Origin of the sequence: Methylobacterium mesophilicum SR1.6/6, assembly GCF_000364445.2 — a bacterium.
GTDB classification, from domain to species: Bacteria; Pseudomonadota; Alphaproteobacteria; order Rhizobiales; family Beijerinckiaceae; genus Methylobacterium; species Methylobacterium mesophilicum_A.
This window is the reverse complement of sequence record NZ_CP043538.1, coordinates 2,763,192-2,819,689: the sequence shown is the minus strand read 5'-3', so window position 1 is coordinate 2,819,689 and position 56,498 is coordinate 2,763,192. Positions and strand designations below refer to the sequence as shown.

Below are 56,498 nucleotides of genomic sequence, written 5' to 3'. Positions count from 1 at the left end.
GCCGCGCTCTCGGTGAGCCAGAGCGGCTACAACACCGCGACGGATCTCCTGGTCACCGGGACACCGGCCGTGCTCGTGCCCTTCGAAGCCGGGGGCGAGACCGAACAGAGGTTGCGGGCCGAGCGGCTCGCCGGCCGCGGCCTCGCACGGGTGCTGGCTGAAGCGGACCTGCACACCGAATCGCTCCTCGAGGCCGTCGATGCGCAGCGGACGGCGCGCTTGCCGGCGCCTCACGGGATCGATCTCGACGGAGCCGGTCGCTCGGTGCAGATCGTCGAGGACCTGCTGGCCGGGCGCAGATCCCTGGGACGACGGCCCGCTGCCGAACGGTCCGGCCTCGACGTCGTCCGCACTGCCCTCGACGCGGCTGCGTCACGGGGCCGGGCCGTCCCGTTCCTCTGGCGCGACGACGACGCGGTCACGGCCACGCCGGCCCTTGACCGGCTGATCGGCCTCGCCGACCGGCACGCCGTCCCGCTCCTCCTGGCCGCGATCCCGGCCGGGATCGAGCCCGCGCTCGGGCAACGGCTCGAAAGCGCGAGCCTCGTGAGCGTGGCGGTTCACGGCCTCGCGCACCGCAATCATGCGGCGCCCTGCGAGAAACCGGCGGAATTCGGCGCCCACCGGTCCCTCGACGCGCTCCGGGCCGACGCCGCCGCCGGGCTGCGTATCGCCCGGGACCGGCTGTCGGAGGCGGCGCTCATGCCGATCTTCGTGCCGCCCTGGAATCGCCTCGCACCGGCGCTGACGGCCGTTCTGCCGGAACTCGGCTACGGTGGCCTCTCGGCGATCCCCGGGCCGCCGGTGTCCGGCCTGCGCCGGTTCGACGCCACCCTGGATCCGATCGACTGGCGCGGCACGCGCTCACTGCGGAACCCGGAGGTGCTGCTGCACGGTCTCGCCGAGACGATCGCAGGCGGGCGCCCCATCGGCTTGCTGACCCATCATCTGGTGCACGACGCGGCGATCTGGAGATTCGTGGACGAACTGCTCACGGTCCTGCTCAAGCATCCGGCGGTACACGCGCTAAACTTTCGTCGCCTGTTCCGTCCTGTCCCGGTGGACACTGGTGCAGCACCGTCTAAGTCTCCGGGTTCCCAGATCGCGAGGACTGGTTGAGCGCCCTGCTGTCCATCCGCGACCTTGCCGTCGCCTTCCGCACGGAGACCGGACCGTTCGAGGCGCTGCATGGCCTGTCCCTCGACGTGCCGCGCGGGCGCACCCTTGCGCTCGTCGGCGAGTCCGGCTCCGGAAAGTCCGTGACCGCGCAGGCGATCCTGCGGATCCTGCCGCCCTCGGCCGCCATCACCCGCGGCCAGATCCTCTTCGCCGACGGCCAAGCCGAAACCGACATCGCCCGCCTTCCGGCGGAGGGACCGGCGATGCGTGCGATCCGCGGACTGCGCATCGCGATGATCTTCCAGGAGCCGATGACCTGCCTCTCGCCGCTCCACACGATCGGTGACCAGATCGGCGAGGCCCTGCGCATCCACACCGGTGCGGACCGGAAGGAGGCCGATGCGCGGACGCAGGAGGCGCTTGCCCGGGTCGGCTTCCCGGACCCGCACCGGGCGCTCCGGACCTACCCGTTCGAGCTGTCGGGGGGGCTGCGCCAGCGTGCCATGATCGCGATGGCGCTGATCCTGAAGCCCGCCCTGCTGGTCGCCGACGAGCCAACCACCGCGCTCGACGTCACCACCCAGGCGCAGATCCTCGCCCTGCTGGCCCGCCTGCAGGCGGAGACCGGCATGGCGATCCTGCTGATCACGCACGACCTCGGCGTCGTCGCCAACATCGCCCATGACGTGGCGGTGCTCTATCGCGGCCGCCTCGTAGAGTCGGGGCCTCGCGACACGGTGATGCGCGCACCGGGCCACGCCTATCTTCGGGCACTGCTGCACGCGGTCCCGCGGTTCGACATGGCGCCCGGTGAGCGGCTCACCCCGATCCGCCCGGCGCGGGCCGAGATCCCGCCCGCCCGGGCGCTCGCGCCCCTGGCCGGACCGCTCCTTCAGGTCGAGGGGGTGAGCAAAACCTTCACCTTGCGCGCAGGCCGACTGTGGCAGAAGCCCCGGCTCGTCCATGCCGTCTCGGACGTGTCGCTGAGCCTGAAGGCCGGCCAGACCCTCGGCCTGGTGGGTGAGTCCGGCTCGGGCAAGACCACCGTCTCGAAGATGATCATGCGGGCGCTGGAACCCGATTCGGGCCGGATCCTGTTCGACGACGGCTCCGGGCCCCAGGACGTTCACGCCCTGAGCGGTGATGCCCTCTTCGCCTTCCGGCGCACGGTTCAGTTCGTATTCCAGGACCCTTACGCCTCCCTGGACCCGCGCATGACGGTGCGCCAGATCCTGTCTGAGCCGATGGAGATCCACGGTGTCCCGGCGGCGGAGCGGCGGGAGCGCTGCCGGGCCCTGATGGCGATGGTCGGCCTGGAGCCGGCCGGACTGGCCCGCTACCCCCACGCCTTCTCGGGCGGCCAGCGCCAGCGGATCGGCATCGCCCGGGCACTGGCCGCCAAGCCGCGCCTCCTCGTACTCGACGAGCCGGTCTCGGCCCTCGACGTCTCAGTCCAGGCGCAGATCCTCAACCTGCTGAAGGATTTGCAGGCCGCGCTGGGCCTCTCCTACCTCATCGTGTCCCACAACTTGGCCGTGATCGACTACATGGCGGATACGATCAGCGTGATGTGCCGGGGCCGGATCGTCGAGGAGGCGCCCCGCGCCGCCCTGTTCCGCCGGCCGGTCCATCCCTACACGCGGGCGCTGCTGGCGGCCGTGCCGGATCCCAGCCTGGACCATCCCCTCGATTTCGCGGCGGTCACGGGCGATCAGAACGATCCGACCCGCTGGGCGCCGCCCTACCGGCTCGGGCCCGATGAGGCCGGGACCATGCGGGCGATCGAGTCCGGTCACCGGGTCCGCTTGGGCGGCGCGCAGGCCGCGGAGGCCGCCTGATGCAGCAGCGCCCGCCCGTGATGCTTGAGCGCCTGCGGCGCAAGGTGCTGTCGCCGCTGTTCGACCGGCTCGGCTACGACCTCGTGCCGGCCGCCTCCGACTGGAGCCACCGGCCGACCTCCCCGCGCGAAGTCGCGACTCTGCTGGAATCGGCGGCAGCGATCCTGACGCGCGACCTCGCCGCCGCCGGTCTGGAGCCGGACGGCGACGTGCTCGCGCAGGTTCGCGCCTTCTGGGACCTGATCCCCGACGCGCCGGTCCGGCAGCGCCGGGGCGGCAGCGGCTTCAACGGCGCGCTGCAGCTCTATGTGGCGTTGCGCGCGCTGCGGCCGGACACCGTCATCGAGTCGGGTGTCTTCCGCGGCCTGACCACCTGGGTGATCCGCCAGGCCCGCCCGCAGGCCCGAATCTTCTGTCACGACCCGGACCTGTCGGGACTTCAGTACCGAGATCCACAGGCCCGCTACAGCACGGCCGATTGGTCGACCGCCGACTGGTCAGGACTCGATCCCGCCGTCACGGTGGCGTTCTTCGACGATCATGTCGCCCAGGGCCGACGGGTCGTCGAGGCACAGGCCCGCGGCCTGACCCGGCTGCTGTTCGACGACGACGCGGCCGGCCACCGGATCCACGCCCATGGCGGCCCGGCCCATCCGACCATCGCGATGATCACCGGTCCGGAGCGCAGCCCGGAGCCGATCCGCTGGACCCGCAACGGCCGTCACTTCGAGCAGCCGGCCGACGACGCGCTGATGCGACGGGCCGCCGGTCTGATCGCGCGCTCGCACGCCTTCGACGATCTGCACCGGGCCACCGGATATTCGCCCGCGCGGCTCACCTCCGTCACGTTGCGGGGCGAGCCATGAATGGTTCGGACGAGCGCGCCGGTTTCTCCCTTCTTCGACGAGCCAGGCGGGACAGCGGCGTCTCCCGCCGCGCATTGCTCGGGGGCCTCGGCGTCGCTCTGCTCTGGCCCCGCCATGGCCGAGCGGACGCCGACGTTCCCGGGCCGCCCACCACCCCCTTCGTCGCCGACCTCGCGGCGCGGGGCCGGAAACTCGGCGCGGCGGGCGGAACCATCCGCACGCTGATCGCCAAGGCCCGCGACACCCGCTATCTCTCGGTCTACGGCTACACCCGCCTCGTCGGCTACGATTCCGACCTGAAGCTGCGGCCCGACGTGCTGGAGCGCGTCGATGTCGAGGGGGGTCGCTTCACCTTCACGTTGCGCGACGGCCACCGCTGGTCCGATGGACACCCGTTCACCACCGAGGATTTTCGCTACTTCTGGGAGGATGTGGCCAACGACAAGACCCTGAGCCCCGAGGGTCCGCCGGCCTTCCTCCTCGTGGACGGCAAGGCTCCGCAGGTCGAGTTCCTGGACGGGCGGACCGTCCGCTACACCTGGGAACGGCCGAACCCGATATTCCTGCCGGCGCTCGCCGCGCCGCGCGATCCGCTGATCTATCGGCCGTCGCACTACCTTAAGCCATATCACGCGCGCTACGTCGGCAAGGAGGCGGCCGACGCGAAGGCCAAGGCGCTGAAGCTGCGCAGCTGGGCAGCCTTACACAACCGTCTCGACGACAATTACGAGCTGAACAACCCCGATTGCCCGACCCTTCAGGCCTGGGTGCCCCGCACGCGCTCGCCTGCCACGCGGTTCCGTTTCGAGCGCAACCGCAGCTACCACCGGGTCGACACGGCGGGCACGCAACTCCCTTACGTCGATTCCATCGTGATGGACGTGGCCTCTCAGGGCCTGCTGGTCGCCAAGACCAACGCGGGCGAGGCAGACCTCATGTTCCGCGGCCTGTCCATGCCCGACATCCCGAGCCTGAAGGAGGGCGAGAAGGCGCACCGCTACCGCACCAACCTGTGGCCGGTGGCACGGGGATCGGAGATCGCCCTCTACCCGAATCTCACCACGCAGGATCCCGTCCTGCGCGCCCTCAACCGCGACGTCCGGTTCCGCCACGCCCTGTCGCTCGCCCTCGACCGGCGAACGCTCAACAACACGCTGCTGTTCGGCCTCGGCACCGAGGGAAACGACACCATCGTGCCGGAGAGCCCGCTCTTCTCGCCGGAACTGCGCACACTCAACGCCAGCTACGACCCGGCCCAGGCCGCGCACCTGCTCGATGAGGCGGGGCTCGATCGCCGCGACGGGTCCGGCACCCGCCTGATGGCGGACGGGCGGCCGCTGGAGATCGTCGTGGAGAGCGACGGCGAGGCCGAGATGGTGCTCGACGCGCTCCTGCTCATCACCGAATTCTGGCGCGAGGTCGGGATCCGCCTCATCACCAAGCCGCAGGAACGCACCAATCTCCACCGGCGCTCGATCGCCGGCCTCACCGTCATGGTCGCCGCCCAGGGGCTCGACCTCGCGGTGCCGACCGCGATCATGCCGCCGACGGAACTCAGCCCGGCGCAACCCGAGCATTATTCCTGGCCGCTCTGGAGCCTGAACGTCGAGAGCCGCGGCAAGAGCGGCCAACCCTGCGACGTCCCGGAAGTCCGCCAGCTCCTCGACCTCGACCGCCAGTGGCGCGACACGAACGATGCCGAGACCCAGGCTTCGATCTGGCGCGCCATGCTGATGAACCACGCGCAGAACACCTGGGTGATCGGTACGGTCGCGGGAGCGCTCCAGCCGGTGGTCGGCGCGGATCGCCTGATCAACCTGCCCAAGCGCGCCCTCTATTCCTGGGAGCCTACCGCGATGATCGGCGTGCAGCGCCTCGACGAGATGTTCTGGGATAAGGGCGCCGACTCGCGCGCGGAGGCCCGGTGATCGGCCAGATTATCCGGCGCGTGGTCACCATGGCGCTGACCCTCGTCGTCATCTCGGCGCTGGTCTTCATCATCATCAAGCTGCCGCCGGGCGACTACCTAACCAACCGGATCATGGAGCTGCGCGCCACCGGGGACGCGAGTTCCGTCGCGAAGGCCGAGCTGCTGATCCGGCAATATGGCCTCGACCGGCCGGTCTGGCAGCAATACCTGATGTGGATCGGCGTCATGCCGGGCGCCGCCGGCTTTTCCGGCCTGCTGCAGGGGGATTGGGGCTGGTCGTTCGAGTACGACAAGCCGGTGGCCGAGGTGGTGGGCGACGCCCTGTGGCTGACACTCCTGATCAACCTGACCGCCGTGATCTTCGTCCACGTCGTGGCGATCCCGGCGGCGATCTACTCGGCGACGCATCGGCACACCGCCGGAGACGCCGTGGTGACCCTGCTGGGCTATGTCGGCCTCGCAGTCCCGGGCTTCCTCCTGGCGTTGATCCTGCTGTTCTACGCCAACCGCTGGTTCGGGCTCTCCATCGGCGGCCTTTACGATTCGGCGCTGACCAACCAGCCCTGGACCTGGGAGAAAATCCGGTCGCTCCTCGCGCACCTGATCGTGCCGACCCTCGTCATCGGCCTCGGTGGCACGGCGGCCATGATCCGGCGCATGCGCGCGAACCTGCTCGATGAACTTGCAAAACCCTACACGGTCACGGCCCGTGCCAAGGGCCTGCCGCCGACGCGGGCCCTGCTGAAATACCCGTTCCGGATGTCGCTGAACCCGTTCGTGGCGGATATCGGCAACCTGCTGCCACACCTCGTCTCGGGATCGGTACTGGTGTCCCTGGTGCTGAGCCTGCCCACGGTCGGGCCGCTGCTGCTGGAAGCCTTGCGCAGCCAGGACCAGTTCATGGCCGGCTTCATCCTGATGTTCGTCGCCGGGCTGACGCTCGTCGGCATGCTGATCTCGGATCTGACCCTGGTCTGGCTCGATCCGCGAATCCGCATGGGACTGCGATGATCGGACCCGCGATGACCGATGGGAGCCCCGTAGCCGGCCACTTCGTCGATCCGGCCCCCTTCGAGCCGGAGTCGCGGACCGAAAGCCCGGTGGGCTCGGCCTCGGCGTGGCGGCTGATCCTGCGCAAATTCCTGCGTCATCGCCTCGCCGTAGCCTCGGCGCTGATCCTGCTCGCGCTCTACGCGACGGTACCGTTCGTCGAGTTGCTCGCCCCGTACGGCCAGGCGCGGCGCAACGGCGACTTCCTCTATGCCCCGCCCCAGGGCGTCCACCTGTTCCATGAGGGGCAGTTCGTTGGCCCGTTCGTCTACCCGTACCGCGCCCATCTCGACCTCGACACCTTTCGCCGTAACTACGTGGTGGACGGTGCCAGCCCGCAGCCTCTGCGCTTCTTCTGCCGCGGCGACGGCTACGATTGGCTCGGGCTCGTCCACACGGACCTGCACATCGTCTGCCCGCCGGAGAACGGCACGCTTTTCCTGCTCGGCACCGACAAGCTCGGGCGCGACCTCTTCTCCCGCATGGTCTACGGGGCCCGGATCTCCCTCACCATCGGCCTCGTGGGCGTCGCGATCTCCTTCGTCCTCGGGCTCTTCTTCGGAGGAATCGCGGGCTATTTCGGCGGAATCACCGACACCGCCGTGCAGCGGCTGATCGAGGTGGTGCGCTCCTTGCCGGAACTGCCGCTCTGGTTGGCCCTGTCGGCGGCGCTGCCGCCGAACTGGAGTCCGCTGCTGATCTTCTTCGGCATCACGGTGATCCTCGGCCTGCTCGACTGGCCGGGCCTCGCTCGCGCGGTGCGCGGGAAGCTGCTCGCGCTGCGCGAGGAGGATTTCGTGCAGGCCGCCGAGCTGATGGGCGCCTCCCCGGCGCGGGTGATCGGACGCCACCTGATCCCGAACTTCATGAGCCATCTGATCGCCTCGGCGACGCTGTCGATCCCCACCATGATCCTCGGTGAGACCGCCCTGTCCTTCCTGGGCCTCGGCCTGCGGCCGCCGGTAACGAGCTGGGGCGTGCTGCTGAACGAGGCGCAGAATCTGGCGGCCGTGCAGCTCTACCCATGGTTGCTGCTGCCGGTGCTACCCGTGCTGGTGACGGTGCTGGCCTTCAACTTCATGGGCGACGGGATGCGGGATGCCGCGGATCCGTATCACTGATCGGAGCGGCCGGAATGATCCCCACGACAACCGGTGGATGAACTGAAGCTCACTCGGTAGACAAATTCGTCATTCCGGGACTGCGAAGCAGGGCCGGGAACCCAGGACCGCAGCCTGTTACGAGATCGGTGCCGTCGGCGGCTCTGGATTGCCCGCCTCCGGCGTACCCCTTCGGGTCCGGGCTCGCCTGTAGCGCCCCGGAATGACAGTGCGGACTCTGACCGCGTGTCTCCGCCGCCCGCTACCCCGCCAGTGGCAGCGGCGCGATCCGGGCGGGCGCCGCGACACCCTTCCGCTCCAGGAGGCCCGGGGCCGGCACCGGCGCGTTGATGGTGCAGACCACCCCGCTCGGCTCGTAGGAGAGACTGACGTCGCCGGCGAGCTCCCGGGCGAGGCTGCGCTCGATCAGGCGTGAACCGAACCCGGTGCGGGTGGGCTTCTTCACCGGGGGACCGCCGCTCTCGGCCCAACGGAGGTACAGCACCGTTTCCGCCTCGCGGCGCACCGTCCACGAGATCTCCACGCAGCCGCCCTCTTTGGAGAGCGCGCCGTATTTCACCGCGTTGGTGCCGAGTTCGTGCAGCGCCATGGCGATCGAGAGGGCGAGCCGCGGCGGCAGGCGCAGGGCCGGCCCCACCACCCGGAAGCGCGAGGCGCGTCCGTCGGTCGCCTCCAGCGGCCGAATGGCGTCCGCGACCACGGCCGACAGCTCCGCGCCCTCCCAGCTCTCCCGGGTCAGCACGTCATGGACGCGGGCGAGTGCCAGGAGACGCGCCTCGAAGGCGGCCCGGGCCGCGTCGGCCTCGGCGCCCTCCAGGCCGCGCAGGGATTGGGCGGCGATCGACTGCACCGTCGCGAGGGTGTTCTTCACCCGGTGATTCAGCTCGTGGATCAGGAGCAGCAGATGCTCCTCGGCGTTCTTCGCCTCCGAGATGTCGATGTTGCAGCCGGTATACCCGAGGAAGTTGTGGTCGTCGTCGAGCCGCGGCACGCCCTCGCACTGAAGCCAGCGCACCACGCCATCTTTGTCGATGACCCGGACCTCGAGGCGGAACGGGCTGCGGGCGTCGAACGCCTCGGCGAAGGCCGCGCGGAACGAGTCCAGATCGTCGGGATGGACGATCCGGTGCCAGCCGTCATCGGCGAATTCGGCGGCCGGCATCCCGAACAGGTGCTCGAAGTGGAGGTTCGCGAAGCTGACCGCGCCGGTCTCGTCGGTCATCCAGATCAGGGCTGGCGCCGAATCAGCCATGTGGCGGAAGCGTGCCTCGCTCTCGCTCAGCGCCGTCAGGCCGCGCCGCGTGTCGGCGAGCGCCTGGTCGCGCTCCTCCTCCCGGGTGCGCAGCCGCAGCGAGGCGTCCGACAGCACCGTGCCGAGCCGCTCGATCTCGTGCACCGGCGATGACACCCGCGGGATGGCCTCGCCGCGCGCCAGCGCTGGTCCCGAGGCGGCCAGGAGGCGCAGCGGCCGGGAGACGCGGGACCAGAGGTTCACCGCCAGCACCGACGAGGTGGCGAGCACCAGCAGGCCGAAGCCCGCGAAGGCCCAGATCCAGCGCCGCACCCGCGCGTCGACAAGCGCCTGCGGGATGCTGGTGGCGACCATCCAGGCGGTGAGCCGCGAGCGCGCCTCGATGACCACGACGGGCTTGTGCTGGCGGTCCTGCCCCTCCCAGACGCCGGGCGTGGCCGACTGGACCTGCCTAAGGCTGGCGAGGCGCGGGCGGCCGATCACGGCCTCCGGATCCGGCAGGCGGGCCAGCACGATGCCGTTGCGGTCGCTGATCCCGGTGGTCCAGCCCGGCACGACCTCCCGCGAGAGGATGCCCTGCAGGCGGGAGAGCGGCACGGTGAAACTGAGGATGTAGGCGGCCTCGCCGTCCATCATGACGGGCACGCCGACGGCATAGGTGGCCTCGGCGGGGGTCGGACCCGGCACGTAACCGCTCACCATGGCGCGCTGGGCGCCCAGGGCCAATTCCTGATCGAATGGAAGCGCGACCACTGGCAGCGGGGCACCGCGTGGAACACCGGTATTGACCACCTCCTGTCCGTTCGGCCGGCGCAGCAGGACATCGAGGTCGATCGACTCGCGCACGAGCCGCGCCTGCGCGTCGAAGGCCTCGAAGTCGCCCTGGCGGATCCGCGGCGAGGTGGCCAGGGTCTGCAGAACAGAGACCAGGCCGGCCGTGTCGCGATCCAGCGAGAGGCCGATGCCGCGCACGTTCTCGCGCGCGTCCTGCTCGAACCGCGCCCGCTCGGCCGAGGCGTAGCGCATCAGCAGGATGCTGGTGAACAGCAGGCCCGGGCCGATCAGCGCGATGACGAGCGCGATCAGGTAGACCTGCGTCGAGAAGCCGTTGCCCCGGAAGCGACGGAGCCGGCGCGACAGCCAGGATCCGCGCGCCGGGATGAGCGCGGGCACCCCGCCGCCCTCGGTCTGGTGATCCGGACTCAAGCGGGGCCCGTCCCCGGCCCGCGGCATCCCGCGGGCACCTGGCTGTTGCCGCGCCTCATGACCGGTCGATATGGCCGAGATCGCGCTCCGGGTCGAGGTGGTCGCGCACGCGCTGCTTGAGCGCCTTGACGTCGGGGAAGCCGCCGTCGCGCACCCGTTCCCACAGCAGCGCCTCGCCGAGCTCGATGCGGAAGGCGCCGCCCGTTGCCGGGATCAGCGCCACCTCGCCCAGGTCGTCGCGGAAGGTGGAGAGCAGTTCCTGCGCCATCCAGGCTGAGCGGAGCAGCCAGTTGCACTGCGTGCAGTAGGTGATGGCCACGCGCGGCCGTCCGGACCGCGCTGCGCCCTCTGCCGAAACGTCGCTGCCGGGCGTCACGCTCGCTGGCCCCTCGTGCATGATGGCACAGCGCACCGGGCCGGCGGCGTTGTCAACCGTAGACAACGCGCGGTGCCGCGTCCGCCTGCAGGACAGTCGCGCCCCGCGCTTGACGTGCCGGCCCGCCGCGCCCTAGAAGGCCAGCCACCGGGTCGCCGCACTTTCGAGCGCGGGCGAGCGCAAGGCGTGTGCCGGTACGGACGGTTAGCACAGCGGTAGTGCGTTCCCTTCACACGGGAAAGGTCGCAGGTTCGATCCCTGCACCGTCCACCATCTGCCTCCCCCAAAGTTCTGACAAAAGCGTCGGTTTGCCACCCGATTGGCCCGTGCTAAGGGCGCACGATCGGAGAATGCATAAGCTTGGACCCGGCCCCATCCGGGTCGACGGGCACCGGCAGGGGAAGGGCGGAAACAGCGATGAAGGATATCCTCGACAAGCTCGAAGAACGCCGGGCGCAGGCCCGCCTCGGCGGCGGCGAGAAGCGCGTCGAGGCCCAGCACAAGCGCGGCAAGCTCACGGCGCGGGAGCGCATCGAACTCCTCCTCGACCACGGGTCGTTCGAGGAATTCGACATGTTCGTTCAGCATCGCTCAACCGATTTCGGCATGGAGCGGCAGAAGATCCCGGGCGACGGCGTCGTCACCGGCTGGGGCACCATCAACGGCCGCACCGTTTTCCTGTTCTCCAAGGACTTCACCGTCTTCGGCGGCTCCCTCTCCGAGGCGCACGCGCAGAAGATCGTGAAGGTGCAGGACATGGCGCTCAAGATGCGCGCCCCCATCATCGGCATCTTCGATGCCGGCGGCGCCCGGATCCAGGAAGGTGTCGCGGCGCTCGGCGGCTACGGCGAGGTATTCCGCCGCAACGTCATGGCCTCGGGTGTGATCCCGCAGATCTCGGTGATCATGGGCCCCTGCGCGGGCGGCGACGTCTATTCGCCGGCCATGACAGACTTCATCTTCATGGTTCGCGATACGAGCTACATGTTCGTGACCGGCCCCGACGTGGTCAAGACCGTTACGAACGAAGTGGTCACGGCCGAGGAACTCGGCGGCGCCAAGGTTCACACCACCAAGTCATCCATCGCCGACGGGTCTTTCGAGAACGACGTGGAGGCCATCCTCCAGATCCGCCGCCTCCTCGACTTCCTTCCGGCCAACAACATCGACGGCGTTCCCGAGTTGGAGAGCTTCGACGATGTCAACCGTCTCGACGCCTCCCTCGACACGCTAATCCCGGACAACCCGAACAAGCCCTACGACATGGGCGAGCTGATCCGTCGCGTCGTGGACGAGGGCGACTTCTTCGAGATCCAAGCGGCCTACGCGCGCAACATCATCACCGGGTTCGGCCGGATCGAGGGGCGCACGGTCGGCTTCGTGGCCAATCAGCCGCTGGTCCTGGCGGGCGTGCTCGACTCGGACGCCTCGCGCAAGGCGGCGCGCTTCGTGCGCTACTGCGACGCCTTCGAGATCCCGATCGTCACCTTCGTCGACGTCCCGGGCTTCCTGCCGGGCACGGCTCAGGAATACGGTGGTCTGATCAAGCACGGCGCGAAGCTGCTGTTTGCCTACTCGCAGGCGACCGTGCCGCTGGTGACGATCATCACCCGGAAGGCCTTCGGCGGAGCCTACGACGTCATGGCCTCGAAGCATGTCGGCGCCGACGTGAACTACGCGTGGCCGACAGCGCAGATCGCCGTCATGGGCGCCAAGGGCGCGGTGGAGATCATCTTCCGCAGCGAACTCGGCGACCCGGACAAGATCGCGGCGCGCACCGGCGAGTACGAGGACCGGTTCCTCTCACCCTTCGTGGCGGCCGAGCGCGGCTACATCGACGAGGTGATCATGCCGCACTCGACCCGTCGCCGGATCGCCCGGGCGCTGGGCATGCTCCGCACCAAGAAGATGGAGCAGCCCTGGAAGAAGCACGACAACATCCCGCTGTAGTGCGGGCCGCGCGGGGGTCGGCGGGCTGAGCCGTCGGCCTCAGCTCCGGTCGCTGTGCTCGATCACGGCGCACAGGGTCAGAGGCCCCTTGTCGGGCGAGACCATCGCCGAGCAGGTCACCCGCGCCCCGCCAAGGTCCACGTTGCTGTGGCGCAGCTTGGTCGCGACAGCCTGGGCGCGGTGCGCCGCCTCCGTGATCACCGCCGCATCGATGCCGGTCACCGCATGTCCGGCGTGGCCGAACAGATCGTAGTAGGTGTCAGGCGGACTCGCGCCGCGGAACTGGGCTCCGACCGAGGACAGGTCCGGGCTGCCGCAGGCGAGCGTCAGCGTCATGTCCGGACCGGCGGTGAAACTCGCGTAGTCGCTGCGGCGTTCGGCGATCTTTGCGGCGGTCTCCGCCGTCACCTTGTCGATGAGCGTGTTGCAGGACTGCGCAGCGGCGGATCCATGACCGGCCACGAGGGCCGCGACGGCGAGGATGGGGAGCAGGGCGCGCATCCGAGCGAGTTAGCGCGCCTCGATCCGGAAAACGACGGGCGCGGCGTTCCGGCGCGGCCGGCTCAGGCGGCGGGGGTGCGGTCCGTCTGCCCGAGGTCCAGCAGCACGATCTCAGGCGGCACGCCGAAGCGGACGGGGATCCGGCTCATCCCGAACCCACCGGACACGATCATGTGACGGCCGTCCTGCACCACGTGGCCGTAGGAGTAATCGTGCCCATGGACCTTGCGGATCGCGGGCGCACGGCCGAGGATTCGGACCTGTCCGCCATGCGTGTGCCCGGCCAGCGTGAGCGAGACGCGCTCGGGGATCTTCATGAAGATGTCGGGCTCGTGCGCCATCAAGATCACCGGCGCCGCGTCGGTGACGGCCTCCAGGGTGCGCGGCACGTCGGCAAAGCTCACCCATTCCCAGGTCTTCTGGAACGGTTGCTGGTCGGCGAGGCCGGCAATCCAGAACGGCCGTCCGTCCTTCACGAGGCGCACGGCCTGATTCTCAAGCACCGGGATGCCGCGCGCTTCAAGCAGCTTCTTCACCGCCGGGGTCCCGCGTCGGGCGCGCTGCACCGCGTGGTCGTCCCACCAATCGTGGTTGCCCAGGATCGCGTGCGTGCCGAGCGGCGCCTTCAGGCCCTCGACGATCCGGGCGAAATCGGTGAGCGGCAGCTTGCGCCACGCGATCCGACCGGCCGGGTAGTCGCCGAGCATCAGGATGAGGTCCGGCTCCAGCGCGTTCGTGGCGTCTACGATCTCGGCTACCCGGTCGAAGGGCATGAACGGCTCGCAGACGTGGAAATCCGCCAGCACCGCGATCCGCAGGCGCAGGTCCGGATCCCAGCCCGGCAAGGTCGGCGCGTAGGGCGTGACGACCAGCCGGTGCAGCGGCTCGACATCGAAGGCGTAGACGCCCGTCGCGGCCACGAGGCCGGCCCCCGCCCCGAGACCCGTCAGGAACTGCCGTCGACTCGGCAGAATCAGCATGGCGTTGGTCCCGTGGCCCCTCGATCGTGTGGCTGCCCGGCTCGAAGGATAATTCTGCGAACCCGGGGCGGCCCCCTCCATTCTGACATGGGGATGGTTCAAGAAGTCTGAAATCCGGGCCGGACCATGGCTTGACGCCGCAGCCGGTCTATAAGGCATCTCCCGTCGAGCGAAGTGACCTCAGATCCAATGTTGAACCGCCCCCTGCGCATCGGCACCCGCGGCTCCCCGATGGCGCTCGCGCAGACCGGGATGGTGCGTGACCGGATCGTGGCGGCCAATCCCGGGCTCGAGATCGAACTCGTCGTCGTTACCACCGTCGCCGACAAGATCCTCGACCGCCCGCTCTCCGAGATCGGTGGCAAAGGTCTGTTCACCAAGGAGCTGGAACAGGCCCTGTTCGCCGACGACGTCGATGTCGCCGTGCATTCCATGAAGGACGTCGAGACCTGGCTCCCCGACGGGCTGACCATCGCGTGCATCCTGGAACGCGACGACCCGCGGGACGCCTTCCTGTCACCGCACGCGGACGGTCTGGCGGGCCTGACCGAGGGCGCGCGCGTCGGCACCTCGTCGCTGCGCCGCGGGGCGCAGGTGCTGATGCGGCGGCCCGACCTGCGCGTCGTCCCGCTCCGCGGCAACGCCAACACCCGGATGCGCAAGCTCGAGGCCGGCGAGTGCGATGCCACGCTGCTCGCGCTCGCCGGGCTTCAGCGCCTCGGCCTGGAGAGCATGGCGCGCAGCATCCTGCCCGTCGATGAGATGCTGCCGGCCGTCGCGCAGGGCGCTCTCGGCATCGAGTGCCGGACGGACGACGCCGCGATCCGCGAACTTCTGGCGCCCATCGCCTGCGCTCGCACCACGACGGCGATCACGGCCGAGCGGGCGCTCCTCGCCGAGCTCGATGGGTCCTGCCGCACGCCGATCGCCGCCCTCGCGCGGATCGAGGGCGAGAACCTGTCGCTCGATGGCCTGCTGTTCCTGCCGGATGGCAGCCGGCACTGGGCGGTCTCCCGCCAGGGCCTCGCCGCAGATGCCGAGCGCATCGGGCGCGATGCGGGGGCAGCCCTGAAGGCGGCAGCTGGCGATACCTACGCCCGTCACCTCCAGTGAGGGCAGCCTGATGTCCGCGGTGACCGTGGTCGACGTGTTCACCCACGAGGGGCGCGGCGGCAACCCGTGCCCGGTTGTCGCGGATGCTGTCGGCCTCGACGCCGAGGACATGCGGGCGATCGCGGCGCGCTACGGCCACGAATCGGGCTTCGTGCTGCCGGCCGAGGACGATTCGCATGACCTGCGCTTCCGCTTCTTCGTGCCCAACCACGAGATGGAGATGTGCGCCCACGCGACGATCGGGATGCTCTGGGTGCTTGCTCGCCAGGGTCGGCTGCCCGCTACGCCGGTGCGAATTGCCACCGCCAGCGGGTCGGTGACCGGGTTCGTCGCGCCGCGCGGGGCGGATCAATGGGCTGTCTCGATCACGCAGCCGGCCGGTCGCGTCCGGTCGCTCTCGCAGGAGGACGAGACGGCGGTGCTGGCGGCGCTCGGGATCGACCAGGCGACGCTGGCCGAGCGGCAGATCCGCAACGCCGTTACGTCCCGGGTAAAGACCCTGGTGCCGATGCGCGACGCGGCGGCGCTGAACGCACTGACGCCGGAGGCCGGCGCGATCGAGACCGCCTGCGCGCGCATCGGATCGACGGGGCTCTATCCCTACGCCGTCCTGGACGGCCCCGCCCGGCTCTTCGAAGCGCGGCAGTTCCCCCGTGCATCCGGCTACCTGGAGGACGCCGCCACTGGGATCGCCGCGGCAGCGCTGTCCTTCGGACTACTGGAGGATCGCCTCATCGCGGCCGACGATCGACCGATCCGCATCTTTCAGGGCCGGGCCATGGGCCGGCTGTCTGAGATCCGGGTCCGTCCCGGCTTCGCGGATGGCCGGCCCACCGGATGCCTGCTCGAAGGCGACGTACGCGCGGCAGCGCGCTGACGACTCGGCGTTTGGCGGAGCCTTACGACGGGGCCGAGCGGCCGAACGCCTCCCGCTCGCGCATCCGCTCGATCAGGTCGAGGACGTGCACGACCCGTCCACCCAAGTCCCACCAGGGCCGCAGAGCGGCGCGCGGGCGCAGGCCGCCGTGCGGCTCAGACGTGACCGCCTCGATCAGAAATGCCGCCGCCGGGAGAGCCGGCGCCCCGAGATCGGATCCGACCCGATGCGGCCGGGTCGCGCGGGCGATCAGCGCAAGCTTCCTGCCTGCCGTGACCCGGGCACGGCCGGAGACCGAATCAAAGCCGTTCGCGGCGACGATCCGGCCGATCTCGGCATAGATCAGACTCGCGGCCCGGATCGCCGGCCGGCAGCGGGGCGGGAGGGCCTCGATGCCGGCATTTGCGCTGGCGTAGAGCCGGTCAGCCTCGGCGAGCAGCCGCGCCACGAGAGCCGCCAGGGCCGGGCTCGGTCGCGGATCGGCCAGGAACGTCTCGGGGTCGAGATCCGCCTCCGCCATCCAGTTGAGGGGTAGATAGAGACGGCCCATCCGGGCATCCTCGCCCACGTCGCGGGCGATGTTGGTGAGCTGCATGGCCGCCCCGAGGTCGCAGGCGCGAGCGAGGGCGTCGGCGCTCCGGGCGCCCATGATCAGCGCCATCATGGCGCCGACCGACCCGGCGACCCGCGCCGCGTAGGCCTGGAGCGCCTCAAGATCGGCGTAGCGCCGCCCGTCCGCATCCCAGGCGAATCCCTCGATCAGGGCGCGCGGCAGGGCCTCGGGGATGGCGTGGGTGGTCACGACCTCCGCGAATGCGCGATCGGCCGGCGCGTCCACCGGCTGGCCGGCATAGGCGCGCCCGATCCGATCCGTCAGACGCGCCACCGCGTCATGCCGGTCGGCGGATCCCGCGGCCTCGTCGACGAGGTCGTCCGAGAGCCGGCAAAAGGCATAGAGACCATAGGCGGCCTCGCGCACGTCGCCCGGGAGCAGTTGCCCGGCCGCGAAAAAGCTCCGCGACCCGGCGCGGATCGCGGCGCGGCAGGCGGAGCGGTCCGCCGCGGCGGCGAATTCAGGCGGTAACGCGGGCATCGGGGACCACGCTGTCGAGGATGCGGGCGGACGAGAGCACGCCGGGAAGTCCGGCGCCCGGATGGGTGCCGGCACCGACCAAATAGAGGTTGCGCACGGCGCCCGACCGGTTGTGCGGGCGGAACCAAGCGGACTGGGTGAGGACCGGCTCCAGCCCGAAACCGGAGCCGCGATAGCTCCGGAAGTCGTCCTGGAAGTCCTGCGGCGTCGTCACGTGCGACGTGACGATGGCATCCGACAGGCCCGGCAGCACGCTGGTCTCCAAGATCCGGGCAATGCGGCGCCGGTACGGCTCGGCGAGCGCCTGCCAGTCTTGGCCGCCCGCGAGGTTCGGCACGGGTGCCAGCACGTAGAAGGCATCGCATCCCGGAGGCGCGAGGCTCGGATCGGTGGCGGTCGGCCGGTGGAGATAGAGGCTGGCATCCTCGGCAAGGACCTTGCGGTCGAAGATGTCGGTCAACAGTCCCCGGTAGCGGGGTCCCAGGAGGATCGTGTGGTGGTCCACCTGCGGGTAGCGGCGCTTCGTGCCGAAATACCAGACGAACAGACCCATGGACGAGCGGGCGCGGCGGAACCGGCCTGGGCTCCAGCGCTGGGCCTGCGGCAGGAGCTGCGCATGGGTCACGGCGGAATCGGCGTTGGAAACCACGAGGTCGGCCGCGATGATCTCGCCGCTGGCGAGCTCGACCCCCGTGGCCGCCCCGCGCTCCACCCGGATTCGGGCGACGTCGACGCCCAGGCGCACCCGCCCGCGCTGTCCGCGGATCAGCCGCACCAGCCCGTCCACCAGCTGCCCCGTGCCGCCCAGAGCGAAGTGGACGCCCCAGCGCCGCTCCAGATCGGCGATCAGGCAGTAGATGGCGCTTGCCCGGAACGGGTTTCCGCCGATGAGCAGCGGGTGAAAACTGAAGACCGTGCGTAAGCGCTCGTCCCGAATGAACCGCGCCACCACGTCGTAGACCGAACGGTGCCCGGACAGGCGCAGCAAATCCGGAGCGATCTTCAGCATCGACGCGACGCTGCCGAAGGGGACGTGGCCCAGTTGCTCGAAGCCGATGCGGCAGACCGCCCGGCTGTGGGCCATGAAGCGCTCGTATCCGTCGACGTCCTCGGGCGCGAAGCGGGCCACCTCCGCGCGCATCCGCTCCAGATCGCCGCTGTAGGCGAACGACGTGCCGTCGGCGAAGCGGATCCGGTAGAACGGATCCATCGGCACCAGCGTCACGTCATCGGCCAGCCGGCGACCGGCCAGGGTCCAGAGTTCCTCGAACAGCTGCGGTGCCGTGACGATGGTCGGCCCGGCATCGAAGGTGAAGCCATCTTGGCGGTGAACCCGGGCGCGGCCGCCCGGCTGCTCCAGGCGCTCCAGAACTGTCACCCGGTAGCCGCGCGACCCGAGCCGGACGGCCGCGGCGAGGCCGCCGAAGCCGGACCCGATCACCACCGCATGGGGTCGCCGGTCCGTCTCCTGTGCTTCCCTCTGATCGACCGCGAGTGTCAGCATAACTTGACACTAGCGCGGCAAAATCCGGACACGCAAGTTCGAAATTGTCGACGTGGGCTCTCTCCGCCGCCGTTCCCACCGGCGGCGGGCGAACAGATCTGGCCGATCGAAGACTGCCCATCGGCATCGGCTGCCGCTCCCGCTCGACACCCTCCGCGGCAAGGCATGACGGGCACAGGAGTGTTGCAGACCATCAATCGTCGGGATCGGGGCGCCGCGCGCGTGCGAGTTCTCGACGGCGCTGCCGTTGCGCGGATGCCATGCGCCTCAGAAAACGCGTGATTGCGCGGCGATATCGCGCCCGGTGGAGGCTATAGAGCCTCGGCATGCTGCGCGCTCACGTGGGAACGGGAAGCAAAATGGACGGTCGGGGTCAGACCATCTTCGTGGCGGGCCATCGGGGGATGGTCGGTTCCGCGATCGTGCGTCGCCTGCGCGGGTCGGGCCATGAGCGGATCCTGACCGCAGACCGCAGCGTCCTTGACCTGCTCGACCAAGCGGCAGTCCACCGCTTCTTCGCCGAGCACCGGATCGATCAAGTCTATCTCGCCGCCGCCAAGGTCGGTGGAATCCACGCCAACAACACCTATCCGGCCGAGTTCATCCACGAAAACCTGCTGATCCAGTCGAACCTCATCCACGCGGCGCACGCGACGGATGTGGATCGGCTGCTGTTCCTCGGATCGTCCTGCATCTACCCCAAGCACGCCGCGCAGCCGATGCGCGAGGACGCGCTGCTCACGGGCGTGCTGGAGCCGACCAACGAGCCCTACGCCATCGCCAAGATCGCCGGCATTAAGATGTGCGAGAGCTACAACCGGCAATACGGGCGTCGCTACCGCAGCGTGATGCCCACCAACCTGTACGGCCCCAACGACAATTTCCATCCCGAGAATGCCCACGTCCTCCCGGCGCTGATGCGGCGCCTCCACGAGGCGAAGGAGGACGGGCGACCGACCGTCACCGTCTGGGGCACGGGCCGCGCCATGCGGGAGTTCCTGCACGTCGACGACATGGCCCGCGCCAGCGTCTTCGTCATGGAGATGGACGACGCCACGTACGCGGAGAACACACGGCCGGACCTGTCGCATATCAACGTCGGCACGGGCGAGGACTGCACCATCCGCGAACTGGCCGAAGCCCTGGCCCGGGTGATCGGCTATGAGGGGACGCTGGCGTTCGACGCGAGCAAGCCCGACGGCACGCCCCGCAAGTTGATGGACGTGTCGCGCCTGAAGGCCATGGGCTGGCAGCCGGAGATCGGGCTGGAGAGCGGCCTGCGCCAGACCTACCGGTGGTTCCTGGAGAACCACGCGACGCTCCGGCGCTGACCGCGGCCTGATTGCGCTTGACCATCCGCCGGGGAGGAGACGGCTCATGGACCAGCAGCCGCCTGACGAGAGCGAGCGGGCGCGGCGGAAGTTCCTGAAGAACTTCCAGAGCTTCGACGCGAACATCCGCTTCCCCGCACCGTACGTGCAGTTCGCCGGGAAGCCGCTCGCGACCCTGGCCGAGACGGGCTGGCGCTACGACGCGCTCGGCTACCGCAACGACGTCCATGTGGAGGCGCGCAGCCCGGCGGAGACGCTGCGGGTGTTCGTGGTCGGCGACAGCACGCTGGTCGAGGGACAGGTCTTCGCCGACACGATTCCCGGTCGCCTGGAATCCGGCCTGAAGCGGGTCCACGGGCCCGGTGCCCGCGCCTATAATTTCGGCGTGACCTCAGCCTGCCTCAACCAGATGATCGCGCTGATCACCACCCGGCTGATGGATCTCGCGCCGGACGTGATCCTGATCGTCGGCGGCGGCACCGACATCTTCCAGCCCTGGAGCTTCGATCCGCGCGCGGGCTATCCCTACAATCACTTCGCCAGCGAGTGCCTCTACGACTTCATCTTCGATCCCAGGAAGACCGGCGGCGACGCGCCCGAACTGTCCTACGAACGTCTGCAGGACATGATCTTCGGGCGGCTGGAGAACCTGCGGGCGCTGACCAACTGGCAGTCGGACATCTGGGAATGGGAGGTGGTGCGCCAGTTCGAGCTGGGGCTCAAGCGGCTCGCGCGCCTGGCGCCCGGGATCGGAGCCCCGATCCGCTTCCTGCTTCAACCCACCCTGATCCGGAAGACCGAGCGGGCGGGCGACGAGGCCGCGACCGCATCCGGTGAGTTCCTGGCCTATCTCGACCGGCAGTACACGCGCTTCGAGGGCGTCCTCGACCGGCTCGCCGCCGAGATCGGCCCGGACACGCCCTTCGCGGTCCGAGACCTCAGTCGGATGTTCGCCGATGAGCGCCACGCCCTGTTCACCGATATCGTCCACCTGAACGGCGGAGGCCGGCAGAGAATGGCCGACCGGCTCCAGCAGGAAGTGGCCGACACCCTCGGCAAGCCGCTCGGGCCCGTCGCCTAGGCGATGGATGGGCCGATCGTCTTCATCGGCGACTCGATCACCGAACTGTGGGGCTTCCATCGCGCCGCGACCTTCGAGGCGTATGACCTGATCCCCCGCGGCGGCTCTGGACAGACGGCGCGCTGGATCACCATGCGCTTCCGCCGCGACCTGATGGAAACCGGCGCGCACGGCGTCCACCTCCTCTGCGGGGTCAACGATATCGGCCGCAACGAAGGGTTCTTCGTCTCCGCCGAGGAGATCGCACGGACGCTCGCCGGCATGCTGGACGAGGCGCGGGCCCTCGGGGTGAAGGCCTGGGTCGGCTCGATCATGCCGGCGGCGCGCATCCCCTGGAACCCGGAGGTCGAGAACGCACCGGCGATGATCGCCGCCGTCAACACGTGGCTGCGCGAGCACGCACACGAGCACGGCGCGACCTTCATCGACTATCACGCCGTGCTGGCGACGAAGGCCGGAGGGTTGCAGAAGCGGTACGGCACCGATGGCCTGCATCTCAGCCCGGCCGGCTACGCGGCAATCGAGCCCCTGATGCTGTCGGCACTGGGCAAGGCGTCCGAAGCGGCACCCTCGCCCGCCGCGTCGTCGGGGCTCTGGCGGCGCGGTCTTGCACGCCTTGCGGCTGCGACCGCCGCCCTGGGCGTCCGCGTCCGGTGATCAGACCCGGCGCACGGCCCCGCGCGCCGCGCTGGTCGTCAGCATCGCGTAGGCGCGCAGGGCCGCGCTGACCCTGCGCTTGCGCGGGCTCGCCGGCTGCCATCCCGCCGCGTCCTGCGCGGCCCGGCGCCGCTCGAGCTCGTCCGGTTCCACCTCGAGGCGGATGCTGCGGTTCGGGATGTCGATGGCGATCGTGTCGCCGTCGCGCACGAGGCCGATCAGGCCGCCCTCGGCCGCCTCCGGCGAGACGTGGCCGATCGACAGGCCAGAGGAGCCACCCGAGAAGCGTCCGTCGGTGACGAGGGCGCAGGCCTTCCCGAGCGCCTTCGATTTCAGGTAGCTCGTCGGGTACAGCATCTCCTGCATGCCGGGCCCGCCGCGAGGGCCCTCGTAGCGGATCAGCACGATTTCGCCCGCCGTGACCTTGCCGTTCAGGATGCCGTCCACCGCCGCGTCCTGGCTCTCGAACACCCGGGCCGTCCCCGTGAAGGTCAGGATCGAGGCATCGACACCCGCGGTCTTCACGATGCAACCCTGCTCGGCAAGGTTGCCGAACAGTACGGCGAGACCGCCGTCCTGCGAGTAGGCGTGCGCCGCGTCGCGGATGACGCCGCCTTCGCGGTCGAGGTCGAGTTCGTCGAAGCGGGACTCCTGGCTAAAAGCCACCTGGGTCGGCACGCCGCCGGGGGCTGCCCGATAGAAGGTCTGCACCGACGCGCTGGGGGCCGCGCGCACGTCCCACCGCGCGAGAGCATTGCCCAATGTCCCGGCCGAGACGTTGCCGACCTCCGTGTCGATCAAGCCGGCCCGGTCGAGCTCGCCAAGGATGCCCATGATCCCGCCGGCGCGGTGGACGTCCTCCATGTGGACGTTGGCCACCGCCGGGGCGACCTTGCACAGCACCGGCACGCGGCGCGACAGGCGGTCGATATCGGCCATGGTGAACGGCACCTCGCCCTCGTGGGCGGCGGCCAGCAGGTGCAGCACCGTGTTGGTCGAGCCACCCATGGCGATGTCGAGGGTCATGGCGTTCTCGAACGCCTTGAAGTTCGCCACGGCGCGCGGCAGCACGCCCGCGTCGTCCTGCTCGTAGTGGCGCCGGGCCAGATCAACGATCAGGTGGCCGGCCTCGACGAACAAGCGCCGGCGGTCGGCGTGAGTCGCCAGCACCGAGCCGTTGCCCGGGAGCGCGAGGCCCAGCGCCTCGGTCAGGCAATTCATGGAATTCGCCGTGAACATGCCCGAACACGAGCCGCAGGTCGGGCAGGCCGAGCGCTCGATCACCGCGACGTCCTCGTCGGAGATCCGGTCGTCGGCCGCCGCGATCATCGCGTCGACGAGGTCGACCTTCCTGGCGATGCCTGGCAGCTGAACCTTGCCGGCCTCCATCGGGCCGCCCGAGACGAACACCGTCGGGATGTTGAGGCGCAGGGTCGCCATCAGCATGCCGGGGGTGATCTTGTCGCAATTCGAGATGCATACCATCGCGTCGGCGCAGTGCGCGTTGACCATGTACTCGACCGAATCGGCGATCAGTTCGCGAGACGGCAGCGAGTACAGCATCCCGTCATGACCCATGGCGATGCCGTCATCCACCGCGATGGTGTTGAACTCCTTGGCGACGCCGCCGGCCGCCTCGATCTCGCGGGCGACCAGCTGGCCGAGATCCTTGAGGTGGACGTGGCCCGGCACGAACTGCGTGAAGGAGTTCACCACGGCGATGATCGGCTTGCCGAAATCGGAATCCTTCATGCCGGTGGCGCGCCAGAGGCCGCGGGCACCGGCCATGTTGCGGCCGTGGGTCGTGGTGCGGGAGCGATAAGCGGGCATCGGAACGATCCGATCAGTTCGAAGGTGAGGCGGCTTCTGCGCCGGCACCGCCGCGGCTGCAAGCGTCGCCGAGGGGCACGCAGGCATGGCATGCTCCTGGCGGATGGCAGCTCCCGGCGGATGGCCGCCAATCAATGCGGGTGGCGCGATGACAGATGTGGATTTCCTCCGGCGCGCCATCGCGCAGGGGCAGGGCCGCGGCGAGGCCGACCTCGTGCTGAAGGGTTGCCGCTTCCTCGATCTCGTCACCGGCGACCTCGTGCCGTCGGACATCGCGATCTGCGGCGACCGGATCGTCGGCACCTTCGGCACTTATCGCGGGCGATGCGAGATCGACCTGACCGGGAAGGTCGTGGTGCCCGGTTTCATCGACACGCATTTCCACGTCGAATCCTCGTTGATGCCGCCGCAGGAATTCGAGCGCTGCGTCCTGCCGCACGGTGTCACCACGGGGATCTGCGATCCGCACGAGATGGCCAACGTCCTGGGGACCGAGGCCTTCGCGTGGTTCCTCGCGTCGTCCAGGACCCTGGCGATGGACCTGCGGGTTCAGCTCTCTTCCTGCGTTCCGGCGACCGACCATCTGGAGACCTCCGGCGCGCGGATCACGGCCGCCGACCTGATGCCCTTCGCCCAAGATCCGAAGGTGATCGGGCTCGCCGAGTTCATGAACTTTCCCGGCGTGCTGGCGGCTGATCCGGCCGTGCTGGCGAAGCTCGCGGCCTTCCAGGGCCGGCACATCGACGGCCACGCGCCGCTCCTGCGCGGCGAGGCGCTGAACGGCTACATCGCGGCCGGCATCCGCACGGAGCACGAGGCGACGACGCCCGCAGAAGCCCTCGAAAAACTGTCCAAGGGCATGACCGTGCTGATCCGGGAGGGCTCCGTCTGCAAGGATCTGCATGCCCTGGCGCCGATCCTAACCGAGCGCACGGCCCCGTTCCTCGCCTTCTGCACCGACGACCGGAACCCGCTCGACATCGCCGAGGAGGGCCACCTCGACTACGTCATCCGCACGGCCATCGCGCTGGGCGCGCCGCCGCTCGCCGCTTACCGGGCCGCGTCGTGGTCGGCGGCCCGCGCCTTCGGCCTGCACGACCGCGGCCTCGTGGCGCCCGGCCAGCGGGCCGACCTCGTGGTGCTCGACGATCTGGCCGCCTGCGCGGTCTCGCGGGTCATCAGTGCCGGGCGGCCAGTGGACGAAACCCTGTTTGCCGCCCGCACACCCGTGGCGCCGATCGGGCGCGGCAGCGTGCGGGCACGGCGCGTCGCGGCCGCGGATTTCGCCGCCCTGGGCTCCGGGCCGTCGACGCCCGTCATCGGCGTTGTCCCGGGGAAGATCATCACGCTCCGGTGCGACCTGACGCTGCCCTACTCCCACGGAGAGCGCCGTATCGATCTCGGCCAGGACGTCATCAAGGTCGCCGTGGTGGAGCGGCACGGCCGGACCGCACCCGGCGAACGCGGCATCGGGGTCGCCTTCGTGAAGGGTTTCGGGCTGCAGCGGGGCGCGATCGCCTCGTCGGTGGGGCATGACAGCCACAACATCACGGTGGTCGGCGCGGACGAAGTCGACATGGCCGTGGCGGTCAATCGCCTCGGCCAGATCGAGGGCGGTTTCGTGGTGGTCGCGGACGGTCAGGTCCTCGCCGAGATCGCCCTCCCGCTCGCCGGCTTGATGAGCCTGATGCCGTTCGACGTCATCCGGCGGGACCTCGTCACACTGAGGGCCGCCGCGCGCGGCCTCGGCGTCGTCCTGCCCGAGCCGTTTTTGCAGGTGGCCTTCCTGCCGCTGCCGGTCATTCCCCATCTCAAGATCACCGACAGGGGGTTGGTCGATGTCGACCGGTTCACGCTGATCGATCCTTGAAATTAGATTGCGCGCAATTTAAATGGGGGTAGGCGGATGCCCGCCACACCCTAGATGCCGCCTACCAACCCGATACCGGAGTTCGCTATGTCCGTAGACGTAAAGTACCGCACAACTGCCACTGCCACCGGCGGCCGCGACGGCGCCGCGCGGACCGCGGACGGCAGCTTCGAGGTCAAGCTTTCGACCCCGAAGGAGCTGGGCGGTGCGGGCGGCCCGGGCGCGAACCCGGAGCAGCTCTTCGCCTCGGGCTACTCGGCTTGCTTCCTCGGCGCCATGAAGGCTGTCGCCCCTTCGCTGCAGCTCAAGGTCCCGGCTGATACCAGCGTCACCGCTGATGTCGGCATCGGCCCGCGCTCCGAGGGCGGTTTCGGCATCACGGCCGACCTGACGATCAGCCTGCCGGGCCTCGACCGGACCGACGCGCAGAAGCTCGTGGACGCCGCCCATCAGGTGTGCCCGTACTCGAACGCCACCCGCGGCAACGTCAGCGTCGGCCTGAAGCTCGCCTGAGATCAGGTCCTGCGGAGCCCGCCACTCGGGGGCTCCGCTCGACGACGCGGAGTTGCGCGTCGTCCCGCATGCCCCCGGCGGCGCATGCAGACCATCACCGTCTTCGCGAGCGCAGCGAAGCAATCCAGTCGGCGCATCGTTCTCCCACGTGGCGCCGCTTTGGGTCGCTTCGCTGCGCTCGCGATGACGGCACGCGTCGTCGGCAGATCAGGCCGTCGTCTCTCCTTGCCGAGATGCAGGGTATGTCCGGCATTCGCTAATCGGGCCGACCGCCCCCGCATGCACACCCGGCCCGCCTCATCGAGCGTCACGCCCTCGAATTCTGGCCCCGTCAGCCGGCCGCAGACCCGACATGTCTGGTTGGCGGTCATCGGTGACACGCCGCGGTAACGGAAGATCCGCGGCACCCGACCCAGCAGCTTCGTCGCGAGGTTCATCAGCAGCGTCGCCTGCATCGGTCCGTGGACGACGAGGTCCGCGTAGCCCTCGACCTGCGTGGCGTAGGGCTGGTCGTAGTGGAAGCGGTGGCCGTTGAAGGTCATCGCCGAGTATCGGAACAGCAGCGTCGGTGTGGCCGGCACGGACCAGACCGCCGCGTAGGCTTCCGCGTCGTCGCGCTCGGCTTCGACGGCGCGCCCGGTCTGCGCCGAGGCCGCCTCGCGGTAGACGATGTCCTGCCGCTCGCGAATCGCGATACCGCGCTCCGTCGCCACCGCGTGATCGACGGTGACGAAGCACAAAGCCCCGCTGCGCCCTTCCTTGAAGACGACGTCCCGCACGGTCTCGGTGCGCGTCACCAGTTCGCCCGCGCGCAGCTCCTGGACGGTCTCGATCTCCCCGCCGGCCCACATGCGCCGCGGCAGCGGGACCGGCGGCAGGAACCCGCCCTTCGCGGCGTGGCCGTCCGGTCCCAGGGAATCCGCGGGCGGTGTCTCAGGGGCGAGGCACCAGTGCAAGGCCGGCCAGGCATCGCCCTCGGCGACCGGCGCCAGATGCGGCGCGAGGGTCGCGCGGAACTCGGCCAGCAGGCGCGGCGTGACGAGGTCGGACGCGGTGCGCATCCGGCCGATCCAGGCGGCGAGATCCGTCATGATCAGTACGAGCGCGGCATGCCGAGCACGTGCTCGGACAGGTAGGCGAGGATGAGGTTCGTGGAGATCGGCGCAACCTGATACAGGCGGGTCTCGCGAAACTTGCGCTCGATATCGTATTCCTCGGCGAAGCCGAAGCCGCCATGGGTCTGAATGCAGGCATTGGCGGCCTCGAACGAGGCGTCGGCGGCGAGCATCTTGGCCATGTTGGCCTCCGCGCCCGGATTGGCGCCGCCCTCGTAGAGCGTCAGAGCCTCGCGGACCATCAGCTCCGCCGCCCGCATGTTGGCGTAGGCCTTGGCGATCGGGAACTGGACGCCCTGGTTGGCGCCGATCGGTCGGCCGAACACGGTACGGTCACCGGCGTAGGCCTTCGCCTTGTCGATGAACCACTTCGCGTCGCCGACGCACTCCGCGGCGATGAGGATTCGCTCGGCGTTCATGCCGGACAGGATGTAGCGGAAGCCCCTGCCCTCCTCGCCGATCAGGTTCTCCGCCGGAACCCGGAGGTTATCGAAGAAGACCTCCGTGGTGGCGTGGTTCATCATCGTGCGGATCGGCCGGATGGTGAGGCCGCTGCCTTTCGCCTCGCGCATATCGACGAGGAGGACCGACAGGCCGTCGGTTCGCTTCATCCCGTCGGCGCGCGGGGTGGTACGGGCCAGCAGCAGCATGAGGTCCGAGTGCTCGGCGCGGCTCGTCCAGATCTTCTGGCCGTTGACGAGGAAGTGGTCGCCCTCGCGGCGCGCCGTCGTCTTCAGGCTGCTGGTGTCGGTGCCGGAGGTGGGCTCGGTGACACCGAAGGCCTGGAGCCGCAGGCGCCCCTCCGCGATCGCCGGCAGATATTCGGCCTTCTGAGCATCCGAGCCATGCCGCAGGAGGGTGCCCATCGTGTACATCTGCGCGTGGCAGGCGCCGCCGTTGCAGCCTGCCCGCTGCACCTCCTCCAGGATCGCCGCGGCGGCCGAGAGCGGCAGGCCGGAGCCGCCGTATTCCTCCGGTATCAGGACCGAGAGGTAGCCGCTCTCGGTGAGCGCGTTCACGAACTCCGTCGGGTAGGCCATCTCCCGGTCGAGGGCCCGCCAGTAGGAGCCCGGAAAGCCCGCGCAGAGCTTGGCCACAGCCTCGCGGATCTCGGTATACGACTCCATCGCGCGCTCCTCAGGCCGTGCGGCCACCGTCGACCGGCAGGTCGACCCCGGTGATGAACTCGGCCTCGTCGGAGGCGAGGAACAGGGCCGCCGCCGCGATGTCGCGCGCCTCCGACAGGCGCCCGAGCGGAATCGTGGCGATGAACCGCTCCCGGTTTTCCGGGGTGTCAGCCATGCCCATGAAGTGCTCGAGGAGGCCGGTGGCGCCCATCACCGGGCAGAGGGCGTTCACCCGGATCTTCCAGGGCGCAAGTTCGAGGGCCAGGGACTTCGAGGCGAGGCTCGCCGCTCCCTTGGAGGCGTTGTACCACGTCAGCCCCGGCCGCGGACGCAGGGCCGCCGTCGAGCTGACGTTGAGGATGACGCCGCCGCCCGCGTCGCGCATCAGCGGCGCGATGGCGCGGACGTAGTGGAAGATCGACTTCACATTGACCCGGAACACGCGGTCGAAATCGTCTTCCGTCACCTCCATGAGCGGCTTGTTCCGGTGCGTCGTGCCGGCGTTGTTGACGAGGATGTGCGGCACCCCGAAGCGCTCGCGGGTGGCCGCGATGCTGGCTTCGACATCGGCGGCACTGCCGACATCCGCGCCGATGGCGAGGGCCTTGGCGCCGATCCCCGACGCGACACGCTCCGCCGCCGCCCGATCGATATCCACGCAGGCGACCACGGCCCCCTCGGCCGCGAAACGCTCGGCGATGCCCGCCCCGAAGCCGCCACCGGCGCCCGTGACGATCGCGACCTTGCCGTCGAGCCTCATCGTCCCCTCCCGCTTTCTCTCGTGTCCCGAGTCTAGGTCTTCAGCGCGCGGAGGCGAACTCCGCGCGGATGCGCGCACTGTGCGCGCCGATGCCGGGCACGGGGCCCAGTGCCCGGACCTGCCCGTCGATCAGGACCGGCGGAGCCACGATGCTGGCCGGCCCGGCCGGGGTCTGGACTTCGGCGCGGATGAGGGCGGGATGGGTGGTGAGGTCGGCCAGCGTATTGACGAAACCGTAGGCGGTCCCCGCCGCCTTGAGCCGCGCGGCCGCCCCGTCGCGGGTCAGCCGCACCAATGCCGAGCCGATGCGGAGGTCGACGGCCGCGCGATTCGCCACGCGGGCGTTGTTCGAGGCGAAGCCCTCGGCAGTCGCGAGGTCCGGCTCGTCCAGGACGCCGTCGCAGAAGCGCGCCCATTCCCGCTCGTTCTGGATCGAGATCAGCACGAGGCTGCCGTCGGCCGTCGGAAAGGCGCCGTACGGGCAGATCGTGGGATGGGCGAGCCCGACCCGCTGCGGGGCGCGTCCGGTCCCTTCGAAGTAGAGGAGCGGCACGTTCATCCAGTCGGCCGCGCCGCTGAACAGGCTGACCTCCAGGGCGCAGCCCTGGCCCGAGATCCCGCGGGCGATCAGCGCTTCCAGCACGGCCGCGTGCGCGTCCATCCCGCAGGCGACGTCGCAGACGGAAACGCCGACCCGCCCCGGACCCGCCGGGTGGCCGGTGATGCCGGCAAGCCCGCTCTCGGCTTGGACCAACAGGTCGTAGGCCTTCATGTCGCTGTAGGCATGCCCGGCGCCGTAGCCGGAGATGTCAACGGTGATCAGCCGCGGATGGCGTGCCCGCAGCTCGGCGACGCCGAAACCGGCGCGGGCGGCTGCCCCGGGCGCGAGGTTCTGCACGAAGACATCGGCCTGCGCGAGGATCGCGTGGAGCAGCCGTGCGTCGGCCGGGTCCTTGATGTCGGCGACGAGGCTCTCCTTGCCGCGGTTGAGCCAGACGAAGTAGCTCGCCAGCCCGTTGACGGCCGCGTCGTAGCCACGGGCGAAATCCCCCTCCGGCCGCTCGATCTTGATGACCCGCGCGCCCGCATCGGCGAGCCGCGATGTGCAGTAGGGGGCGGCGACCGCCTGCTCCAGGGCGAGGACGGTCAGGCCTCGCAGCGGCAGGTTGTGGCTCATCCGCGTCCTCTGGCCGAATCCAAGCGCCGAATCCAAGCCCCGCGGGGCCGGTGCGCGCTCAACTGGAACGCACTCGGCCCATGCCAAGCCGGACGCGATGACAGGGCGTCGTCGGCGTCGGCATCCGGAGAGCGACGACGGCCGTGCGGCACGAAACCGGTAGGCCCGTTACTCCGCCGCGCGCAGCGCGGGCGGGCCGCGGACCTCCTCGACTGGCTCCGGATTGCCTCGGGTGGCATCCACCGCCTCGGGCTTGTCCCGGAAGGACAGGCGGTGCGCCAGACGATCGAGGTAGATGTAGATCACCGGTGTCGTGAACAGCGTCAGGATCTGGCTGACCGCGAGACCGCCGACCATGGCGTAGCCGAGCGGCTGGCGGATCTCCGAGCCGGTCCCGTGGGCGAACATCAGCGGGATGCCGCCGAGCAGCGCCGCCATGGTGGTCATCAGGATCGGGCGGAAGCGCAGCAGCGCCGCCTTCCGGATCGCCTCCTCGGGACCGATGCCCTCTTCGCGCTCGGCCACGATGGCGAAGTCCACCAGCATGATGCCGTTCTTCTTCACGATGCCGATCAGCAGGATGATGCCGATCAGCGCGATCAGGCTGAAATCGAACGCCGCCGCCATCAGCACCGCAAGGGCGCCGACGCCCGCCGACGGCAGCGTCGACAGGATGGTGATCGGATGGATGAAGCTCTCGTAGAGGATGCCGAGGATCAGGTAGACGACGAACAAGGCCGCCAGGATCAGCAGCGGCACCGTCGAGAGCGACTGCTGGAACGCCTGGGCCGTGCCCTGGAAGCCGCTGACCACCGTCGGTGGCACCTGGAGGTCCCGCATCGCCCGGCCGATCGCCTCCGTGGCCTGCCCGAGGGCGACGTCGGGGGCGAGGTTGAAGCTGATCGTCACCGCCGGGAACTGGCCCTGGTGGTTCACCGAGAGCGGCGCGACCGGATCGGTGGTCCAGCGGGCGAAGGCAGCCAGCGGCACCTGCCCGCCGCCGTTCGGTGCCTTGATGTAGATCTTGTCGAGGCTGTCGACCCGGCCCTGAAGCACCGGCAGCACCTCCAGCACCACGTGGTAGCTGTTGAGCTGCGTGAAGTACTGGGCGATCTGCCGCTGCCCGAACGCGTCGTAGAGTGTGTCGTCGATGAGTTGCGGCGTGATGCCGTAGCGCGAGGCGGCGTCGCGATCGATCGCCATCGTCAGGGTGGTGCCCCGGGTCTGCTGGTCGGTCGCCACGTCGCGCAGCTCGGGCAACGTCTTCATCCGATCGAGGATGCGCGGCGCCCAGGTGTTGAGCTCGGTGAGATCCGGATCCTGCAGCGTGTACTCGAACTGCGTCCGCGAGGTGCGACCGCCGGTGCGCACATCCTGCGTGGCCTGGATGAAGGTGCGGATGCCCTCGACCCGCTCCAGCTTCGGTCGCAGCCGCGCGATGATCTGGAAGGCGTTGGCGTCGCGCTCATCCCGGGGCTTCAGCGTAATGTACATCCGGCCCGAGTTGAGCGCCTGGCCGTTGCCGCCCAGCGACATGCCGACGGTCGCGACGCCCGGATCGGCCTGGACGATCGCGCCGACCTTCTCCTGCAGCTCCTTCATCGCCGAGAAGGAGACGTCCTGCCCCGCCTCGGTGACGCCGATCATGAAGCCGGTGTCCTGCTGTGGGAAGAAGCCCTTCGGGATCGCCACGAACAGGTAGCCGGTGAGTCCGAGCGTCGCGAAGAAGGTGAGCAGCGTGATCCGGCGGTGGTGCAGGGCGACGTCGAGGGCGCTCTCGTAGACCGAGAGCAGCCAGTCGAACCCGGCCTCGCTCATCCGGTAGAGCCGGCCGTGGCGCTCGGCGCCGTGCGGCTTGAGCAGCCGTGCCGCCATCATCGGCGTCAGCGTCAGCGACACGAAGGCCGAGACCGCGATGGTCATCGACAGGACGACGGCGAACTCGCGGAACAGACGGCCGATGATCCCGCCCATCAGGAGCAGCGGGATCAGCACCGCGATCAGCGACACCGAGATCGACACGATGGTGAAGCCGATCTCGCCCGCACCCTTGAATGCGGCCTCCATGGGCCGCATCCCCTCCTCGACGTAGCGGCTGATGTTCTCCAGCACGACGATCGCGTCGTCGACCACGAAGCCGACCGCGATGGTGAGCGCCATCAGCGACAGGTTGTCGAGGGTGTAGCCCACCAACCACATCAGCGCGCAGGCGCCGAGCAGGGCGAGCGGCACTGTCACGCTCGGGATAACGGTCGCCCAGAAGCTCCTCAGGAAGACGAAGATCACCGCCACCACCAGCACGATGGTGAGCAGGAGGGTAAACTGCACATCCTCCACGGAGGCCCGGATCGTCTGCGTGCGGTCGCTGAGGAGATCGACCTTGATGCCGGCCGGGAGGGTCGCGGTCAGCCGTGGCAACTGCGCCTTGATGCTGTCGACGGTGTCGATGACGTTGGCGCCGGGCTGCTTGAAGATCACCAGGAAGACGCCGCGGCGCCCGTTCGTCCAGCCGGCCTGCTTCATGTCCTCGGGGCCGGCCACGGCTTTGCCGATGTCGCGCACGCGCAGGGGGGCGCCGTCTCGATAGGCGACGATGACGTCGTTCCAGTCCCGCGCCACCGTGAGCTGGTCGTTGGCGTAGATCGTGTAGCTGCGGCTCGTTCCGTCGATGCTCCCCTTCGGATTGTTGACCGTGGTGATGGCGAGCTGGTTGCGCACGTCCTCCAGGGACAGCCCCTTGGCGACGAGCTTGGCTGGATCGACCTGGATCCGCACCGCCGGCTTCTGCTGGCCGCCGATGAAGACCTGCGCGACTCCGGAGATCTGGCTGATCCGCTGGGCGAGCTGCACATCGACCGCATCGTCCACCTCGGTCAGCGGCAGGGTATCGGAGACCGCCGAGAGCAGCAGGATCGGCGAGTCCGCCGGGTTGACCTTGCGGTAGGTCGGCGGGCTGGGGAGGTTCTTGGGCAGCTGGCCGCCGGCGGCGTTGATTGCCGCTTGGATGTCGTTGGCCGCGCCGTCGATGTTGCGGTTCAGGTCGAACTGCACCGTGATGGTCGAGATCCCCAGGGAACTCGTGGACGTCATCTGCGACACGCCCGGGATCTGCGAGAATTGACGCTCGAGCGGCTGCGCCACGGACGATGCCATGGTCTCGGGGCTGGCGCCGGGGAGCTGCGCGGTCACCTGGATCGTGGGGAAATCCACCTGCGGCAGCGGCGCGACGCCGAGCAGCGGGTAGGCCACCAGTCCGAGGAACAGGATGCCGACCATGATCAGCGTGGTCGCCACCGGGAACCGGATGAACGGTGCGGAAATGCCGCCCTTCACGACCCGCCCCCGACCTGCCGCGACACGGCCATGCCTGCCTCCCGGCCCATCAGCGTTGCGCCTCCGCTTTCCGGCCGAGGTCCGGTTCGGCCGCCTGCGCGGTGTGCGCCGCGCGCGGATCGGCCACGAGGCTGCCGTCCTGAACCTTGTACTGTCCGGCCACGATGACGCGTTCGCCGGATTTCAAGTCGCCGCTCAGGATCTGGGTGCGGCCGGAATCCGAGCGGCCCGCTTTCAGGGCGACCTGATGCGCGCGGCCGGACTCGTCGACCACGAAGGCGAACAGGCCGGCAGGCCCGTGCTGCACGGCATCGTCAGGCACCGTCGTGGCCGTGGCCACCGTCCCGACCCGCATCTTGGTGGAGACGGATAGACCCGGCCACAGCGCGTGATTGCGGTTCTCGTACACGGCCTTGAGGCGGATCGTGCCCGTCGCCGTGTCGACTTGGTTGTTGAACAGGGCGAGCTTGCCGTCGGCGAGCTTGGCGAGCCCGTCCGAGCTCCAGGCTTCCACCGGCACGTCACCCGTCCGCAGGGCCGCGGTGATGGCGGGAAGCTGATCCTCGGGCGCGGTGAAGACGACGAAGATGGGCTCGACCTGCGTGATCGTCACGATCGCCGATTGTCCCGACGCGTTCACGATGTTGCCGATATCGACCTGCCGGAATCCCGTGACGCCGTCGATCGGCGCGCGGATCGTGGCGTAGCCGAGCTGCGTGGCCGCGTTGTCGATGGCGGCCTGATCGGAGGCGACCTGCGCAGTCAGCTGCGCGACCAAGGCCGTCTGCGTCTCGGTCTGCTGCCGCGACGCGTAGGCGCCGAGGCCCGTGTAGCGGGTCAGGTCGACCTTGGCGTTGTTGAGGTTGGCGGTGTCCTGCTCCTTCTTGGCCTTCGCCTGGTCCAGGGCTGCCTGATAGGGCCGCGGGTCGACCTGGACGAGGATATCGCCCTTGTGGACGGTCTGACCCTCCTTGAAGGCCACCTGCTGGATCTCGCCGTCGACCCGGGTGCGCACCTGGACGGTGTTGTACGCCTGCACCGTTCCGAGCCCGCTCGACACGAGGGCGAAGGGACCCTGTTCCACGGCTCCGAGCGTCACCGGGACGGGCAGCGGCGCCGCCGCCTTCGACTTCACCGCCGGCGCATTCAGCCGCGTATACCCGTAGGCGCCGCCGCCCGCGGCGCCGAGTAGGAGCAGAAGCAGGACCGATCCGCGGACGCGGCTCGGTTTCCGGCCTGCCTGAACCCGACGGGTGCCGCCCGCGTCCTGATACGCGGCGCTCTCGTCAAACCGAGACGTGCCGCGATGGTCCTCATCCTCGCTCAGCATGCGCCTGATTCCGCCCCCGTAACCGGCCGCTTCGCGATCCAGGATAATTTTGCATTCATTAGCATACAATCATCGGGACCGACACTGATCCGACCGGTCGCTTCGGTGGCGAGGCGCCGATGCGGGGCGTGCAACCGCGACCGTTGCGGGATAGCGTCCGCGCGATTGTGAACGGCCGACGGCCCCGCGCCGTGTCGGACGCGGGATGGATCTGAGACCTGGACGGCGCATGGCCCCGACGCTGGAAATCGACGGACTGAACGAACTGCGCGCTGCCCTCATCGAGGAACGGCAGATCATCGTCGCCTCGGTGCGCAAGCTGCGCGAGACGCGGCGGCAGAAGGGCACGTTCGTCATGGGAGACGGCTCGGAGGCCGGGCCCCGGATTTTGGCCGTGCAGCAGCAGATCGAAGTCGTCGAGTCCATCATCGCCAAACTGACGGGGTCACAGGGCTGACGCCGCCCGACCGGGCCGGCGCTTGGAATGACGCGCCGCCTCGGCACCCGAGCCGCTTCGGCAGCTTGGCACGGCTCGGTATCCGGGATGTTTCTGAGTTTCTCGAAGCTTAACGGCGTGCATGACGCCTGCTTCTGCCAATCAACTTCGATTCACTTCAATTCTCAACCCGAACTCAGTTGAGGAATATTGTTCTGGAGATACCTGAGGAAGTCCACGACGCGGAATGCCGCCAGTGCTGGATCGGTGCACCTGGAGTGTCGGCTGCTCGCGGACGGGGTCGCCGCGGCCGAATTCTTCAACCACTGGGTTCCGGCGCCAAAGCTCTCGGATGTCATGGGGCGCCTGCACGCCGCGCTCGTGCGTCTCGCACGAGACCTGACGAAACGGTGGGGCACTGCTCGGGCCGAGCAACCGTCGAGCGCCCAGTTCCACAAGTCGCTCCAGCCCGCCGGCATCGTCGGCGTCATCGACGGCAAGACCCGCAAGAGGCCTGAGCGCCACCTGACCGGCCCTTGCCTCGACCCGAAGCGCTACCGTAGGCGCCATGGCCTGCCGGTCGACGACTTATCGGTCGCCCCCGCCACGCCGAGCAGCGCGCCGCCCTCGCCAAGGCGATGGGGCCGGGACAGACAGGCGAGAGGTCGCGATCGAGGTCAGGCGGGCGCCGCACGGCCGTCTGACCCATTCCGTGCGGTCGCGGCGTGACGATCCGTTCGAGATGTTCAGTCTCGGGCTGGACCGGATCGGGGATGTGCTGTTAGCGGACCGCAGCTCAGGGCGCGGGATCCCGAATATGGACGCCTTCGAACACGGCGAATCTCTGCGTGACGTCGCGGAGACAGACGACTTGCACCTGCGGGGCGAGTTGCTGGCGCTCTGGTCGGCCCTCGAGGCGGACCGCCGTGCCCGCGACGAGCGCACGGCGCGCCTGCGCGCCATGCGCCTGATCGGCGGCGACGACGAGGGCGGCTGATCAGTCCGCGGCGCTGCCGGCCAACGGCAGTTGCGCCGCCAGCGTGTAGCCGACCGCCATCGCCATGGCCTCCGCCTGCGCGATCAACGCCGGATCACCCGCATCCCGCGCCGCTTGGAGCAGGGCGATCGCGTGGCGACCGAGGCGCTGGAGCACCTCATCTTCGATGGCCGGCCGGTCGTGTTGGCCTCGGTCAGTCATTCGCGTGCGTCTGGTTCGATGCGACCGGTGCCGGCCTGAAAGGTGTGGAGCCGGAGATCCACGTCTCCGTGTCCATGACGTCCCCGAAGACGCGCATCACGGCGCTCACCGTGCGGTGAATGTCGCTGGCGGCGATGCCTTCGAGGTCGTGGCTCGCCGAGGCGTCGGAGAGGAACGTCACCTCCTGGCCGCGATGGAACCCGTCGACCGCCGTGGCCAGGCAGGCCGCCTCCCCGGCGAAACCCGCGATCACCAGCGGCGGAGAGCCGCGCTCCATGGCGTCGGCGAAGGCGGGACTCGCGTAGCAGGACGGCCGGTCCCGGTCGAAGATCATGTCGCAGCCGTGCGGCTCGAAACCCTCGATCCAGCGGGCGAACCGGGTGCCGGCCTGGAACAGCGGCGCGCCGATCCAGCGCACATATGCGACCTGGATGCCGGTCGCCCGGGCGTGGCTGAGGGCACGCCGGCACTTGTCGAGGGCGGGCGCGATGCCCGGCAGAGCGAGCGGCCGGCCCGCGACCTCGTATTCCTGCTGCATGTCCACGAGGACCAGCACCGGCACGCTCCGCGGCCGCCGGTAGAGCGCCGGATTGAAGGTCCGGATCATCGCGCCGCCGCCTTCCGGTCGATGGAGGGGCGCGTGACCGCCCGCGCGCGGGACCGGTCGAGGGCTCCGGCGCGGTGCCAGCGGCCCTCCGGCCGGATGATCACGTAAGGATCGACGCCGATGCCGATGGCCTGCGGATGCGGCTCGGCCTCCAGCAGCATCTCGATGTAGTCGAAATCCGAGAAGACGAGTTCCTGCGCGCCATCGAAGACGCGGAAGCCGAAGCGGCTCCAGAAGCTGACGAGCCGCTTCTGCGCGTGGCCGTACAGGCGGCGGTAGCCCTTCACGCGGGCGAGCTCGATGCCGGCGCGGACCAGAGCGAACGCCATGCGGGTATTGCGATGCTCGGCCCGCACCGCGAGACGCTCGATTTTGGCGAAATCGGCGAAGAAACGGATGCGCAGGCAGCCAGCCGGCTCGTCGCCGACATAGCCGATCAGGTGCGTGGCCGAGAGATCGTTGCCGTCGAACTCTTCCTCGTAGGGGCAGGCCTGCTCGGCCATGTACACGGCGGCGCGGAGCGCGATGACCCGCGACAGATCCTCGAACGTCCGGGCGACGGCAACGCTGAGGCCGGTGGCCCCGGGCCGGTGACTGTCATAGAGCGGGAGGCGCTCGGCGGCCTCCGAGCGGTGGAACATGTGCAGCCCCGGGGCGCGCAGGCCCCGCCACGCGGCGCCCTGCGTGAAGCCGATTCCCTCCAGGTAGTCGGCGCCCTCGGCGGTGGCCGCACTGGCGAAGAGATCGACGTCGCGGCAGAGCGGCGTCGAGATCCGCTGCAGCATCAGGGCGACGGCGGCCGCGAGCCGTCTGCGGGCGTGAATAACCCACAGGTAGATTCCGGCCGGGCGCTCATGCTGCCGGGCGATGAAGTCCGTGTCCGGATCGCTCGCGTCGAAGGTACCGTTCAGCAGCGCCGTCATCCCGGCCTCGTTGAGGGGCAGGATCGCGGTCAGGCCCTCGCCGCGGGGGGCGAGCGCGTCGTAGGCGTCGCGCCGGGCGATCGCCAGGACGGTGTCGGGGTTGGCCGTCATCACGCGGCGGACCACGGCGATGTCGGCCACGCCCGGCAGGGCGGCCCGCGTCTCGTCGAGGAGCCGCTCCAGATCCCTCTGGGTCGGGGTGAACAGCACCAGATGACGGGCGAGGCGCGCCGATCTCAGGTCGATGATGTCGTGCCGCGCCTCCGGCGCCCCGTGCAGATGGGGCGGGTGATCGGGCGGGGATACGTGGACCGTCATCGCGTCGGCTTCCGCAGATGATTGCGAACAGCCCCAGGCTTCGCATGGCCGAAGACCTGCGTCTGTGCAAAACTTGAAGTATGGGAGTCTCACAGATGGAACACGCGTCGGTCTTCGAGGCCGGAATGCCGGACTGGCAGGACCTGCGCCTGTTCCTGGAGCTGGATCGGCGCGGAAGCTTCCGGGCCGCCGCCGCCGCCGTCGGGCTCTCCATCAACACCCTGCGTCGGCGGATCGACGACCTGGAGGCGCAGCTCGGCGTGACTCTGCTGACCCGCCACGCCGCCGGAATCCGTCTCACGGCCGAGGGCGAGACAATACTGGCCGCGACGCGTTCCATGGAGAGCGCCGCCTACTCGGTCCTGCGCGCCCGGGACGCCGCCTCGGCCACGCCGGCCGGCGAGGTGCGGATCGCCGTCACCGAGGGTCTCGGGACGTTCTGGCTCGCGCCGCGCCTCGTCGAGTTCCAGCGCTCGAACCCGAGGCTCGTGGTCGATCTGCGCTGCACGATGGACCCGGCCGATGTCGCCCGCCTCGAGGCCGACGTGGCCGTTCAGCTGGTGAGGCCGGTCAATCCCGATCTGAAGGTGGTCAAGCTCGGCCGCCTGCACGCCATGGCCTTCGCGGCCCGCAGCTATCTGGACATCTACGGCGTTCCGGCGGGCGTCGAGGACGCGGCCCGGCACCGGATCGTCCTTCAGGTGTCGAGCCAGACCGTCAGCATGGCGGAGTACGACCGGCACACGCCGGGCATGCCGCAATCCGGCTACGTCACGCTCAAGACCAACGTGAGCAGCGCCCATTATTGGGCGGTGGCGAACGGCGCCGGAATCGGCTGGCTGCCCACTTACGCGGCGGCGATCGGCGCCCGGCTGGTCCCGCTGGACGGCCTCGTCCAGGTTGGCCTCGACATCTGGCTGACCTATCACCCCGATGCCGAGCGGATCGACCGCGTGCGTCGGGCGATCGACTGGATCCGCGCCAGCTTCGATCCGGCGCGCTATCCCTGGTTCCGCGACGCCTTCATCCATCCCCGGGACCTGCCGGCGACGCTCAAGGGCGCGCCCATGCCCGAGCTGTTCGCCGGGTTCGCCGGGATGGAGCGCTAGATCGGTGCGCGCGCATCCTTGACCGTGCCGCGCGCATGATCCTTGCTGCCGCGGCCGCAACGACGAGGTTTGCCGTGCTGCTGACGCCCCGTGAGAAGGACAAGCTGCTGATCGCCATGGCCGCGCAGGTGGCGCGCAACCGCCTCGCGCGGGGCGTGAAGCTCAACCATCCGGAGGCGGTGGCGCTGATCACCGATTTCGTGGTCGAGGGCGCCCGGGACGGGCGCACCGTCGCCGAGCTGATGCAGGCCGGCGGCACCGTGCTCACCGCCGAGCAGGTGATGGACGGGGTGGCCGAGATGATCCACGACATCCAGGTCGAGGCTACGTTTCCGGACGGCACGAAGCTCGTGACCGTGCATCATCCGATCCGCGGCGCGGCCTCTGCCGAAATTCCGGGGGCGGTAACGACGCTGCCCGGCGAGATCGTCTTCAACGCGGATGCGGAGCGCACCGTCATCGAAGTCGCCAACACGGGCGACCGGCCGATCCAGGTCGGCTCGCACTACCACTTCTACGAGGTCAATCCGGGCTTGGTGTTCGCCCGCGAGCAGGCCCGCGGCAAGCGCCTCGACATCGCGCCCGGCACCGCGGTGCGCTTCGAGCCTGGCTCGACGCGGGAGGTCGCGCTTGTGCCGCTCTCGGGCGGCCGCACAGTCTACGGCTTCCGGGGTGACGTGATGGGCAAGCTTTGACCATGTCCAACACCCCGAAGCCCGCGAGCCTTCCCCGGTCCGCCTACGCCGACATGTTCGGCCCGACCGTCGGCGACCGCATCCGCCTCGCCGACACCAGCCTCGAGATCACGGTCGAGCGCGACCTCACCACCTACGGCGAGGAGGTGAAGTTCGGCGGCGGCAAGGTGATCCGCGACGGCATGGGCCAGAGCCAGGCGACGAACGCCGACGGAGCGGTCGACACGGTGATCACCAATGCCGTCGTGCTCGATCACTGGGGCATCGTGAAATGCGATGTCGGGATCGTCCGCGGGCGGATCTCCCGGCTGGGCAAGGCCGGCAACCCGGACGTGCAGCCGGGCGTCGACATCGTGGTCGGCCCCGGCACCGAGGTCATCGCCGGCGAGGGCAAGATCCTGACGGCCGGCGGCTTCGACAGCCACATCCACTTCATCTGCCCTCAGCAGATCGAGGAGGCGCTCTGCTCAGGCGTCACCACGATGCTCGGCGGCGGCACAGGCCCGGCGCACGGCACCTTCGCCACGACCTGCACGCCCGGCCCCTGGCACATCGCCCGGATGATCGAGGCGGCCGACGCCTTCCCGATGAACCTCGCCTTCGCCGGCAAGGGCAACGCGTCCCGGCCGGAAAGCCTCGTCGAGATGGTCCGGGCCGGCGCCTGCGCGCTCAAGCTGCACGAGGATTGGGGCACGACGCCCGCGGCGATCGACACCTGCCTGTCGGTGGCGGATTCCCACGACATCCAGGTCATGATCCACACCGACACGCTCAACGAATCGGGCTTCGTCGAGGACACGATCGCGGCGTTCAAGGGCCGGACCATCCACGCCTTCCACACCGAGGGCGCCGGCGGCGGCCACGCGCCGGACATCATCAAGGTGGCCGGGCTGCCGAACGTGCTGCCGTCCTCCACGAACCCGACGCGGCCCTACACGCGCAACACGATCGACGAGCATCTCGACATGCTCATGGTCTGCCACCACCTCGACCCGTCGATCCCCGAGGACCTCGCTTTCGCCGAGAGCCGGATCCGCCGCGAGACCATCGCGGCCGAGGACATCCTGCACGACATCGGCGCACTCTCGATGATGTCCTCCGACAGCCAGGCCATGGGTCGGGTCGGCGAGGTCATCATCCGCACGTGGCAGACCGCCGACAAGATGAAGCGCCAGCGGGGCGCCCTCCCCGGCGACGCCTCGGGCACCGACAACCTGCGCGCCCGCCGCTACGTCGCCAAGTACACGATCAACCCGGCCATCGCGCATGGGATCTCCCGGCATATCGGCTCTGTCGAGCCCGGCAAGCTCGCCGACCTCGTGCTCTGGACGCCGGCCTTCTTCGGCGTGAAGCCCGACCTCGTGCTGAAGGGCGGCAGCATCGCGGCGGCGCCGATGGGCGACCCGAACGCCTCGATCCCGACGCCGCAGCCGGTCCACTACCGTCCGATGTTTGGCGCCTACGGCCGGACGCCCTTCGCCACCGCCGTCACCTTCGTCTCAAAGGCGGCCCTGGAGGACGGCCTGCGGAACCGACTCGGCGTCCGGAAGGAGTTTGTCGCCGTGGAGAACGTGCGCGGCGGCATCTCGAAGAAGAGCATGGTGCTGAATGACGCCACACCGGTGATCGAGGTCGATCCCGAGACCTACGACGTCCGTGCCGACGGCGAGCTTCTGGTCTGCGAGCCCGCCGAGGTGCTGCCGATGGCGCAGCGTTATTTCCTGTTCTGAGCGAAATGCGCACATGATCCGCGCCACCCGCATCCTTCGCCGCGAGACCCTGTCGGGCGGCGAGATCGTCGACAGGGTCGTCCTCGACCACGGTGACCGCCATCGCCGCCGCGTCGCCATGCGCGGTGCCGGCGGCTTGGGTTTCCTGCTCGACCTCGCGGAACCGACCGTGCTGGAAGACGGCGACGCCCTGGTCCTCCAGGATGGCCGCCTCGTCTGGGTCGAGGCGGCGCCGGAGCGGCTTCTGGAGATCCGCGCACCGAGCGACCACGCGCTCAAGCGCCTGATCTGGCATATCGGCAATCGGCACATCCCGGCCGAGATCGGCGGGGACGCGGTGTGGATCGCCTACGACCACGTGCTCGCCGAGATGGTTCAGGGGCTCGGCGGAAGCGTGGCGACGGTGGAGCGGCCGTTTCGGCCGGAGGGCGGCGCCTATTCCGGGGGCCACGCGCACGATCACGATCATCCGCACGGCGGCCACCACCCTCATCACCATGCCGCCGGCTGAGACGCTCGACGCGCTTCGCCTGATGGCGTGGCTGTCACCCGGCTATCCGGTGGGTGCCTATGCCTACTCGCACGGACTGGAATGGGCGGTCGAAGCGGGCGACGTGCGTGACGAGGCGAGCCTCATGGGCTGGCTGGAAGACGTCTGCACCCACGGCGCCCTGCGCAACGACCTGATCCTCGCCGCGCAGGCCCACCGGCTCGCGCAGGCGGACGATGGGCCGGCCCTCGCCGATCTCAACGCGCTCGCCCTGGCCCTGGCGCCATCGCGCGAGTTGCATCTGGAGACCAGCCAGCAAGGCCGCAGCTTCCTCGACGCCACCCTCGGTGCGTGGCCGTGCGCACGGCTCAACCGGCTCGCGGCCTCTGTATCGGGCCCGATCGCCTATCCGGTGGCCGTGGGGATTGCAGCGGGCGCGCACGACATGGAGCGACCGGGCGCCCTGTCGGCCTACGGGCTCGCCTTCGTTCAGAACCTCGTCTCGGCGGCCCTCCGGGCAGCGCCCGTGGGTCAGGCGGCGGGCACGCGGGTGGTCGCCGCCCTCGTCCCGCGCATCGCCCGCATCGCCGCAGAAGCCGGGTGCGCGGAGCTCGACGCCCTCGGTGCCGCCACGTTTCGCCTGGACCTCGGTTCCTTCCGGCACGAGACCCAGTATTCCCGCATCTTCCGATCCTGAGCGCGCAGCATGACCCCCACGAACGGCCCCCTCCGCGTCGGCATCGGCGGCCCCGTCGGATCCGGCAAGACCGCCCTGATGGAGCAGCTCTGCAAGCGCTTCCGCGACCGCTACGAGATCTGCGCGATCACGAACGACATCTACACCAAGGAGGACGCCCGCATCCTGACCGTGGCGGGCGCGCTGCCGGAGGAGCGCATCCTGGGCGTCGAGACCGGCGGTTGTCCGCACACTGCAATCCGCGAGGATGCCTCGATCAACCTCGCCGCCGTCGCCGAGATGAACCGCCGCTTCCCCCGGCTCGACCTCGTGCTGATCGAATCCGGCGGTGACAACCTGGCGGCGACGTTCTCGCCGGAACTCGCCGACATCACCCTCTACGTCATCGACGTGGCAGGCGGGGAGAAGATCCCGCGCAAGGGCGGCCCCGGCATCACCCGGTCCGATCTGCTGATCGTCAACAAGACTGACCTCGCGCCGCTCGTCGGCGCCGACCTGTCGGTGATGGAAGCGGACACGCGCCGGATGCGGGGGGCACGCCCCTACGTCTTCGCGTCCCTGCGCGACGGCGCCGGCGCGGACGAAGTCGCGCGCTTCGTCGAAGAGGCCGGCGGCCTCGGCCGCTGATCCGGCCGCCTGAGATGCGCCTCAGCGCCCGGCCTCGGCGGACCGCGACCGCGCGCCGGTGGCCGACGGAACGCCCATCAACCGGTCGAGGCGGCTCATCCGCGCGCTGAAATCGTCCATGGCGACTTGGCGCGTCTTGATCGCGGCGTTCGGCGGCGCCTTGGCGTGTGCCCGGATCCCGCGCGCCTGTGCCGCCGGGGCGACGAGGAGCGCGGCCAGAGCCGCAATGGTCAGAGTGCGTGTCACGGGGCATGTCCCTCATGCGTCCGCCCGGACGGAGGGCGACTGCCTCACGAGGATATGTTCGCCCCAAGCTTGACTGCGTGCGCCAGCGCACAGCCCGCTCAGATGACCAATGGCCGGGTCCGTAACGGGATGCTGGATTGACAGCCGTGAACGACTGATCCAACCCGCGGTATTGGTGGCTTTTGACCAGTATCGCTCATGCGACATCTGCGGTGGCTCGCCACCCTGCCCTTCTTCGGCATCCTGATCGGCCCGTACTTCCTGAACCGGGTCGAACCATTCGTCCTGGGACTGCCGCTGCTCCTGGTATGGCTGGTTTTCTGCGTCATCGGAACTTCGGCAGTGATGGGCATCATCTACCTGACCGATCCCGAGCGGCGCGCGCCGGAGGATCCGCGATGAGCATCGCGCTCGTCATCGTCGCGGCCGGCTTCGCCCTGGCCATCGGCCTCGGCCTCTATGCCCGCCACGGCCGCGAGATGGGCCTGGAGCAGTGGACCGTCGGCGGCCGCGGCTTCGGCACGGCCCTGGTCTTCCTGCTGATGGCCGGTGAGATCTACACGACCTTCACGTTCCTCGGCGGATCGGGGATCGCCTACGGCAAGGGCGGGCCCGCCTACTACATCCTGTGCTACCTGACGTTGGCCTACGTCACCTCCTACTGGCTGCTGCCGCCGGTCTGGGCCTACGCGAAGCGGCACGGGCTCTACACGCAGCCCGACTTCTTCGCGCGCAAGTACCAGAGCCGGGGGCTCGGCATCCTCGTGGCGCTCGTCGGGATCGTGGCGCTGGTCCCCTACCTCGTGCTCCAGTTCAAGGGGCTCGGGATCATCGTCTCCACGACCTCCTACGGAGCGATCTCGTCGACGGCGGCGGTTTGGATCGGCGCGGCGGCGCTCACCGCCTACGTGATCGTGTCCGGCGTCCACGGCTCGGCCTGGACCGCGGTGATCAAGGACACCAGCATCCTCGCTCTGGTGATCTTCCTCGGAATCTACCTGCCCCTGCACTATTACGGCAGCTACGAGGGTCTCTTCCGCGCCATCGAGTCCGCGAAGCCGGGCTTCCTGGCCCTGCCGGAACACGGGCAGAGCACGACCTGGTTCTCGACCACGGTCCTGCTCACGGCGCTGGGCGGCTACATGTGGCCGCACACCTTCGCATCCCTCTACACGGCGCGGGAGCCGAGCGCCTTCCGGCGCAACGCCGTCATCCTGCCGATCTACCAGTTGATCAACCTGTTCGTCTTCATGATCGGCTTCACCGCCGTGCTGCAGGTCCCGGGTCTCACGGGCCCCGACGTCGACCTGTCGCTGTTCAAGCTGTCGCTGCAAAGCTTCCCACCGTGGTTCATCGGGATCATCGGTGCCACCGGCGTTCTCACCGCCCTGGTGCCGGGCTCGATGATCCTGATCGCTGGCGCGACGCTGGTGGCCAACAACCTCGTCCGGCCGCTGCGGCCGGGCATGGACGACGCCGCGACGGCGCGGCTGTGCAAGATCCTCGTCCCGGTCCTGGCTCTGGTCTGCGTCGGCTTCACGCTGTCGGGCGGCGACACCATCGTCCAGTTGCTGCTCATGGGCTACAACTTCGTCACCCAGCTGTTTCCCTGCTTCATCACCAGCCTGCTGCGGCGCAATCCGCTCGACTGGCGCGCCGCGATGGCCGGCATCGTGGCGGGCGTCGCCACCGTGGCGGCGACGGTGCTGAGCGGGTTCAGCCTCACGGCCTTCCAGTCCCTCGGGCCCCTGCAGGACGTCAACGTCGGCGTCGCGGCTCTGGTGGTGAACATCGTGGTCACGGCCGCGGCGGCGCAGCTGTATCGAAGGGACGCGGCGGCCCGAACCCAGGCCGCGGAATGAGCTGCTTCAAGCCGGGCCGCGCCGGGCTGTCAGCCAGGACGCCAGCAGCACGGCCGCGCTGACGAACCCGACCAGCAGCGTCGAGGCGGCATTGATCTCGGGGTTCACGCCGAGACGGACCTGACTGTAGAGGCGCATCGGAAGGGTGGTCGAGCCCGGACCCGAGACGAAACTCGCGATGACCAGATCGTCGAGCGACAGGCTGAAGGCGAGGAGCGCGCCGGCTACGACCGCCGGTGCCAGCAGCGGCAGGGTCACGGTGGTGAGCACGCGCCACGGCGTCGCGCCGAGATCCGCCGCTGCCTCCTCCAGGGAGCGATCCAGGCCGCGCAGGCGCGCCGCGACGACGACGGCGACGAAGCCGGTGCAGAAGGTGGCGTGCGCGATGACGATCGTGGCGAGGCCGCGATCGAAGCCGATGCCGATGAACATCAGGAGGAGCGAGAGGCCGATCATCACCTCCGGCATCACCATCGGCCCGAGGACGAGCCCGGTGAACAGCGCGCGCCCGCGAAACCGACCGTGGCGCTCCAGCACCAGCGCCGCCGCCGTGCCGAGGACTGTGGCGACGAGGCTCGAGAGAACCGCCACCTTGAGCGACACCCAGGCAGCGGCCAGCAGGGGCGCGTCCGAGAAGAGCGCCTCGTACCACCGTGTCGAGATCCCGCCCCAGACCGTCACAAGGGGCGACGCGTTGAACGAGTAGGCGATCAGAACGAGGATCGGCGCGTAGAGGAAGCCGAGCCCGGCCGCCAGGGCAGTGCGGGTCACCCAGGTCATGGCCGACCGTCCTCGGTCTTGCCGGCGCGCAGGCTGTCGCGGAACAGCACCACCGGTCCGATCACGATGCCGAGGATGAGGACCGCGACCGCGGAGGCCAGGGGCCAGTCGCGATTGGAGAAGAACTCAGTCCAGAGCACCCGGCCGAGCATTAGCGTCTCCGAGCCGCCGAGGAGGTCCGGAATGACGAACTCGCCAACCATCGGGATGAAGCAGAGCCCGGCGCCCGCCAGGATCCCCGGCAGGCTGAGTGGCAGGGTCACGCTCCAGAACACCCGGGTCGGCGAGGCGCCGAGGTCGGCCGCGGCTTCACGCAACGTGGGATCGAGCCGGTTCATGACCGCGTAAAGCGGCAGCACCATGAAGGGCAGGTAGGCGTAGACGAGGCCGATGAGGATCGCGGCGTCGGTGTTGAGGATCGTCAACGGCTCGGCGATGAGGCCGAGCCGCAGCAAGACCAGATTCAGCAGTCCCTCGGGCTTCAGGATCGCGATCCAGGCGTAGATTCGGATGAGGAAGCTCGTCCAGAACGGCACGACGACGAGGGCGACGAGGAGCGGCTGCCAACGGGCGGGCGAGCGGGCCAGGGCGTAGGCGAGCGGGATGCCGAGGGCGACGAGGATCAGGCTCGCCACCGCGGCGTAGGTCAGCGAGCCGAGGGCAGCGTCGCGGTAGAGCGGATCGGCGTAGAGGGTCGCGTAGTTGTCGAAGTCCAGAGCTTCGAGGAACGACGACCAGCCCTCAAGGCCGGCGCGCCAGTCGAGCACCGGCAGATAGGGCGGGATCGCCGTGGCCGGCTCCGACAGACTGATCTTCAGCGTGATCGCGAAGGGCACGAGGAAGAAGACCGACAGCCACGCGAAGGGCGGGAGCCGCACCAGCCGGGCGAAGCCGCGGCCGGATCTCGGGCGGGTCATGGGAGGCGGTTCGGGTTGCGCGAGCCGGTTCGTCGCCGCGGGTGCGGTCTGGACTTTCGCATGATCGGGCGCCGTCATGCCGGAAGGATCACCGCGGCCTGGGGATCGAAATTGACGCGCGATTCCGAGCCTGAGGCCCCATCCACGGCGTCGGGGCGCCCGCTCGCCCGCAGGGCGGTCCCGTCCGGCAGACGCAGCGTCCGGCGCACGCGGTCGCCCAGAAACAGGGCGTCGGCGATGACCACGGGAAGCCCATCGGACCCGAGGACAAGATCCTCCGGCCGGACCGCCACGACGACCGACGCACCCTCCTCCAGGGTCGTCGTCGCCACGCCGCGCACCGTGCCGTGCACGGTCTGGACCGCCCGGACGCCCCCCGGCTCCTCCGGCCCGAGGTGTCCCCGGATCAGGTTCACGTCCCCGAGCAGGCCCGCCACGAAGCGGCTCGCCGGTCGGCGATAGAGGTCAGCCGGCTTTCCGACCTGAACGAGGCGGCCCGCCTCCATCACGCCGATCCGGTCGGCGAGCATCATCGCCTCCTCCGGATCGTGGGTGACGACCACGAAGGCGGTGCCGAGCCGGCGCTGCACGGCGCGCAGTTCGCCCTGGGTCTCCTCCCGCAGGCCACGGTCCAGCGCGCCGAGCGGCTCGTCGAGGAGCAGCAGCTTGGGCTCGCGGGCGAGGGCACGGGCGAGGGCAACCCGCTGACGCTGACCGCCCGAGAGCGTCTCGGGCCGTCGGTCGCCGAAACCGTCCAGACGGACCAGCCGGAGGAGATCGCCGACCCGCTCGGCCGCGGCCGTCCGGCCTAGGCCCTTGAGTCCGTAACCAACATTGCCCGCCACGCTCATGTGCGGGAACAGGGCGTAGGATTGAAACATCATGTTCACCGGCCGCCGGTGCGGCGGGAGCCCGGTCAGGTCTGCACTGCCCAGGAGGATGCGCCCCGCGCTCGGAATGTCGAACCCGGCGATCATGCGCAGCAAGGTGCTCTTGCCGCAGCCGGACGGTCCGAGGAGGCAGAAGAACTCCGCGGGCTCGAGATCCAGCGTGACGGCATCGACGGCCGTGTGCGTGCCGAACTGCTTGGTCAGATCCTGAAGCCGCAGGCGCGGCGGCGGCGCGCCGGTCAAGGGATCAGGAATCCTCGCGCAACGCCTCGGCGACGCGCGCTTCCAGAAGGTCGGGCCGGCGCAGCACGAGTGCGCCGCGGGTGCGGTCGACCAGCCCCTCCGCGGCCATCGCGGTAAACTCCCGCGTGACCTGCTCGCGGCGGCAGCCGATCCGGGCGGCGAGCACGTGATGGTAGGGCGGAGGCGACACGACCCGTTCACCCGAGGCGCCGGCGCGTGGAACCGACAGGCGCAGCAGCTCGGCGTAGAGGCGGTGCTTCAGGTCGAGCAGCGCGTGCTCCATCAGCCGGGTGTTCAGCTCGCGCACGCGCTTGGCGAGCAGCCTGAACAGCCGGTCGGCGATCACCTCGGACGCGAAGACCATCTGACGGAACACGGCGGCGGGTACCACGCACACATCGCCGCGGGTGAGCGCCGTGACGTTGGCCGAGCGGCCGATCCCGTCGATCGCCGCCAGCTCGCCGAAAAAGGCGCCGCCGCGCATCTCCCCGAGGATCACCTCCTTGCCCGACTGCGTGCGGTTCAGGATGCGGACCTCGCCGGAGGCAATGAAGTAGACGTCCGTGGAAATGTCGTCGAAGTCGACTAGGACCTCGTTCTCGTCGAACCGCCGCCAGTGGCAGCGGGGTTCGAAGGTGCTGAGCTCGATGCCCGGGTCCTTGAAGAAGGGTATCGTGCCCAGCCGCGCCATCAGTCGTGTCCCCTCAACTCCGGCCTCCGTCCCTGCCCTGACGGGTGCCGGCCAGCAGATGGGGGACGGGAGCAGCCCGCACTGGAAATCCGAGCATCGCCGCTGCGCTGCTCGATCGGCCGGGCGGCCGCGATCGTGACGGGCGCAGGCAGAGCGGTCAAGCCGCGCTTGGCTGAACAGGAGTTTATTAGCGTGGATCTGGAATCGGCGATAAGCCCAAGCGCCGCGTGGGGGCGCGGCCATGATGGCAGACGAGATCACCTTCGCGGGGCACGCACCCTGTAAAACGATAGCATCGCCGCGGCGGCAGGCCACGCTCGCGGCGCCGTTCGAACGGTCCGGGCGCAGCCTGCATTCCGGACGTTACGCCACCGTGCGGGTCAGCCCGGCGCCGGCGGATCACGGCATCGTCTTCCGTCGCCACCTCGAGGACGGCCGCGTCGTCGACGTGCCCGCACGCTGGCATCACCGAGAATCGCAGCCGCTCTCGTCGGCGATCCGGCGCGAGGGCGTGCTCGTCCGGACGATCGAGCACCTGATGGCGTCCCTGAGCGCTCTGCAGGTCGACAACGTCCTGGCCGAGATCGACGCGGACGAGTTGCCGATCTTCGATGGCAGCGCTGCGCCCTGGTGCCAAGCGATCCAGGCGGCGGGTCGGAGCGAGCAGGCGCCGACCTGCCGCGTGATCAAGGTCCGCCGTGCCGTCTCGGTGGAGCGGGGGCAGCGCCTCCTCCGGATCGAGCCCGGTCCGGGCTTCCACGTGACAGGTCACATCGCCCTCGCCCATTTCGGTGCGATCGACTGGTCGGGCGCCATAACCCCGGAGAGCTTCGAGCGAGAGATCGCCCCGGCACGCAGCTTCGGCCGCTACGTCCGGGCCATGGCCGGACGTGCCTACGGATACTTCGCGCGCAGGGACTTCCTGCAGGGCGTCTCTCCCCGCTCGGCGGCGCTGCTCGTCCGGGGGCGCGTGCTTGGCGGGATGCAGGTGCCGGGTGAGCCGGTGCGGCACCGTATCCTCGACCTGATCGGTGATTTGGCTTTGACGGGACACCCCATCGAAGGGCGAGTGACCGCCCTGCACACCGGGCACGAACTGAACCACGCCCTCGTGGCCGCCCTGATGGAGGACGAAGGGGCCTGGGAGCTCATCTGAACGCGGGCGAACGGATCCGTCAGGCCGAAACCCGGAGTGGCGTCTCACAGGCGAGCGCGACGCCTCCGAATGCGCGCACGAGGTCGCCGTCGAGCTTGGCCTCCATGGTCTTCAGGATCGCGTAGGCCTCGCCAGCGGCTTTCGGCGCCTTGTAGGGTCGGGCCTCAATGAGCGCCGCGAAGATGTCGCAGATCGTGATCAGCCGGACGAGATCCGGGATCTCCTTGCCGCAGAGCTTATCCGGATAGCCGGTGCCATCGAGGTACTCATGGTGGGAGCGGACCACCGCCAGGGTCAGCGCATCGTAACCCCCTCCGAGGAGCATGCCGTGTCCGAGAACCGGATGGCGGGCCATCTCGACCCGTTCCTCCGGCGTCAGTGGGGCCGGCTTGTTCAGGATGGCGAGCGGGATCTTGGCCTTGCCGATGTCGTGGAGCAGCGCGCCCTTGATCAGAAAGTTCGAGTCGGATTCGTTGAGCCCGAGTTGGCGCGCGAAGGCCGCCGCCAAACCGGCGACGCTCAGGCAATGGCGGTGGGTTACGTCATCGAACTTCGCCACCACGGCAAGCCAATCCCGGATTTTGGCCTCGCGGACCGCGCGATTGACCAGGACAGCCCCGGACTCGACGATCGCCGGCTCAGGGCAGCGATCGGCACGGAAGATGGCGGCGAAGGCTGTCCGCGCGCCTTCGATTCCTTCCCGCGGGATAGCGGCCGTCCGACCCGACGGCTCGCCGGTCAGGGACGCGACGGCGTTGAGCAGCATGGCCCCGGCCACAGAGGCCGGCAGGGCCCGGGTCGCCCCCAGGGCCGTGGCCTGGATCTCGCCGCGCTCCAGGTTGCCGTGGACCAGATGCAGGAAGGGCGTACCGGTGCCGCGCGCCACCGCGAGGGCTTGGCGCAGACGGCGCACGGACTCGGACGTCAGCGCACTGACGTCGCTGATGATCAGCGTGGCGCCTGCGGGCGGCGCGGCATCGCCGTAGAGGTCGTGGAGCGTCGCTGACCCGACCGCGCCGAGGCTGCGGGCGAGCCGCTCGCCGCGGCTGAGGTCGTCGGTGAGGATCAGGGTCCGGCCCAAGATTTCGCTCCCGTCGTCCGCCCCCCCCGAGCGCACGATACCGCAGGCTGCGGCGCGCCCACCCAACGGCGCGCCGAGACGCAATACTGATCCGCCTGCGTCCGCATTCGTACCCAGGGGACGACCACCGCGGTTGGACCGCAGGCTTGATGCGCGATACTGAAGCGGCTTTGATGCCATTCCGTTAAAATGCCGGCTTTTGCATCGCTTTTAGATCGATCAACAGAGACCGATCCCCTACGACTGCTTGTTGATCGGCGCAGATGGCCGGCACGCAGGCCGCGCTTGCCTCGCCGCGTCCGGACGGCCAGAACGCCGCCATGCTGCGCGTCAACGACCTTTCCTACCGCATCGGCGACCGTCTGATCCTCGACTCGGCGAGCTTTACGATCCCGGAGGGCGCCCGCGTGGGGCTCGTCGGGCGCAACGGCGCCGGCAAGACCACGCTGTTCAAGGCCATCCTGGGCGACCTTCCGGTGGATGCGAAATCCGTATCCCTGCCCCGGGGCATGCGGATCGGTGCCGTTGCGCAGGAGGCGCCGGCCGGTCCCGAGACGCTGCACGCCGTCGTCCTCGCCGCCGACACGGAACGCGCCCGGCTGATGGCGGAGGCTGAGCACGCCGACGGACTGCGCCGGGCCGAGATCGAGACGCGGCTTGTCGATATCGACGCTCACTCGGCGCCGGCGCGTGCGGCCGCGATCCTGCACGGTCTCGGCTTCGATGCGGCCGCCCAGGGCCGCCCCTGCTCGGACTTTTCCGGCGGTTGGCGAATGCGCGTGGCGCTCGCCGCCGTGCTGTTCTCCGAACCGGACCTGCTGCTCCTCGACGAGCCGACCAACTACCTCGACATCGAGGGCACCCTCTGGCTCTACGACTACCTGGAACGTTACCCGCGTACGGCGATCATCATCAGCCACGACCGCGACCTGCTCGACACCAGCGTCGACCACATCCTCCATCTCGATCGCGGCAAGCTGACGATTTACCGCGGCGGCTATACGAGCTTCGCCAAGCAGCTGTCCGAGAAGCGGGTCCTGCAGGCCAAGGCCAAGGCCAAGCAGGATGCCGAGCGGGCGCATCTGCAGAGCTTCATCGACCGCTTCAAGGCCAAGGCCACCAAGGCGCGGCAGGCCCAGTCACGGATGAAGCGGCTCGCCAAGATGGAGCCGATCGCGGCGCTCCTCGAGGACGACGTGCCGGTGATCCATCTGCCGAGCCCGGAGAAGCCGCTGTCGCCGCCGATCGTCGCCATGGAGCGGGTGAAGGCCGGCTACGGCGACCGCATCGTGCTCACCGGGCTCGATCTCAGTCTCGCGCCTGACGACCGGGTGGCGCTGCTGGGCGCCAACGGCAACGGCAAGTCCACCTTCTGCAAGCTGATCGGCGGTCGGCTGGGGCCGCTTGCCGGCGAGGTCAAGCGCTCCTCCAAGATGGAGGTGGCCTATTTCGCCCAGCACCAGCTCGACGAGTTGCGCCCCGCCGAGAGCGCTTACGCGCATGTCCGGACCCTGATGCCGGACGTGCCGGAGGCGAAGGTGCGCTCAGCGACAGCCCGCCTCGGTTTCGGCGCCAACAAGGCCGACACGCCGGTGGAGAAGCTCTCAGGCGGCGAGAAGGCGCGCCTGCTGATGGGACTCGCCGCCTTCCACGGGCCTCACCTCCTGATCCTCGACGAGCCGACCAACCATCTCGACATCGAGAGCCGTCAGGCCCTGGTCGAGGCGATCAACGACTACGAGGGTGCTGTCATCCTGGTCTCCCACGATCGGTTCCTGGTCGAGGCCTGCGCCGACCGGCTCTGGCTCGTCTCGGATGGCACCGTGAAGACCTTCGACGGCGACATGGACGATTACCGCCGCCTCGTTCTGTCGGGCCCGGAGCGGGACGCGGAGCGCGACGCCGAGCCGTCCGGCGGTCAGAAGGCCGAGGCGCGGCGCGCGGGCGTCGAGCGCCGCGCCGCGCTGGCACCGTTGCGCAAGCGGCTCGACGCCATCGAGGCGCGGATGGCGAAGCTGACGGCGGCGATTCAGAAGATCGACGCGGCCCTGGAGGACGGCTCGGCCTTCCGCGAAAACGCCGCCAAGGCCGGCGAGATCGCCAAGATGCGGGCGGACGCGGCCAGCGCGCTCGCAGCCGCCGAGGAGGAGTGGCTGACCGTGAGCGCTGAAATCGAGGCGGCCTGAGCGCTTGAGGACGCGCCAGGGAAGCCTTGCGGAAGCCTTTTGGAAGCCGCCTATACGGCACTCTCGATCGCCTGCTCGAGGATGTCGACACCAAGGTCGAGTTCCGCGTCCGTGGCCGTCAGCGGCGGCGCGATGCGAAACACGCCGCCCATGCCCGGCAGCTGGACGATGTTCATGCTCAGCCCGAGTTCGAGGCAGCGCCGGGTGATCGCGTCGCCCAGTTCCGGCGCCGGCACCTTGGAGGCCCGGTCGGCGACGATTTCCACGCCCTGCAGCAGCCCCCGCCCGCGCACGTCGCCGATGCAGGCAAAGCGTTGCTGGAGCGCGCGCAACCGGGCGGCCAGATGGGCGCCGGCCGCCGCGGCCCGCGCGACGAGCCCGTCGCGCTGAACGATCTCCAAGACCTTCAGGCCGACCGCCGCCGGGAGCGGATCGGAGACATGGGTCGTGTAGAACAGGAAGCCGCGGGCGTGGCAGAGATCCTCGATCTCCGGCGTGGTCATCACCGCGGCGAGCGGCAGGCCGGCGCCCAGCGTCTTCGACAGGGTGAGGATATCCGGCACCACCCCGTCGCGCTCGCACGCGAACATCAGCCCGGTGCGGCCGATACCAGTTTGGGCCTCGTCGAGGATCAGCAGCATGCCGCGCTCGGTGCATTTCTGCTTGAGCGCCGCGAGGTAGCCGGGCGGAAGCTCGATGATCCCGCCGGAGCTGAGGATCGGTTCGGCCAGGAACGCCGCGAGATTGCCGGTGGATTGACGGTCGACCAGCGCGAAGGCGTAGTCCAGCTCGGCCTGCCAATTGGGAGCGCCCCCCGTCTCGAAGATGGGGCGGTAGGCATTCGGCGCCGGAATCGCGAACGATCCGACCGGCGCCGGGCCGTAGCCCTTGCGACCCGCGCTGTAGGTCGCCGAAGCGGCCCCGGCCGTCATGCCGTGCCAGGACTGGGCGAAGCTCACCACCTCCCAGCCGCCGGTGGCGAGCTTGGCCATGCGCAGCGCGGCCTCATTGGCCTCCGCCCCGGTCGTCAACAGCATGGACCGGTCGAGTTGCCCAGGCGCGAGCCGGGCGAGTTCGGTGGCGAGATCGACCACGGGTCGGCTCAGCATGCCGCTGAACAGATGGTCGAGGGTCCTCACGTGATCCGCCACCACCGCGGCGATTTCCGGATGGCCGTGGCCCAGGATCGCGCTCATCTGACCGGAGGTAAAATCGAGGATTTTCCTGCCGTCGGCGTCGATGACGAAGCTGCCTTCCGCCCGCTCGACGATGACGGGGGCGAACGCGCCGCCATACCGCACCAAGTGGCGCCGGGCGCGATCCCAGAAATCTTCGTCGGCATTCTGCGTCATCGTCGCTCGTGCTCCGCGTCTGCCTAGCATGCTAAGGGGCGACCGGACCCGCGCACCAGCTTATAGTTCTGAAACGAGAATTCAGAGATCCTGATGGGTCGGACCCTCGATATCGACCTTCTGCGCAGCTTCGCCGCCGTGGCGGAGACCGGTGCACTCAGCCGGGCGGCCGAGCGGGTCGGCCGAAGCCAAGCCGCGCTGAGCATGCAGATGAAGCGACTGGAGGAACTCATCGACCGACCGTTGCTGACGCGGACGGGCCGGGGTGTTCTGCTCACCGTCCAGGGCGAGCGACTTCTCGTCCATGGCCGACGCATCCTCGCGTCGCACGACGATGCCCTCGCCGAATTCTCGGGTCGGAGCCTCAGCGGATCCCTGCGCTTCGGATGCCCGGATGATTATGCCCAAGCGTTCCTGCCCGTGCTCCTGCGCGGCTTCGCTCAGCAACATCCGGCAGCGGCGATCGACGTGGTCTGCGCCGCGACGCCCCGGCTCGAAGAACGGCTCGAACGCGGCGGCCTCGACCTTGCCCTGGTCTCCGTTCCCCGCGTGGCCGAGCGCGCCATCCTGAGGCGGGAAGAACTCGTTTGGGTGACGGCGAAGGATGCCACCGCACCGTGGCCGGACCCGCTGCCGCTCGCCCTCGGCGATCCCGACACCCTCGATCATCGGGCGGCGCGCACCGCCTTGGAGCGGGCCGGGCGCGCCTACCGGATCGCCTACGCGAGCGGTAGCCTGTCGGGGCTGCTGGCGGTCGCGCGGTCGGGCCAAGCCGTTGCAGTGCTGACCCGGTCGGCGGTTCCGGCCGATCTGCGCGTCGAGTCGCGGGGGAACGGACTACCGCCGCTTCCACGGATCGGCCTCACGCTCCGTCTGGAGGAGCAGCACGCCTCGCCGCTGACGCGCGCCTTTACCGCGCACGTGCGGGCAGTGCTGCCGGGTCTTTAAGGAAGTGTGGGCGGAGGGTCGGCGTCTTAGAGCGCCTAACAGAACGGGCACGGATCGTGTGGTCGGGCGTTGGCTGGGATGGCTCGCCCCCTTCTTCCCAACGATCTGTGGACTGAGATCGCCCCGCTTCTTCCGCCGCCCCGGCCGCGTCCGAAGGGCGGGCGGCGCCCGCTCGAGAACCGTGCGGCGCTGACCGGCATCCTGTTCGTGCTGCGCTCTGGCCTGCCCTGGGAGATGCTACCCGCCGAGATGGGCTGCGGCTGCGGGATGAGTTGCTGGCGCCGCCTGCGCGACTGGCAGGCGGCAGGCGTCTGGGCGCGGCTGCATCAGATCCTGCTGGAGCGCCTGCACGCGGCGGGCGAGATCGATTGGGGCCGCGCGAGCCTGGACAGTGCGTCTGTCCCGGCCAAAAAAGG

Annotated in this window: 51 protein-coding genes, 1 tRNA gene and 1 pseudogene (2 of these 53 cut by a window edge); 30 read left to right on the top strand and 23 right to left on the bottom strand. The window is 69.5% G+C overall.

Features of this window, described 5'->3' with window-relative positions; genetic code table 11:
• The 6 genes in view from MMSR116_RS13405 to MMSR116_RS13380 are tightly spaced (each overlapping or abutting the next) and all read left to right on the top strand, a layout consistent with a single transcriptional unit that may run on beyond the window.
• Window positions 1-1,119 carry the 3' portion of a glycosyltransferase gene (locus tag MMSR116_RS13405; protein ID WP_010682631.1) on the top strand. The gene continues 828 nt to the left of window position 1, outside the view, so 1,119 of the gene's 1,947 nt are visible here — the last part of the coding sequence; its start codon lies off the left edge, out of view; it ends in the stop codon at window positions 1,117-1,119.
• Window positions 1,116-2,957 carry an ABC transporter ATP-binding protein gene (locus MMSR116_RS13400; protein ID WP_010682632.1) on the top strand — a complete coding sequence of 614 codons (1,842 nt, stop codon included), beginning with the start codon at window positions 1,116-1,118 and terminating at the stop codon, window positions 2,955-2,957. The genes MMSR116_RS13405 and MMSR116_RS13400 overlap by 4 nt, the downstream gene beginning before the upstream one ends.
• Window positions 2,957-3,823: a hypothetical protein gene (locus MMSR116_RS13395; RefSeq protein WP_010682633.1), complete on the top strand. Its 867-nt coding sequence runs from the start codon at window positions 2,957-2,959 to the stop codon at window positions 3,821-3,823. The genes MMSR116_RS13400 and MMSR116_RS13395 overlap by 1 nt, the downstream gene beginning before the upstream one ends.
• The gene (locus MMSR116_RS13390) at window positions 3,820-5,751 is read left to right on the top strand and encodes an ABC transporter substrate-binding protein (RefSeq protein WP_010682634.1); all 1,932 of its coding nucleotides are present in this window, start codon (window positions 3,820-3,822) and stop codon (window positions 5,749-5,751) included. The genes MMSR116_RS13395 and MMSR116_RS13390 overlap by 4 nt, the downstream gene beginning before the upstream one ends.
• Complete coding sequence (locus MMSR116_RS13385) at window positions 5,748-6,764, top strand: ABC transporter permease (protein WP_010682635.1); 1,017 nt, start codon at window positions 5,748-5,750, stop codon at window positions 6,762-6,764. Before MMSR116_RS13390 ends, MMSR116_RS13385 begins: the two co-directional genes overlap by 4 nt.
• Window positions 6,761-7,924, top strand: a complete 1,164-nt coding sequence (locus MMSR116_RS13380; RefSeq protein WP_432419896.1) for an ABC transporter permease — start codon at window positions 6,761-6,763, stop codon at window positions 7,922-7,924. Before MMSR116_RS13385 ends, MMSR116_RS13380 begins: the two co-directional genes overlap by 4 nt.
• 241 nt (window positions 7,925-8,165) lie before the next feature.
• Here the strand turns inward: MMSR116_RS13380 and MMSR116_RS13375 are convergent, their stop codons facing one another.
• Window positions 8,166-10,382 carry a sensor histidine kinase gene (locus MMSR116_RS13375; protein WP_010682637.1) on the bottom strand — a complete coding sequence of 739 codons (2,217 nt, stop codon included), beginning with the start codon at window positions 10,380-10,382 and terminating at the stop codon, window positions 8,166-8,168.
• 55 nt (window positions 10,383-10,437) lie between these two features.
• The gene (locus tag MMSR116_RS13370; protein WP_051072121.1) at window positions 10,438-10,779 is read right to left on the bottom strand and encodes a SelT/SelW/SelH family protein; all 342 of its coding nucleotides are present in this window, start codon (window positions 10,777-10,779) and stop codon (window positions 10,438-10,440) included.
• 177 nt (window positions 10,780-10,956) lie between these two features.
• Here MMSR116_RS13370 and MMSR116_RS13365 point away from each other — a divergent pair.
• Window positions 10,957-11,031, top strand: a tRNA-Val gene (locus MMSR116_RS13365).
• A 144-nt stretch (window positions 11,032-11,175) separates the two neighbouring features.
• Window positions 11,176-12,708 (top strand): acyl-CoA carboxylase subunit beta, encoded by a 1,533-nt coding sequence (locus tag MMSR116_RS13360; RefSeq protein WP_010682639.1) that lies wholly within the window; start codon window positions 11,176-11,178, stop codon window positions 12,706-12,708.
• 39 nt (window positions 12,709-12,747) lie between these two features.
• Here MMSR116_RS13360 and MMSR116_RS13355 read toward each other — a convergent pair whose 3' ends face one another.
• Complete coding sequence (locus MMSR116_RS13355; RefSeq protein ID WP_010682640.1) at window positions 12,748-13,209, bottom strand: hypothetical protein; 462 nt, start codon at window positions 13,207-13,209, stop codon at window positions 12,748-12,750.
• Between the two features lie 62 nt (window positions 13,210-13,271).
• Complete coding sequence (locus MMSR116_RS13350) at window positions 13,272-14,189, bottom strand: metallophosphoesterase (protein WP_010682641.1); 918 nt, start codon at window positions 14,187-14,189, stop codon at window positions 13,272-13,274.
• Window positions 14,190-14,378: 189 nt separating this feature from the next.
• Here MMSR116_RS13350 and hemC point away from each other — a divergent pair, with 189 nt between their 5' ends.
• A complete protein-coding gene (hemC, locus tag MMSR116_RS13345; protein ID WP_010682642.1) occupies window positions 14,379-15,302 on the top strand; it encodes a hydroxymethylbilane synthase in 924 nt (307 codons plus the stop codon).
• Between the two features lie 10 nt (window positions 15,303-15,312).
• Window positions 15,313-16,179: a PhzF family phenazine biosynthesis protein gene (locus MMSR116_RS13340; RefSeq protein ID WP_010682643.1), complete on the top strand. Its 867-nt coding sequence runs from the start codon at window positions 15,313-15,315 to the stop codon at window positions 16,177-16,179.
• Between the two features lie 22 nt (window positions 16,180-16,201).
• Here MMSR116_RS13340 and MMSR116_RS13335 read toward each other — a convergent pair whose 3' ends face one another.
• Both MMSR116_RS13335 and MMSR116_RS13330 read right to left on the bottom strand, forming a co-directional pair.
• Window positions 16,202-17,272, bottom strand: coding sequence for a phytoene/squalene synthase family protein (locus MMSR116_RS13335; RefSeq protein WP_010682644.1), 1,071 nt, complete (start codon window positions 17,270-17,272; stop codon window positions 16,202-16,204).
• Complete coding sequence (locus MMSR116_RS13330; RefSeq protein WP_010682645.1) at window positions 17,253-18,776, bottom strand: phytoene desaturase; 1,524 nt, start codon at window positions 18,774-18,776, stop codon at window positions 17,253-17,255. Before MMSR116_RS13330 ends, MMSR116_RS13335 begins: the two co-directional genes overlap by 20 nt.
• Before the next feature lie 359 nt (window positions 18,777-19,135).
• Here MMSR116_RS13330 and fcl point away from each other — a divergent pair, with 359 nt between their 5' ends.
• The 3 genes from fcl to MMSR116_RS13315 are packed head-to-tail and all read left to right on the top strand — an operon-like array spanning window position 19,136 to window position 21,845.
• A complete protein-coding gene (gene fcl, locus MMSR116_RS13325) occupies window positions 19,136-20,107 on the top strand; it encodes a GDP-L-fucose synthase (protein WP_010682646.1) in 972 nt (323 codons plus the stop codon).
• Between the two features lie 46 nt (window positions 20,108-20,153).
• Window positions 20,154-21,188 carry an SGNH/GDSL hydrolase family protein gene (locus MMSR116_RS13320; RefSeq protein ID WP_010682647.1) on the top strand — a complete coding sequence of 345 codons (1,035 nt, stop codon included), beginning with the start codon at window positions 20,154-20,156 and terminating at the stop codon, window positions 21,186-21,188.
• Window positions 21,189-21,191: 3 nt separating this feature from the next.
• Window positions 21,192-21,845, top strand: coding sequence for a GDSL-type esterase/lipase family protein (locus MMSR116_RS13315; RefSeq protein WP_010682648.1), 654 nt, complete (start codon window positions 21,192-21,194; stop codon window positions 21,843-21,845).
• Here MMSR116_RS13315 and ilvD read toward each other — a convergent pair whose 3' ends face one another.
• Window positions 21,846-23,675: a dihydroxy-acid dehydratase gene (ilvD, locus tag MMSR116_RS13310; protein WP_010682649.1), complete on the bottom strand. Its 1,830-nt coding sequence runs from the start codon at window positions 23,673-23,675 to the stop codon at window positions 21,846-21,848.
• Between the two features lie 148 nt (window positions 23,676-23,823).
• On the opposite strand from ilvD, the gene ade reads away from it, so the two are divergent.
• Both ade and MMSR116_RS13300 read left to right on the top strand, forming a co-directional pair.
• Window positions 23,824-25,545, top strand: a complete 1,722-nt coding sequence (gene ade, locus MMSR116_RS13305; RefSeq protein ID WP_039892335.1) for an adenine deaminase — start codon at window positions 23,824-23,826, stop codon at window positions 25,543-25,545.
• An 87-nt stretch (window positions 25,546-25,632) separates the two neighbouring features.
• The gene (locus tag MMSR116_RS13300; protein ID WP_010682651.1) at window positions 25,633-26,058 is read left to right on the top strand and encodes an organic hydroperoxide resistance protein; all 426 of its coding nucleotides are present in this window, start codon (window positions 25,633-25,635) and stop codon (window positions 26,056-26,058) included.
• A gap of 266 nt (window positions 26,059-26,324) precedes the next feature.
• Here MMSR116_RS13300 and MMSR116_RS13295 read toward each other — a convergent pair.
• The 6 genes and pseudogenes from MMSR116_RS13295 to MMSR116_RS13270 all read right to left on the bottom strand — a co-directional run.
• Window positions 26,325-27,149: pseudogene (locus tag MMSR116_RS13295) on the bottom strand (FAS1-like dehydratase domain-containing protein); the annotation flags it as partial.
• Between the two features lie 2 nt (window positions 27,150-27,151).
• On the bottom strand, window positions 27,152-28,300 hold the full coding sequence (locus MMSR116_RS13290; protein WP_010682653.1) for an acyl-CoA dehydrogenase family protein: 1,149 nt from the start codon (window positions 28,298-28,300) through the stop codon (window positions 27,152-27,154).
• A 10-nt stretch (window positions 28,301-28,310) separates the two neighbouring features.
• Window positions 28,311-29,060, bottom strand: coding sequence for an SDR family oxidoreductase (locus MMSR116_RS13285; protein WP_010682654.1), 750 nt, complete (start codon window positions 29,058-29,060; stop codon window positions 28,311-28,313).
• Between the two features lie 40 nt (window positions 29,061-29,100).
• Window positions 29,101-30,237 carry a CaiB/BaiF CoA transferase family protein gene (locus MMSR116_RS13280; protein ID WP_010682655.1) on the bottom strand — a complete coding sequence of 379 codons (1,137 nt, stop codon included), beginning with the start codon at window positions 30,235-30,237 and terminating at the stop codon, window positions 29,101-29,103.
• Between the two features lie 168 nt (window positions 30,238-30,405).
• Window positions 30,406-33,570 (bottom strand): efflux RND transporter permease subunit, encoded by a 3,165-nt coding sequence (locus MMSR116_RS13275; protein ID WP_010682656.1) that lies wholly within the window; start codon window positions 33,568-33,570, stop codon window positions 30,406-30,408.
• A 49-nt stretch (window positions 33,571-33,619) separates the two neighbouring features.
• A complete protein-coding gene (locus tag MMSR116_RS13270; protein WP_010682657.1) occupies window positions 33,620-34,900 on the bottom strand; it encodes an efflux RND transporter periplasmic adaptor subunit in 1,281 nt (426 codons plus the stop codon).
• Between the two features lie 229 nt (window positions 34,901-35,129).
• Here MMSR116_RS13270 and MMSR116_RS13265 point away from each other — a divergent pair, with 229 nt between their 5' ends.
• From MMSR116_RS13265 to MMSR116_RS13255, 3 genes are all read left to right on the top strand, one after another.
• Window positions 35,130-35,357 (top strand): hypothetical protein, encoded by a 228-nt coding sequence (locus MMSR116_RS13265; protein WP_010682658.1) that lies wholly within the window; start codon window positions 35,130-35,132, stop codon window positions 35,355-35,357.
• Window positions 35,358-35,603: 246 nt separating this feature from the next.
• Window positions 35,604-36,065 carry a MucR family transcriptional regulator gene (locus MMSR116_RS32535; RefSeq protein WP_010682659.1) on the top strand — a complete coding sequence of 154 codons (462 nt, stop codon included), beginning with the start codon at window positions 35,604-35,606 and terminating at the stop codon, window positions 36,063-36,065.
• Window positions 36,066-36,153: 88 nt separating this feature from the next.
• Window positions 36,154-36,333, top strand: coding sequence for a hypothetical protein (locus MMSR116_RS13255; RefSeq protein ID WP_010682660.1), 180 nt, complete (start codon window positions 36,154-36,156; stop codon window positions 36,331-36,333).
• Here MMSR116_RS13255 and MMSR116_RS13250 read toward each other — a convergent pair whose 3' ends face one another.
• The 3 genes from MMSR116_RS13250 to MMSR116_RS32385 are packed head-to-tail and all read right to left on the bottom strand — an operon-like array spanning window position 36,334 to window position 38,382.
• On the bottom strand, window positions 36,334-36,489 hold the full coding sequence (locus tag MMSR116_RS13250) for a hypothetical protein (RefSeq protein WP_244625656.1): 156 nt from the start codon (window positions 36,487-36,489) through the stop codon (window positions 36,334-36,336).
• A 37-nt stretch (window positions 36,490-36,526) separates the two neighbouring features.
• Complete coding sequence (locus tag MMSR116_RS13245) at window positions 36,527-37,141, bottom strand: cysteine hydrolase family protein (protein WP_010682662.1); 615 nt, start codon at window positions 37,139-37,141, stop codon at window positions 36,527-36,529.
• Window positions 37,138-38,382, bottom strand: coding sequence for a GNAT family N-acetyltransferase (locus tag MMSR116_RS32385; protein ID WP_010682663.1), 1,245 nt, complete (start codon window positions 38,380-38,382; stop codon window positions 37,138-37,140). The genes MMSR116_RS13245 and MMSR116_RS32385 overlap by 4 nt, the downstream gene beginning before the upstream one ends.
• A 95-nt stretch (window positions 38,383-38,477) precedes the next feature.
• Here MMSR116_RS32385 and MMSR116_RS13235 point away from each other — a divergent pair, with 95 nt between their 5' ends.
• The 6 genes from MMSR116_RS13235 to ureG all read left to right on the top strand — a co-directional run bounded on the left by MMSR116_RS13235 (window position 38,478) and on the right by ureG (window position 43,730).
• Complete coding sequence (locus MMSR116_RS13235) at window positions 38,478-39,491, top strand: LysR family transcriptional regulator (RefSeq protein ID WP_010682664.1); 1,014 nt, start codon at window positions 38,478-38,480, stop codon at window positions 39,489-39,491.
• 74 nt (window positions 39,492-39,565) lie between these two features.
• Entirely contained in the window at window positions 39,566-40,186 is a 621-nt protein-coding gene (locus tag MMSR116_RS13230; protein ID WP_010682665.1) for an urease subunit gamma, read from the top strand.
• Between the two features lie 2 nt (window positions 40,187-40,188).
• Window positions 40,189-41,916 (top strand): urease subunit alpha, encoded by a 1,728-nt coding sequence (gene ureC, locus MMSR116_RS13225; protein WP_010682666.1) that lies wholly within the window; start codon window positions 40,189-40,191, stop codon window positions 41,914-41,916.
• 13 nt (window positions 41,917-41,929) lie between these two features.
• Entirely contained in the window at window positions 41,930-42,427 is a 498-nt protein-coding gene (locus MMSR116_RS13220; protein ID WP_010682667.1) for an urease accessory protein UreE, read from the top strand.
• Window positions 42,414-43,103, top strand: coding sequence for an urease accessory protein UreF (locus MMSR116_RS13215; RefSeq protein WP_010682668.1), 690 nt, complete (start codon window positions 42,414-42,416; stop codon window positions 43,101-43,103). Before MMSR116_RS13220 ends, MMSR116_RS13215 begins: the two co-directional genes overlap by 14 nt.
• 9 nt (window positions 43,104-43,112) lie before the next feature.
• The gene (gene ureG / locus MMSR116_RS13210) at window positions 43,113-43,730 is read left to right on the top strand and encodes an urease accessory protein UreG (RefSeq protein ID WP_010682669.1); all 618 of its coding nucleotides are present in this window, start codon (window positions 43,113-43,115) and stop codon (window positions 43,728-43,730) included.
• A gap of 21 nt (window positions 43,731-43,751) precedes the next feature.
• On the opposite strand, the gene MMSR116_RS13205 is transcribed toward ureG, so the two are convergent.
• Window positions 43,752-43,976, bottom strand: a complete 225-nt coding sequence (locus MMSR116_RS13205) for a hypothetical protein (RefSeq protein WP_010682670.1) — start codon at window positions 43,974-43,976, stop codon at window positions 43,752-43,754.
• 198 nt (window positions 43,977-44,174) lie between these two features.
• Here MMSR116_RS13205 and MMSR116_RS13200 point away from each other — a divergent pair, with 198 nt between their 5' ends.
• Complete coding sequence (locus MMSR116_RS13200) at window positions 44,175-44,378, top strand: DUF3311 domain-containing protein (protein ID WP_010682671.1); 204 nt, start codon at window positions 44,175-44,177, stop codon at window positions 44,376-44,378.
• Window positions 44,375-45,838 (top strand): sodium:solute symporter family protein, encoded by a 1,464-nt coding sequence (locus MMSR116_RS13195; RefSeq protein WP_010682672.1) that lies wholly within the window; start codon window positions 44,375-44,377, stop codon window positions 45,836-45,838. Before MMSR116_RS13200 ends, MMSR116_RS13195 begins: the two co-directional genes overlap by 4 nt.
• Window positions 45,839-45,844: 6 nt before the next feature.
• Here MMSR116_RS13195 and MMSR116_RS13190 read toward each other — a convergent pair whose 3' ends face one another.
• From MMSR116_RS13190 to MMSR116_RS13175, 4 genes are all read right to left on the bottom strand, one after another.
• Window positions 45,845-46,618: an ABC transporter permease gene (locus MMSR116_RS13190; protein ID WP_010682673.1), complete on the bottom strand. Its 774-nt coding sequence runs from the start codon at window positions 46,616-46,618 to the stop codon at window positions 45,845-45,847.
• Complete coding sequence (locus MMSR116_RS13185; RefSeq protein WP_010682674.1) at window positions 46,615-47,535, bottom strand: ABC transporter permease; 921 nt, start codon at window positions 47,533-47,535, stop codon at window positions 46,615-46,617. The genes MMSR116_RS13190 and MMSR116_RS13185 overlap by 4 nt, the downstream gene beginning before the upstream one ends.
• Before the next feature lie 74 nt (window positions 47,536-47,609).
• On the bottom strand, window positions 47,610-48,668 hold the full coding sequence (locus tag MMSR116_RS13180) for an ABC transporter ATP-binding protein (RefSeq protein ID WP_010682675.1): 1,059 nt from the start codon (window positions 48,666-48,668) through the stop codon (window positions 47,610-47,612).
• A gap of 4 nt (window positions 48,669-48,672) precedes the next feature.
• A complete protein-coding gene (locus MMSR116_RS13175; protein WP_010682676.1) occupies window positions 48,673-49,359 on the bottom strand; it encodes a Crp/Fnr family transcriptional regulator in 687 nt (228 codons plus the stop codon).
• Between the two features lie 241 nt (window positions 49,360-49,600).
• Between MMSR116_RS13175 and MMSR116_RS13170 the strand changes: the two genes are divergently transcribed.
• Entirely contained in the window at window positions 49,601-50,515 is a 915-nt protein-coding gene (locus MMSR116_RS13170) for a UDP-3-O-acyl-N-acetylglucosamine deacetylase (RefSeq protein ID WP_010682677.1), read from the top strand.
• 19 nt (window positions 50,516-50,534) lie between these two features.
• Here the strand turns inward: MMSR116_RS13170 and MMSR116_RS13165 are convergent, their stop codons facing one another.
• Window positions 50,535-51,596, bottom strand: coding sequence for an HD-GYP domain-containing protein (locus MMSR116_RS13165; RefSeq protein ID WP_010682678.1), 1,062 nt, complete (start codon window positions 51,594-51,596; stop codon window positions 50,535-50,537).
• 320 nt (window positions 51,597-51,916) lie between these two features.
• Between MMSR116_RS13165 and MMSR116_RS13160 the strand changes: the two genes are divergently transcribed.
• Window positions 51,917-53,782, top strand: coding sequence for an ABC-F family ATP-binding cassette domain-containing protein (locus MMSR116_RS13160; protein ID WP_039892607.1), 1,866 nt, complete (start codon window positions 51,917-51,919; stop codon window positions 53,780-53,782).
• 50 nt (window positions 53,783-53,832) lie between these two features.
• Here MMSR116_RS13160 and MMSR116_RS13155 read toward each other — a convergent pair whose 3' ends face one another.
• Window positions 53,833-55,134, bottom strand: coding sequence for an aspartate aminotransferase family protein (locus MMSR116_RS13155; protein WP_010682680.1), 1,302 nt, complete (start codon window positions 55,132-55,134; stop codon window positions 53,833-53,835).
• A gap of 93 nt (window positions 55,135-55,227) precedes the next feature.
• Between MMSR116_RS13155 and MMSR116_RS13150 the strand changes: the two genes are divergently transcribed.
• Together MMSR116_RS13150 and MMSR116_RS13145 are read left to right on the top strand one after the other, a co-directional pair.
• On the top strand, window positions 55,228-56,082 hold the full coding sequence (locus MMSR116_RS13150) for a LysR substrate-binding domain-containing protein (protein WP_010682681.1): 855 nt from the start codon (window positions 55,228-55,230) through the stop codon (window positions 56,080-56,082).
• Between the two features lie 78 nt (window positions 56,083-56,160).
• Window positions 56,161-56,498, top strand: a protein-coding gene (locus MMSR116_RS13145; protein WP_085988008.1) for an IS5 family transposase whose coding sequence is annotated in 2 segments (ribosomal slippage) — window positions 56,161-56,491 and window positions 56,491-56,498 — 807 coding nt in all (it continues 468 nt past the right edge of the window). Because the reading frame shifts where the segments join, the coding sequence is not laid out codon by codon here.

Bases quoted from the DNA above. Each gene is read 5' to 3' on its own strand.
- MMSR116_RS13195 (WP_010682672.1), top strand. From the start codon at position 44,375: ATGAGCATCGCGCTCGTCATCGTCGCGGCCGGCTTCGCCCTGGCCATC.
- MMSR116_RS13235 (WP_010682664.1), top strand. From the start codon at position 38,478: ATGGAACACGCGTCGGTCTTCGAGGCCGGAATGCCGGACTGGCAGGAC.
- MMSR116_RS13315 (WP_010682648.1), top strand. From the start codon at position 21,192: ATGGATGGGCCGATCGTCTTCATCGGCGACTCGATCACCGAACTGTGG.
- MMSR116_RS13395 (WP_010682633.1), top strand. From the start codon at position 2,957: ATGCAGCAGCGCCCGCCCGTGATGCTTGAGCGCCTGCGGCGCAAGGTG.
- ureG (WP_010682669.1), top strand. From the start codon at position 43,113: ATGACCCCCACGAACGGCCCCCTCCGCGTCGGCATCGGCGGCCCCGTC.
- fcl (WP_010682646.1), top strand. From the start codon at position 19,136: ATGGACGGTCGGGGTCAGACCATCTTCGTGGCGGGCCATCGGGGGATG.
- MMSR116_RS13340 (WP_010682643.1), top strand. From the start codon at position 15,313: ATGTCCGCGGTGACCGTGGTCGACGTGTTCACCCACGAGGGGCGCGGC.
- MMSR116_RS13190 (WP_010682673.1), bottom strand. From the start codon at position 46,618: ATGACCTGGGTGACCCGCACTGCCCTGGCGGCCGGGCTCGGCTTCCTC.
- MMSR116_RS13355 (WP_010682640.1), bottom strand. From the start codon at position 13,209: ATGCGCGCCCTGCTCCCCATCCTCGCCGTCGCGGCCCTCGTGGCCGGT.
- MMSR116_RS13155 (WP_010682680.1), bottom strand. From the start codon at position 55,134: ATGACGCAGAATGCCGACGAAGATTTCTGGGATCGCGCCCGGCGCCAC.
- MMSR116_RS13185 (WP_010682674.1), bottom strand. From the start codon at position 47,535: ATGACCCGCCCGAGATCCGGCCGCGGCTTCGCCCGGCTGGTGCGGCTC.
- MMSR116_RS13300 (WP_010682651.1), top strand. From the start codon at position 25,633: ATGTCCGTAGACGTAAAGTACCGCACAACTGCCACTGCCACCGGCGGC.
- MMSR116_RS13360 (WP_010682639.1), top strand. From the start codon at position 11,176: ATGAAGGATATCCTCGACAAGCTCGAAGAACGCCGGGCGCAGGCCCGC.
- hemC (WP_010682642.1), top strand. From the start codon at position 14,379: ATGTTGAACCGCCCCCTGCGCATCGGCACCCGCGGCTCCCCGATGGCG.
- MMSR116_RS13255 (WP_010682660.1), top strand. From the start codon at position 36,154: ATGGACGCCTTCGAACACGGCGAATCTCTGCGTGACGTCGCGGAGACA.
- MMSR116_RS13320 (WP_010682647.1), top strand. From the start codon at position 20,154: ATGGACCAGCAGCCGCCTGACGAGAGCGAGCGGGCGCGGCGGAAGTTC.
- MMSR116_RS13350 (WP_010682641.1), bottom strand. From the start codon at position 14,189: ATGCTGATTCTGCCGAGTCGACGGCAGTTCCTGACGGGTCTCGGGGCG.
- MMSR116_RS13270 (WP_010682657.1), bottom strand. From the start codon at position 34,900: ATGCTGAGCGAGGATGAGGACCATCGCGGCACGTCTCGGTTTGACGAG.
- ilvD (WP_010682649.1), bottom strand. From the start codon at position 23,675: ATGCCCGCTTATCGCTCCCGCACCACGACCCACGGCCGCAACATGGCC.
- MMSR116_RS13220 (WP_010682667.1), top strand. From the start codon at position 41,930: ATGATCCGCGCCACCCGCATCCTTCGCCGCGAGACCCTGTCGGGCGGC.
- MMSR116_RS13335 (WP_010682644.1), bottom strand. From the start codon at position 17,272: ATGCCCGCGTTACCGCCTGAATTCGCCGCCGCGGCGGACCGCTCCGCC.
- MMSR116_RS13215 (WP_010682668.1), top strand. From the start codon at position 42,414: ATGCCGCCGGCTGAGACGCTCGACGCGCTTCGCCTGATGGCGTGGCTG.
- MMSR116_RS13265 (WP_010682658.1), top strand. From the start codon at position 35,130: ATGGCCCCGACGCTGGAAATCGACGGACTGAACGAACTGCGCGCTGCC.
- MMSR116_RS13160 (WP_039892607.1), top strand. From the start codon at position 51,917: ATGCTGCGCGTCAACGACCTTTCCTACCGCATCGGCGACCGTCTGATC.
- MMSR116_RS13280 (WP_010682655.1), bottom strand. From the start codon at position 30,237: ATGAGCCACAACCTGCCGCTGCGAGGCCTGACCGTCCTCGCCCTGGAG.
- ade (WP_039892335.1), top strand. From the start codon at position 23,824: ATGACAGATGTGGATTTCCTCCGGCGCGCCATCGCGCAGGGGCAGGGC.
- ureC (WP_010682666.1), top strand. From the start codon at position 40,189: ATGTCCAACACCCCGAAGCCCGCGAGCCTTCCCCGGTCCGCCTACGCC.
- MMSR116_RS13390 (WP_010682634.1), top strand. From the start codon at position 3,820: ATGAATGGTTCGGACGAGCGCGCCGGTTTCTCCCTTCTTCGACGAGCC.
- MMSR116_RS13200 (WP_010682671.1), top strand. From the start codon at position 44,175: ATGCGACATCTGCGGTGGCTCGCCACCCTGCCCTTCTTCGGCATCCTG.
- MMSR116_RS13380 (WP_432419896.1), top strand. From the start codon at position 6,761: ATGATCGGACCCGCGATGACCGATGGGAGCCCCGTAGCCGGCCACTTC.
- MMSR116_RS13290 (WP_010682653.1), bottom strand. From the start codon at position 28,300: ATGGAGTCGTATACCGAGATCCGCGAGGCTGTGGCCAAGCTCTGCGCG.
- MMSR116_RS13245 (WP_010682662.1), bottom strand. From the start codon at position 37,141: ATGATCCGGACCTTCAATCCGGCGCTCTACCGGCGGCCGCGGAGCGTG.
- MMSR116_RS32385 (WP_010682663.1), bottom strand. From the start codon at position 38,382: ATGACGGTCCACGTATCCCCGCCCGATCACCCGCCCCATCTGCACGGG.
- MMSR116_RS13370 (WP_051072121.1), bottom strand. From the start codon at position 10,779: ATGCACGAGGGGCCAGCGAGCGTGACGCCCGGCAGCGACGTTTCGGCA.
- MMSR116_RS13170 (WP_010682677.1), top strand. From the start codon at position 49,601: ATGATGGCAGACGAGATCACCTTCGCGGGGCACGCACCCTGTAAAACG.
- MMSR116_RS13175 (WP_010682676.1), bottom strand. From the start codon at position 49,359: ATGGCGCGGCTGGGCACGATACCCTTCTTCAAGGACCCGGGCATCGAG.
- MMSR116_RS13330 (WP_010682645.1), bottom strand. From the start codon at position 18,776: ATGCTGACACTCGCGGTCGATCAGAGGGAAGCACAGGAGACGGACCGG.
- MMSR116_RS13150 (WP_010682681.1), top strand. From the start codon at position 55,228: ATGGGTCGGACCCTCGATATCGACCTTCTGCGCAGCTTCGCCGCCGTG.
- MMSR116_RS13285 (WP_010682654.1), bottom strand. From the start codon at position 29,060: ATGAGGCTCGACGGCAAGGTCGCGATCGTCACGGGCGCCGGTGGCGGC.